Genomic DNA, 55,424 nt, shown 5'->3' with positions numbered 1-55,424 from the left:
TATTAAGTAGTTGTCGTTGTTTCGGTGACAACTTTTATATCATAACATTTCGTTCCGTCCGTGTCAACAACTAATTTCAATTTCTTTTTTTCGTTGTTTGACTGTTTTCGTTATGTCGGACTGGCAACGTTATCTAATATAACACCTGGTTCTTTTAAATGCAACACTAATATCGAAATTAGTTTTAATTTCTTCTCCAGTAAAACAAAAACCGCTATACAATGCGCTTTCAAGGGCATTGTACAGCGATTGCCTCCTTTATTCTTTCGGACGCATCTGCGGGAATAGAAGGATGTCACGAATCGATTGCGCATTCGTCAACAACATAACAAGTCGATCGACTCCGATTCCAAGACCCCCTGTTGGTGGTAACCCATACTCAAGTGCTTCAATGAAGTCATCGTCCATATCATGTGCCTCGTCATTACCTTGTTCTTTCTCAACAAGTTGTGATTCGAAACGTTCACGCTGATCGATTGGATCGTTTAGCTCCGTAAATGCATTCGCGTGTTCACGGCGCACAATAAACAATTCGAAACGATCTGTAAAACGACCATCTTCTGGATTTTTCTTAGCAAGCGGCGAGATTTCAACCGGGTGCCCATAGATGAATGTCGGCTGTACAAGTTGCTCTTCTACTTTTTGTTCGAAGAATTCATTCAGCACATGCCCTACTTCCATCGTCGCTTTTACTTCTACTCCATGTTCTTTAGCGAGTGCATGGGCTTCTTCCTTCGTCATTTCTTTCCAGAAGTCGACGCCCGTATATTGTTTGATTGCGTCAACCATATGCAGACGAGTCCACCCTGGAGCTAAATTAATCAAATCTTCCCCGTACTGCACTTCCGTCTTACCAAGCACTTCTTGTGCAATATGCGAGACCATGTTTTCTGTCAATGCCATGATATCTTTATAATCCGCGTACGCTTCATATAGTTCTATCATCGTGAATTCAGGATTATGGCGCGTCGAAGTTCCCTCATTACGGAAAACACGTCCAATTTCATAAACCTTCTCAAGTCCACCTACAATGAGGCGTTTCAAATGGAGTTCGATCGCAATACGCATATACAGTTCCATGTCGAGTGCATTGTGGTGCGTGATAAACGGACGCGCAGAAGCTCCCCCCGCAATCGCGTGTAGCATCGGCGTTTCAACTTCAAGGAAACCTTGTCCATCTAAATAACGACGCATCGACTGGATGATACGGCTTCTTAGAATGAATGTCTCTTTACTGCCTTCCGTCGCAATCAAATCCAAATAACGCTGACGGTAACGTTGTTCAATATCTTTCAACCCGTGGAATTTCTCAGGTAATGGACGCAGCGCTTTTGTAAGGAACGTGAATTCAGTCGCTTTAATAGAGAGTTCTCCAACCTTCGTCTTGAAGATTGTCCCCGTAATCCCGATAATATCGCCTAGGTCTGTACTATTATAGAGTTTATAAGCATCTTCACCAATCGCATCTTGTCTTACGTAAATTTGAACCTGACCGCCAAGATCTTGCAGATTCGCAAATCCTGCTTTTCCTTTTCCACGTTTCGTCATGATACGACCTGCAATTGTTACTTCATGAGTCGTTTCATCAAGATCTTCTTTTGACATCTCTTCAAATTGTTCCTGGATTTCATTTGATAGATGTGTACGTTCAAATCTCGAGCCGAATGGATCTAATCCACTTTCCCGTATATCCTGCATCTTCTGGCGTCTCACCAAAAGCTGATCATTCATTTCATCTAGATGTGACATTTTTTTCACTCCTTCATTATTATCCGCTGCATTAGATAGCATGCATCTATTGTACACAATTTGCGCCGCCCGGACACGCTTTACTTATCCGCACTGTCCGAATGTTTCATAAAAAAGAGCCACCACAATACCTGGCGGCCCGGATCATCCGATTCAAACAGCACTTACACCAAACGCTACTTGTTCGCGTTCCATCATTTCATCAGCAAAGCCGTTCATTAGATCAGTTAAGTCATGAGCTGTTTCCACCGACTAGATGGCTGGAGACATTTCATTCGCCTTCTCGCAATAAATCATTGACCCCATTAACCTTCTTCCAAAGTACAACGCCCGTGTCTTTCACCGCACTTGCCTTTAATGGAGCAATTTCAAGAAGTGGAATCAAAACGAAGGCCCGCTCATACATTCTTGGATGCGGCACAATCAAGTTTTCTGTTTCAATACTTTCGCTATTATACAGCAAAATATCAAGGTCAGCTGTCCGCGGACCCCATCTTACATCACGAACCCGACCGAGTCCGTGTTCAACTTTTTGGCACTCTTCCAATAGGACCTGTGCCGTTAACGCTGTTTCTACACATACCACCATGTTGAGGAAGTCCGCTTGATCCGTAAAGCCAACGGGTGCCGTTTCGTAAATCGATGATACCGATGTAACGATAATACCGTCGTGCGAATGAAGTGCCCGTACCGCCTCCGTCAGGTGATACAATCGATCACCAATGTTCGAACCAATCGACAGGTATGCTACATTCACCGGAAGTGCCCCCTCGTAATATCAACTGATACCGAAGCATAATGACCAGGAATCGGCGGATCCGGTTTCACGAGTACGACACGAGCACCAGTCACTTTATCCGCAAACTCAGCCAATACAGCAGTCGCAATTTTTTCTGCAACCATCTCAATCAATTTTACAGGTTCTCCTTCTACAATCGATTGACATACATTATATACTTCCGCATAATTCACCGTTTTATCCAGATTATCCGTTTTTCCCGCCTCCGAAAGATCAGTCGCCAGTGACACCGTCACACGGAAACGCTGACCAAGCTTCGTTTCTTCAGGCAACGCCCCGTGATACCCGTAAAACTCTAATTCATTCAGATGAATATAATCCATAGTGCATCCTCCTATTGTTGGAAATCCATTTTCCCCGTCAGAACATCCATCATTTTCGCCATTCGTGCCACTTCCTTCACGTCATGAACCCGCATAATGTGGCAGCCGTGTTCAATCCCATAACAAACCGTTGCGCCTGTTCCTTCTAATCGTTCCTCGACAGGCAATCCTAGCACATTGCCGATTAACGACTTCCGTGAAGTCCCTAGAAGAACCGGGTAGCCCATTTGAGAGATCCGATCAAGCCCTTGCATCGTCCAGATGTTTTGAATAGTATTGCGTGCGAAACCAATGCCCGGATCGAGCCAGATATTATCATGCGCCACACCAGCCGCGACCGCAATCCCGACACTTTCTCGCAAATCAGCAATCACTTCATCCATAAATTCGCCCTCGTACTCCGCCTTTTCACGATTATGCATCAATATAATCGGCACGCCATGCTTTGCTGCAACGTCAGCGATATACGGTTCACGTTTCGCTCCCCATATATCGTTTATAATCTGTGCACCCGCAAGAATCGCTTCTTCTGCGACACCCGCCTTATATGTATCAATCGACACTGTACATCCAAACTCTCTTGTCAAGGCCCTGATAACAGGAATTGTTCGTTCAAGCTCTTCTTCCAATGAAATTGGTACATGACCTGGACGTGTTGATTCCCCGCCCACATCGATAATCTTAGCCCCGTCGCGAAGCATCTCTTCCGCGTGCTTAAGTGCTGTTTCGATGCGACCGTATTTCCCGCCATCTGAAAATGAATCCGGCGTCACATTCAAAATACCCATAATAACTGTTTCCTTCTTGAAATCTATTTCCGCATTACTAAACTGATAGCTATCACGTGCACGAGCCAATTCCATCAACAGCAACCTTCTTCCATTTCATTTATTGCCTGTATATAAAATTCATGTAGCTTTTTATAATAAGCACCCGTTGCTCCTGGTAGCGAAAATCCTTCAACCATAGATAGCGGCACAAGTTCCTGCACCGCATTCGTAACAAATAACTCGTCCGCGCCCTCCACATGTTCTTTACCGTAAAATCCTTCATTCACAGTAATCCCTGCAACTCTAGCGCATTCAATAATAAACGCACGTGTCGTCCCCGGGAGAATCCCCGTTTCGACAGCTGGTGTAAACAGCATGCCATCCTTCACCCAAAAGATATTTGACGTAACGCCTTCCGCAACAAAACCTTCCGCCGTCACGAAAAGGCCTTCCAACTCTTTCAATGAAGGCAGCTCCAGTCGCCCCCGCACGTTATTAAGGAAGTTATGCGATTTATGGCGCACAGTACTTTCCGGTTTATTACGGGTTGTCTCAAGCCAAACAGCCCTTTTTTCCGTACCACGAACTGCAGGAGCCAATTCTTTTCTGAATAAAATCACATTCGGCGATGCGTATGAAGAGGGCGCAAGACCGATGTCATGAACTCCCGCCGAAACATTTAACCGAAAGTAGCCGTCCTGTCCACCATTTAAGTCATCTAGCTTGCGTACAGCTGCAAGAATTTCAGTTTCATCATAAGGCATCGCAATGAGGTACTCTGCGAGCGCTGTATGCAATCTGTCCATATGTTTATCATACAAGAGCACATTGCCGCCGTATGTCCTGAAGGTTTCAAAAAATCCGGCGCCGTATAGAAATCCATGATCGAACGGGGAGATTTTCAACTCCTCCGCAAGCAGGAATTCACCATTCATCCAACACCACATAGAGAATCCCCCAATCTTACTTTTCAGCCATTGCCTTTGCTTGCCAAAGTGCTTTTGCCTTATTCAATGACTCTATATACTCCGCTTCCGGTACCGAATCAGCGACAAGACCAGCACCAGCTTGAATATGTGCAATACCATCCTTGATATAGGCCGTACGAATAACGATATTCAGTTCGAAATCACCATTAAAGCCGAACCAACCAATAGACCCTGTATATAGCCCTCTTCGCGTCGGCTCAAGTTCTTCAATAATTTCCATTGTCCGGAGTTTTGGTGAACCCGTAATTGAACCTCCTGGGAACACACCTTTCACAATTTCTGCATTCGTAATGCCTTCTGCCGCCGTTCCACGAACGTTCGACACAAGGTGCATAACGTGTGAATATTTCTCCACAACCATGAATTCATCCGTTTCCACCGTTTCGGGTGCACAAACACGTTCAAAGTCTTCCCGTTCCAAGTCTACGAGCATAATATGTTCGCCGGTCTCTTTTTCATTCGACAATAATTCCGCTTTAAGCGCCGCGTCTTCGGTTTCATCTATCCCCCTCGGCCTCGTTCCGCCGATTGGTCTCGTACTTAGTTCATCCCCACGTTTTTTCAGTAGCAGTTCGGGTGAACCCGAGACAACGGCAAATTCAGGTGAACCTAGTGACGCCATATATGGTGACGGATTGAACGAGCGCAACGCTTCATACACGTCTAGCGGATGAACGGTCAGCGGTTTTGATTGCCTTACGGAAAGATTGACTTGCACAACATCCCCGCTAGCAATATAAGCCTGCACGTCGCGGACCATCTGTTCAAACTGGGGTCCCGTCACAGACACAGCAAGATTACCTTCATCTAACAACACTTCAGTCGCTTTGCCCGGTGTGAAGACTTGCTTGCTCAGTCCTTCCGAAGCTGCAGCCAACCAATCGACTTCCAACTCCGCGGGTTCCAATCCACGACCCGGAAGTGTCATGAAATAAGCAATTTCAGTATTAACGTCAAGCACTACCCAGCGATCGAATAAATAGAAAAACAAATCAGGTGTATCGAGATCATCTAGTGTATCGACCGGTATATTTTCATAAGTACGAACATAATCGTAGCTGATGAAACCAGCTGCACCGCCTTGAAAATCTGGCAATCCAGGAATAGATTCCATTTCATAGGACTTAACAAATTCATTTAGCAATTCAAGCGGATTTCCTTCTCTTACCTCTTCCGTACCATCACGCCAGATAAGTTGTAAGTTATCGCCATCCAATGTCCGTAACGTAACAAGCGGATCAATTCCCGCCATACATAATGCTCCGCCACGTCCACTTTCAAGAAGAATATGACTGTCATGCTCGCGTGCGAACTCTTTATAAGCATAGAATAGTTGTTCTTTCGTCATTGCCGCTGTCGTATAAGCTATCTTTTGTTCGTTCATCCCAGTTTCCTCCCGATAACAATTAATATCTTCATCTTACCGCGTAAAAGCCATTTTACGCTATAAAAAGAAAAGCAGATGGCAACTTTTTATTTGAAGGGCTACCATTTAACACACTAACCAATAACAAACACACATCAACCGATCATATCCAACCACTACAAACAAATTCCAACGACAAAAAAGAAGAAGCATCTCAGCCTCTCCCCCTTCCACTCTATTACTCTTCGTCAAATTGATAAAGTGGCGTACTCAAGTAGCGCTCGCCGTTCGATGGAAGAATTGCAACGACTCTCTTCCCTTTACCAAGCCTCTTCGCCACTTGTAGCGCTGCAAAGATTGCCGCCCCAGATGAAACACCGCCAAGAATACCCTCTTCGCGTGCTGCACGTCTCGCTGTGTCATACGCTTCATCGTTCGTTACTTGGACGATTTCATCGTAAATATCAGTATTAAGAACTTTCGGAATGAACCCTGCACCAATCCCTTGAATCTTGTGTGGACCCGGCTTTCCGCCCGATAGCACAGGTGAGTCTGTCGGTTCAACAGCAATGATACTTACTTCTGGGAAACGCTCTTTCAAGACGCTACCTACCCCTGTAATGGTACCACCCGTTCCAATTCCAGAAATGAACGCATCCACGCGATCCAGCGCATCTGCAATTTCAGGGCCCGTCGTTAAGCGGTGTATTTCAGGATTTGCTTCATTGTTAAACTGTTGTGGCATGAACCAACCATTTTCCTTTGAAAGCTCTTCTGCTTTTCCGATAGCGCCTTTCATTCCTTCTGCACCCGGCGTTAACACAAGATCCGCGCCATAAGCACGAAGTAGATTACGTCTCTCTGTACTCATCGTATCCGGCATAACCAAAACAGCCTTATATCCTTTCGCCGCCGCGATCATCGCAAGACCAATTCCCGTGTTACCGCTCGTCGGTTCAATAATCGTACTTCCCTCTTTTAAATCTCCAGACCTTTCAGCCGCTTCGATCATCGCAAGTGCAATACGATCTTTAACACTAGATCCCGGATTCATGTATTCCAGTTTCAAATAAACATCCGCATCATCTGCACCTGTCATTCTGTTCATTTTAACAAGAGGCGTCTTGCCAACGAGATCCGCAATAGAGTTTCCAACTAAAGTCATTTATATCATCTCCCAATTCCTACTATTTTGATATGTCTTATACTATTAATATTACTACCGTTATGTGAACATTGTCAACAATTGAATGCCCACTATATGTATTCTTTTCCCTATATTTTCAGACTTAATCCGCTTAACTAAGAAAAGCTGTCCGGAAACACCAATTTATATCGGCATCCAAACAGCTTTCTATTATTTACCGTAAAACCATTTTGCGTCAAATTCTTTCCAAAACGCTTCCGGACTAACTGTTTGCGGAAGCTGCTCAAGCGCAATTTCACGCTTGATATGATCTTTTACTTCGTTAAATGTAAACGACCGCCCTTTAACTACTTCACTAACACGAGTAACAGCATATGTACCATCACTTAAGGTTATAACCCCACTCGTCGAGCCTTCATTCGCATTTGACACTGCTTCGACGATTGCCTTATCGGTTGCATCAGTCGAATCGTTGATATAACCGATATCCCCACCAAGACTAGCCGAAGCCAGATCTGTCGACCGCTCTTTTGCAAGAACATCAAAACTCGAACCTTTTGAAAGCTCTTCAATCGTCTGTTCCGCATCAGTTTTCGTTGGAACGACAATAATAGCAGTTCTATATGCGGTTAAAATATTGTAAAGTGCAGTATTTTCATCATACTGCTTCTTTACCGCATTATCTTTAACAACAATATCTTTCGTTAATACCTTTTCAAGGATGAGGTTGGAACGGATTTTCTGACGCATTCCCTCCTCGTCTTGACCAGAATGAGAGCGCCCGTCTACAGAACGAATAAGCGAAATTTCAAGATCAATTTCCTTATCGGATACATCAATACCGTATTTCTCTGCAGCTACCGCCATCACTTTTTCATTTACAAGGTCAAGAAGAGTTTCGCGTCCCACTTCTTTTTCCATTGCCGACATCCACTGTTCCCTCGTAATAGGCTTACCGGCAACCGACGCCACTTTCTCATCTGTCTGCTTCGATTTGTCCGGTATGAGCCAGCCAACGAACCAAAAGATATTGAAAGCTAAAAGAATCACAATTAATAGGATGAGCGGTTTCGTCTTCAGTTTGCGTTTCTGCGAACTTGTCGTTTCTTCAGGCTTCCGATTGTATTTCATCGATAAAACCTTCCAAAACTTCTTTTGGATATACATATGTTTCCATACAGAAGTGACAGTGTGCTTCAGCTTGTCCATCCTCTTCAATCATGTCTCGAATTTCGTGCTCTCCAAGACCGATAATCGCATTTCCAAATCGTTCACTCGAGCAATTACACGAAAATGAAACAGCCATTCGATCAAGAATTTCCACGTTTGCCGTTCCGAGAACCTCTCCAAGAATCTCCTCAGGCGTGAGACCGCGGGCAATCAACGTCGAAATCGGTTCAACGTTAGCAATACGCTCTTCCAACTCCAAAATTGTTTCTTCCGTTGCGCCAGGCATAACTTGAATAATGAAACCACCGGCAGCTTTCACTGTATTGTCCGGGTTAACCAACACACCAAGTCCCACTGCAGAAGGTACCTGCTCCGAAACGACAAAGTACTCCGTGAAATCTTCAGCGATTTCACCCGATACAATCGGAACTTGCCCCGTAAAGAAATCACGAAGCCCCAGATCTTTAACAACTGACAACAAGCCGTCTGTTCCAACCGCACGCCTTACGTCAAGTTTCCCCTGCTCATTTAAATCAAAATGCGTTTGCGGATTGGACGCATAACCCCGAACCTCGCCATGCGCATTTGCATCGATTATCATCGAACCAATCGGTCCATTGCCGTCCACTTTTATTGTCAGTTTATCATCGCCTTTTGACATGGCACCCATCATGACTGCTGCTGTCATTGAACGCCCTAAAGCTGCTGTTGCAGTCGGCCACATCGCATGACGACGTTGCACTTCTGATACCGTTTCTGTCGAACGAGCCCCATATGCCCGGATTGTTCCGTCAAACGCAAGTGCTTTTACTAGATAATCATTCATTATTATCTGCTCCCTTTACATGTTTCGTTCATAAATTAGATGTAGCCCTTTCAGCGTCAGGAAGTTGTCAACGACATCAATCACCGTTGTTTCACTTGCGATCAAACCCGCGAGCCCCCCTGTAGCGATGACAGTTGGTTCTTCCTTACTTTGCGCTTTCATGCGGGCAACAATACCATCAACTTGCCCAACATAACCATAAACAATCCCAGCCTGCATAGCAGCTACCGTACTTTTCCCTACAACATGATCCGGTTTTGTCAGTTCGATTCGCGGCAATTTAGATGCTCGGTCGAACAAAGCCTCCATTGAAATTCCGATACCTGGCGCAATTGCTCCACCCATGTATTCGCCTTTTTCATTCACATAACAATAGGTTGTCGCTGTACCAAAATCAACGATGATCAGCGGACTGCCATATTCATGAACAGCCGCTACCGCATTGACAATCCGATCCGCTCCGACTTCACGCGGATTTTCGTATTTGATATTCAATCCCGTTTTGAGACCAGGGCCAACAATAAGCGGTTTTTGGTTGAAATATTTCCTGCACATTTGTTCCAGAGGAAACATAACTGGCGGGACAACGGATGAAATGATAATCCCAGTTACATCGTCAAAAGAGAGCCCTACGTGCAAAAACAAAGATTTCACTTGCATCGCATACTCATCTTCAGTCTTATGTCTATAGGTTTCCATGCGCCAATGATGTTTAAGCTGCCCCTGTTCATAGACGCCAAGGACAATATTCGTATTTCCTGTATCTAGCACTAATAGCATAATGGTTTCCTCGCTAACTTCGTCATTTTCCAACACATCATACCACATATCCATGGATAGAAAAAAGCCGACTGTCTCAAAAGAAACAGTCGGCCCTTATTAGGTGTTCAGTCTTTGCGTTCTTCGTTAATTGACTTAAGAGTTTGATCCGTTTTGTACTCTTTCGGTAAATCACCGGTAGCTGGGTCCGTAGGTGCTCCAGTTGCATCAGAAATGACTGTGTCATCTCCTTCTTTCGAAAGATCTACGCTCTTAGCTGCTTCATCTTTATTGTCCAAGCCATAACGACCGTATGGACGATCAGGCAATGTGCCATGATCTTTTAGATGATTAATTTGCTCCGCATCCAGTGTTTCTACTTCAAGAAGCGTCGTTGCAATCAAATCAAGCAACTCACGTTTTCCAGAAAGGATTTCTTTTGTACGAGCGTATTGCTCTTTGATGATACGTTGCATTTCTTGGTCGATTTCATACGCAATTGCTTCAGAATAGTTCTGTTCAGAGTTGAAGTCGCGACCCAGGAATACCTGCCCTTGCGCCTGACCGAACTGCATCGGTCCGAGTTTATCACTCATTCCGTATTCAGTTACCATCGAACGAGCCAGACCAGTTGCGCGCTGGAAGTCATTATGAGCTCCAGTTGAAACTTCGCCGAGAACGATTTCTTCCGCTACACGACCACCAAGAAGTCCAGCGATTTTATCAAGAAGTTCAGGTTTCGTCATGAAGTAACGATCTTCTTTCGGAAGCATAACGGCATAACCGCCCGCCTGTCCGCGAGGGACGATTGTTACTTTATGAACGATTTCAGCGTCATCGAGCATTAGCCCTACAACAACGTGACCCGCTTCATGGAACGCTACAATATCGCGTTCTTTTTTCGAAATAACGCGACTCGTCTTCGCAGGTCCCGCAATAACTCGGTCCGTTGCTTCGTCGATGTCCGACATATCGATTTTCGTTTTATCGCGTCTTGCAGCAACAAGTGCTGCCTCGTTCAATAAGTTTTCAAGGTCTGCACCCGAGAATCCAGGTGTACGTTGTGCAAGTGCCTTCAAGTTGACAGTGTCGTCAAGTGGCTTGTTTCGCGCATGGACTTGAAGAACTGCTTCTCTTCCTTTTACATCCGGACGACCAACTGTAATCTGACGGTCAAAACGTCCTGGACGCAGAAGTGCAGGGTCAAGAATATCAGGGCGGTTCGTTGCCGCAACAATGATAACCCCTTCGTTCTCACCAAAACCATCCATTTCAACAAGAAGTTGGTTCAATGTTTGTTCACGTTCATCGTGTCCACCACCGAGGCCCGCGCCACGTTGGCGACCAACCGCATCGATTTCATCGATGAAAATAATACATGGCGCATTCTTTTTAGCATTTTCGAAAAGGTCACGTACACGTGATGCACCAACCCCAACGAACATTTCCACGAAATCAGAACCTGAGATTGAGAAGAACGGAACACCCGCTTCACCTGCAACCGCACGTGCCAACAACGTTTTACCAGTACCAGGAGGTCCAACTAACAGGATCCCTCTAGGAATACGTGCACCGACTTCAACGAATTTACGTGAATCTTTCAGGAAGTCAACAACTTCCACAAGTTCCGCTTTTTCTTCGTCAGCACCAGCAACATCCGTGAAACGAACTTTTTTGCGATCATCCGTATGAAGCTTCGCCTTACTCTTACCGAAGTTCATAACACGGCCACCGCCGCCTCCTCCGCCTTGCGCCTGATTTAACAGGAAGAAGAACAAGATGAAGATGATGATGAACGGTAGAAGACCCGTGAAGAAGGATACCCACGCGCTCGCAACAGGAGTTGGTAATATTGTGATATTTGTTTCAGTTTGTGTAGCAAGTGTACGGATATCTTCCTGCGTCTTGGTATCGTTCATAATATTCGTTACGAACTCTTCGCCATCCTTGTAGCCTTTCATTGTACCCTTCACATTAAGGACAAGTTGAACTGGCTGCAAACTTACTGTTGTTACTTTTCCATCTTCCAACGCAGTAATAAATTCATCATACCGAATCTCTTTCTGTTTCGGGTTTGTATTGTTTAGTGAACTGAATATCCCCATGATTGCAAGAAATATCAGTCCGTATAATAGAAAGTATCGAAGTATTCGATTCATCCCAAGCCTCCTCATTTCATTAGACAGAAAACTAGTGTAAATCTTAACATAGGTCTGATTGAACCTACAAAGGAAATGCCTTAGCAGAAAAAATTTTCCGCCGCCCTTTCAAAAGATCTTCCAAAAGTATTTAGAAAGAATAGATTTCCTTTTTCAACACGCCAATATAAGGTAAGTTTCTGTATTTCTCCATGTAATCAAGTCCGTAGCCAACGACAAACGCATCCGGTACGTCAAAACCAACGTAATCCGCTTTTAAGTCAACTTTTCGGCCACTTGGCTTATCGAGGAGAGTAACAATTTTAATAGAATTTGCTTTTCTGTATTTCATCAATTCGACAAGGTAACTTAATGTTTTCCCACTATCGATAATATCTTCAATAATGAGTACATCGCGTCCTTCAACACTTGTGTTCAAATCTTTAACAATTTTCACTTCTCCTGATGAAACTGTTGCATTTCCGTAACTTGAAACATCCATGAAATCGAGTTCGATATAAGCATCGATACGCTTAATGAGATCACTCATGAAAGGTAATCCACCCTTAAGCACACCAATCGCAAGTACGTACTTGTCTTGGTACTCTTCTGTCAATACCGCACCAAGCTCACGGATTTTCTCTTGAATCTGTTCTTCTGTAATTAGCACTTCTTCGATATCTTTCCCCAACATCGAAATTCCTCCTCTTTCATGCAGATCAATTATAACTTTCTTGTACTAACTATGTACTTACTTTGATCTGTCTTGCGTCGTGAAAATACCACTCCGTACCGTACTCCTGGAACTGCACAAATTTCACCTTGCGCTGTAATGATTACCGGCAATCGGTCGCGTTCTGTCATGCCAACCTTTTCATCGATAAACAACCTGGATAAACGTTTCGGGTGTGTCATCCCCGGCAACAAGATTCGATCCCCATCCTCTCTTCTCCTGATAGACAGAGGAAGTGCAGAGTGAGGCAAGTCAAAATACATGATGTCATCTGTATCCGTGAATAACTCCGTATCGAGGTTACTCACTTCATTCCAATAAAGCTGAAAATCATTTCCCCAACGGGTCCAATCGCCTTTCGGCAACACTTTTTGCAACTCCACTTCTTCAGCTGGTGTTTCGCGAACGAACGTCAGCACGCCATATTCCCGAATGAATCGGTAACCGCGTGGAAGGTGAATGGATACATTCCCATCTTGCGAAGATAGATGGTGTAACAGTTGACTTATAAGCCCAGAATTATATTTTACGGGCATAATTTCCCCATTGTAAAGATACCTCAATAGTAGTGTAATTATCCGTCTTTGTAAAGTTTGGTGCATGCAGGAAAAAGCATTCCCGTCAACGACAGGCAGGCCCGCTTCTGTGAACTTAGTAATTTCAGTAAAGCGTTCCCGCGCCAGCATTTCAAGCAATTCTTCATCTTCCTGTAGATAACCTGATATTCTCACTGCATTTTCAGCGGCACCAGGGTTTTCAGCAAGAATAAACGGAACAATTTTGTGACGGTAACGATTACGCAGATAGGCATCACTTTCATTACTTGGATCTTCACGAAAATGTAATTCGTGCTCCCCTACATATGAATAGAGGTCCGCTTTCATAGCCGGAAGGAAAGGTCGAATAAGGAATCCACCTTCAACTTCACGCTTCACCGACATCCCCAAAGGCTGACTGCCTTTCGTTACTTGCATCAAGACCGTTTCCAACTGATCTTCTGCATGATGTGCCGTTGCTAAAACACCATAATCATGCTTTGTCATGATCTCCTCGAAAAATGCGTATCGTCCGTTTCGACAGACAGCTTGCACATTGCCACCATCTTTTTCGATAATAGCTGGAACCGGGACACTTCCACCAAAAAACGGAATCCCATACACTTCACATAGCCTTGCCACAAATATGCCATCTGCAGCAGACTCTTTCCCACGTAATTTATGATCTACGTGAATTGCGGCAACTTCAATCTCCATTCTGTCTTGATTCGAAGCCATGAAATGTAAAAGCGCCACTGAATCTACCCCACCCGAACAGGCGATTAAAATACGGTCCCCCGGAGCGATGAGTGACCATTCCTTGATAAAACGGAATATCGTCTGTTTAAATTTATCCATTGCTCCGCACCCTCCTCTTTTCTAATCTACTCTTATTCGGATTTTACCATAGAATACCTAAAGGAGGGGACTCACTCCCTTACACATTCAACCGAAGACCCTTTCCCGGGAAATAGTTTGTGAATAAGGTGTGAAACTTGACCACTTCGGCAGAACATGGTCGATTTTCATAACTAACACAGTCCGATCGTCTCCAATTAAACCAAACCTTCGCTCCATTTCATACATAATACGATCCGCAATTTTGTCACATTCGAACCCTCCGTACTTTTCAAGTGTGTTGTATAACGAATTCTCTTGTTTCTCAAGCGGGACATCACCATTAAAGATACCGTCCGTTAACATAAGTATAATGTCTCCTGACTTTAACTCTTCATTTTTTGCCTCCACAGAAAAGGATGGAAGAAAACCGACGGGGACAGATTTGCTATCCAGTCTTAAAAAATCGTCACCTCGTTTAATATACGTGCTCATCGACCCTGCCTTCCAAGACCATATACGACCGTCTTGCAAATCAACGAGGGCCAGATCAAGCGTAGCGTACATATCATCCAGCCCGTTCAAAGACATCATATAATGCAAAGTATGCATAGCTGTTTCAGGATCCATTTTCCGGTCCAAACATTCTCGCATCAAACGAATTACCTTTCGGCTCTCACGATATGCATTAAGATCCTGGCCCATTCCATCCGACAACAGAACCGCCGTTAACCCTTCATGAATTGGGAACACTTCGTATGCATCACCTGCGTGAAATGTTTCCCCGCCCGCTGTTGCCGCAATACCATAATCAAGGGTAAAACGAACTGCCGAACCAAACGTTAGTTGGATATGTGGAAAAGGGTCTTGTAAAACGGCAGATTTGGCGACCCGGAACGGCTCATCGTACATTTCTTCAAGAATCGGCAGAATAAACCTTTCAGCAACTGTCGTATCTGTTTCAAAGTCAGATCTTTTCTCGGGGATACAACAGATGATGCGACGCGCTCCCCTCTCCCCTGGTAAAACATCAATCTGGAAGTACTCAATATCTTTCTCTTGGAGGCGTTTCGCCAACTCTTCCTCGGCAGGCTTATAAACAGTCAAATCCTCTTTTACTTCATTCATAATTTTATCCAGGTGGGTGCTCATATCACGCAACTGGAGGGCAAGCATTTTTCGTCCATGCTGAAGTTGTCCCGTCAATAAACGGCTGGCAGCTTGTTCCTCAAGTTCCGACACCAATCCATTGAATCGGATGCACTTATATTTAATTTTTTCCTCAACACGGTGACGTTTAGCTTTTTTCGTCATAGAATAGGTCGCTTCCCATTCACTTAGAAGCCCGCCCATATCGTCATCTGCGCCTTCCCAGCACTTTGCATACCGGAAACATGACTGGCAAATCTTTGGTATTACTTGCTGTGGCAATACATCGGCATTTTCGCTGGGGGAAAAACGGTCGCCAACAAGCGTCGACATAAATTCAGAGAACTGCTGGAAATCAGCTAGTTGTTCGTCGAGCCGTTCCGCTAACCATTTTTGTTGTTTTTCAGTAGTTTCCGTATTCTCCGGATAAAAAATGTGTTTAATTGGCTCTAGTCTTTTCGATGGGATTAGTAAAAAAATAATTGTTGCAGTAGCAATTGTTACAAAGTGCGAAGTATCAAGTGGCAGAGTCAAATCATACATAAGGAAAAATCCGGATACAGAAGCCGCGCCTAACACGATACCAACTTTTCCAAACCGGCGGAGTGTACCTGCAAAAAAACCTGTCATGCCATATACCGCCATCATTCCAGTGAAGGATAATTCCGCCACTCCCACAATTGCAGCAATGATCATTGCGATTGTTGTTGAAAATGGCAGTCCTCCCACAAGTGCCGCTAGCAAGATAGTCAGGTGAATGAGTGTACCTGAAACCGAAACAGGACCTAACATAAGCCCGTTCATGCCAGTTGTAGCCAGCGCACCGACAAGGCAAGCAGCTCCAAGACGTTCAGGCGTCCATTTACCAAAGAAGATTCGATCTGCGGCAGGAAATGCGACAAATAGGAAGAATGTCATGAACAAAGCAAGAACTGCTTCAAAGCCAATATATAATTGAACATTTACTGGTGGTTGCCCGACATGCATAATGAACTGCCACAACACTTGAACAACGATTATGCATCCCGCTACTGTTAGCGGCACTGATTTTCGCATTAGCGGATATTTAATAACCGCATTAAATAACGCAAGCATCAATAGATGGATAACAGCCTGTCCAAGACCAAGGAATGCACTCCCAAACATCCCGCCAATGAACACCCATATGAGATGCTTTCTGAAGCGGGCTCGCGCAAGTGCCCACACCGGCAAGAAAAAAGGAACCGCTGCATCGAACAAGACGGCTTGCGACAAGAAAAAAGATCCAAATAAGAATAGAGTCGCAACTAAAATATGCATTTTTCGTTTTCCAATCATCTCGACATACATACCAATCGGATGGCCTACTGGACGCACTAATTGATCAATTAGCTTCATTTCCCATTCCCCCTATGTCTACTATGCCTTGAGTATACATAGGCAAATGGAAAGAAATTGTCTGTTCATGACAACAAGAAAACAAAATGTTTCGACTCATTCCGAACTGTTTTTTCTTTTTCCCTAACACGGGTTGACACTTCATTGTTTCACTTGTATTATAAGTATTGTTGTTCTGTTCAAGCGAAAACAAGTGCTTACTAGAATACACAAAGGCGGCGTAGCTCAGCTGGCTAGAGCGTACGGTTCATACCCGTGAGGTCGGGGGTTCGAACCCCTCTGCCGCCATTAATGAAATGCAGGAACAGCCGTCAAGAGGTTGGACAATAAGTTACTGAAAAAGCAGTTCCTGCGTCGTGAATTCACGACGCAGGAACTGCTTTTTTCTGCAATATAAAATGGGTGGTTGTTTGGTGAGGTGTGGCGGTTTATGCCATTTCCCGTGATAGTTTTACGACTTGGAATGACAGTTTATACGATTGCCATTACAGTTCATACGATTGCCATTACAGTTTCGCTAGTTGCCATGACAGTTCACGAATGCCATTACAGTTTCGCCAGTTGCCATGATAATCTTCACATCCTCAAAACAAAAAAACAGCGAACAAGGGTTATTTCCCTTTGTTCGCTATTTTCCCCTACACTATTCATACACTTTTTCATGAATTGAAACAGCTAGCAAGTTACCCTCTGCTTGCGCCACGGCCACCGCGTTTCGATTCTGTCGCTCTTTTCAAAGTAGAGAGACGCTCTTCGCTGTCTTTCATGAACTTTGCCATCTTTTGTTCAAAGTTCTCTGGGCGATCCATAGCAGGACGGCCACCACCTTGACGCGGACGTTGCGGGCGCTGAGGACGTTCTGGACGCTGTTCAGATTCAGGCTTCGCTTTTCTAATCGATAACCCAATTTTACCATCTGCACCGACGTTCATCACTTTCACTTCAACCATGTCACCGACTTTAAAATGATCGTTGATGTCCTTGACATAATTGTCCGCTACTTCACTGATATGGACCAGGCCTGTTGAGCCATTCGGTAGCTCAACAAACGCCCCGAAGTTTGTGATTCCTGTTACTTTACCCTCTAGCTTGCTGCCTACTTCAATTGACATAAAAAAAATGCTCCTCCTTAAAATTTAAGCGGGCCCCGCGCTGGGAGCCTTGCAACCGTATTAATGAGCCCTGCAAATTGCAGGATCCTTACTTCCATTATAGCCAATAAAAAAAGAGTGTCAATAAGACTACTCTTTTCCTTTGTCTTGTTCATCTGTTTTTTTCTTGTTTTCAGGTATAGAAAAAATAATTTCATTCTTTTCAGACAAGAAATATTCCTTGCGTGCAAGTTTTGCGATATAGTCATCGTCATTCAATTTCACAAGTTGTCTTTTTAGCATTTCTTGTTCTTCCTGGACCCCTTCAAGCTGGGCCAGCACCTCTACTTTTTGCAGTTCCTTCGCCGCTAACGCATGTTTTTGATTGATGAACATATTCGTTAGGCCACCTAGAATTATAGCAGCGGCAATAGCAAACACAGCCAGTCTACGATATAAACGGACTTTCCGCGCATTCTTCCTAGTCTCTTTCTTTTGAAGTGAGCGGACATATTCAGTTTGAATCGACGCGACCCTTACGGACGATTTCCTCTGCTGTTTCTGTTCCACGTCTTGCACTTCCCCTCTTCACACACTACAATTTGTTAGTTCATATATTATATATCATTTCACTCTTCTTTTAAAGAGTTTCCCGGAAATGATACGGAATATTTTAACAAATGGTGTAAAGAGGACCGCCAAGACTTTCACAATAAAACGAATGACTAGACTGACAATAGATACTACCAGACGCGCGAGGAACAAGAGTGGTCTTATAAACAAAACCAACAAGATCCGCCCAAAAAACCGGAACGGCTTATAAAAAGTAGTTACGTATAGCAACATTCCACTAATCTGTGCAAACGGATCATATATGCGCCACGCCCCATCCCTGACAAGGTAAAGGATATAAAACGTCCAACATCCGACTAGTATCCATCCAATGACTTCAAGCCAGACCGCACGCTTCCGAATAATTGATTTCTTGCCAGCGTGCGCGGTACCCGTTCCGATCATATCCATGAATGCCCCAGCAACAATGCCTGTCCCAATCATAGCGAGCAGGCTAAGAAATTGAACGGATAGACTCATCCAAACAATTTATGGAGGAAACCTTTTGAGCCTGATTCTTCTTCATCATATTGAATCGTGCCGACCGTTCCCTCCAATGTTAGAAGTCCTTTATCGACATCTAAATGGACGATGCGCAGTTCCTCTCCGCGGATTTGCAACAATCCTTGTGATGTTCGAACGAGAAACTCTTCCTGATCGAAACGGTCAATTGATTTTACCGACGTCAAGTCCATCCGTTTTCTATTGCGCATTGTAACAACGTGGTCTCCTGATGGTATCGCGTACGTAGGACTATCAGTTTGAAATTGCATTATATGCTTCCCCCTTTGGCTTGTACGTTCACTGTTAGCTTATGCCCGGGTATAAAAAAACATGACAGGAATATTCCCCGTCATGTTGCTCAGTCTTCGTCATCCATGAATTCCGGTTCCACTTTTTCAAGCTTCTCTTCCTTCAAAATCGTATACATTGAGGCTGCATCGTCTTTTTTTGTCGTATCTTTCAGCATGTTGATTTTTACCGTTACAATTTTCTGCCCGAAACGGATGGCCAGTTCATCACTTTCTTTTACAACCGATGACGCTTTTGAAACTTTTTCGTTAATTGTTATACGCCCTTGATCAGCTACTTGTTTTGCAAGTGTCCGTCTTTTAATAAGGCGAGATACTTTCAAGAATTTATCGAGTCTCATGATTATCTTCCCTTCCTTTTGCTAGATTCCAAAATTCTTCGAGTTCATCAAGTGTATAGTCAGTAAACTTACCCTGTCCATCTTTCACACTCTTTTCGACGAATGAAAACCGTCTATTGAACTTTTGATTCGCGTGAACCATTGCTTCTTCAGGGGATAGTTTGAGGAAACGGGAAATGTTAACGATAGTGAACAGGACGTCACCGAGTTCGTCCATTTGGCTGTATTTCGTGCCACTTTTTAGTTCATTGCGAAACTCCAGCCATTCTTCATCAAACTTTTCTAAAGCACCTTCAATCGTTGGCCAATCAAAACCAACCTTTGCCGCCTCTTTTTGATAATTAAGTGACGTCAGAAGTGATGAAGAAGGACGTTCTTGACCATGTAAGAGTGATTCAGCTTGCGGTTTTTCCTGCTTCTTGATGTCCTGCCAATTTTGAAGGACCTCTTCTGAATTGGCCACGCTTTTATCTCCAAAAACATGCGGGTGACGGCGAATCATTTTTGAACCAACTGCTTGAAGGACGTCTTCCATCGCAAAATAGCCGTCGTCTTCGCCAATTTGAGTATGAAGGAATACTTGCAGTAGCACATCACCAAGTTCTTCTATGATAGCTTCGTCATCTTGTTTATCGATTGCCTCTAGCAGCTCATGTGCTTCTTCAACCAAATAACGCTTCAATGATGCGTGCGTCTGTTCACGGTCCCATGGACAACCGTCTGGAGCGCGCAGTGCAGCGATGATTTCCCTGAACGTCGACCAATCTTTCAACCGTGCTTCGCGTTCAACTACAGGTGGTACATAAACGGTCGTCAAATTATTAATTTCAGTTACGCGGTCCAGTTCAAATAGCGGCACTGTAATCAATTGCTCGCCCGTAGAACCGGCCGCCGTTACAATTGTCACAGGATGATCGTAAGCGTATTTCTCCATCAGTGACAATTTCACCTCAGATGCCACAAACGAATCGTATACTTGTCCAATTAGAATATGCTGTTTCATATTGACATCATCACGTTTCATATCCGTACCGTCGAGTAGTTGGAACCCTTCAATCGGATCGATACGCAGCGCTGCAAATATTGGGTCGAGAAAACTATTTCCGCCCGCAATTTCCATCCGGATTAAACCTTCACGTTCTTTCTCGACTAATAATTGTACCGTCCGTTCCGCAACGAGTGGATGCCCCGGTACAACATAGGTAACCGGTTGTTGTGCACACATAATGAGCAGCTGTTCTACGATTTCATCATATACTTGCTCGAAAGAGTCGTTTTTTTCATAAATTTCATCGAAGCTCGTTAGGGTAATACCTTCCGCTCTTAATTCGGCGACAGCTGGATGTTGGTCCGTACGCGCCACTATACAGTTTGCCTCTTTTAATTTCCGGTATGTCCCGAGTGCTAACTGGTCAAGGTCACCTGCGCCAAGACCGATAATTGTTAACTGATGCATGTCATTCACCTTTTCTTTTAGTAAGTCGTAATTGCAATGTAGCTAACCGTTTACCGAATGGTAGTAGAAACCATTCCTTCTCTGCCATTATACGTGATTTCATAACGACGAAAAGGAAAACAGCTGCTCCCACCGAAACGGATGTTAATGCGATAAGTGTCGCACTGATTCTTCCCGGTAAGTGGTCGAATAGAAACAGATCCGCAACAAGCATCCATGGCAGGACAACCGCTATCATACTCACAGTCGCCACTAGTACCCATCCATAAAAACCTGCTGGTGCAAGGCGAATTGGCCAAACCTTTTTAAAGTAAAACAGCAGTCCGAACGTAATTGCTGCGAAACCAATATTGCCCGCAATCGCCGCCCCTGCGACATTCCATGGCGGGACCAGAAGTTGATTGGCAAAGATTTTTATAACCAATCCCCCGATAAGCAGGAGCGTCGGTACTTTCACTTTCCCTGCCCCTTGAAGCATCGCCGTTAGCGGTAAAATAAGCGACAACCAAAGAATCTGTAGCGAGAAAATAATGAGCGCGACCGAACCATCACGTGTTTCAAACAGCATTTCATTTACATAAGGTAAAACCAGCGCAAGTCCTGCTGCAGCTGCCCAACCGAATAGGAAGGCAGTCCGGAACGTTAGCCGGATGAACGGCAATGCCCCTCTTCCCACATTTTTTGTCGAGTGATGAGCGATGAGCGGAACAATGGCGAGTGCTAATGTCGAAGCAATCAAAATCCCCATTTGCACGAGTGGCTGTCCACGATCGTAGACGCCCTTCATTACCATGGCCACGTCTTCTGTAAAACCGTTAGTTAGAAGAATATTATAAATCGTAAATGAATCGGCCAGTTGAAACATCAGGAGAATCAGTGAACTAGCACTAACCCCTAAACTGACGACCGTCAATTCTTTCACCACTTGCCATGTATTTACTTTTTCCAACGGTCCTTTGAATGTGTTCCGGAAATAAAGCGCAAGAATAACTACACCGGCACTTTCCCCAACGACCGCCCCCCACATTGCCACTTCCCCCGCCGTATAGAGCGACGCACCTGAAGATACCGCAATCCATGTCCCAATTAAAATAACCGTTACACGGAAGGCCTGCTCACCTACACCAGAAACGGCAACAGGTACCATCCGCCCCTCCGATTGGAATGAACCCTTTAAAACGGCTAACGCCGGCATAAGCAGAACGATATACGCACCTGCCCGCAGGAGAGGTACGAGTTCAGCATCGCCCATGGAGCGCGCGAAAAACGGAGCGAAAACAGTCAATAGAACAAAAAAGGTTACTGATAATAAAAGAAGATATATAAATGCCACACGCATCACCGCTTTTGCTTCGCTGCGACTCGTACTTCCCGCAAGCAGTTTCGATACCGCCACCGCAAAACCGTACGACGTCCAAACGATAAAAATACCGATGAATGGGTACACTTGCTGATAAATATAAAACCCTTTGTCGCCGACAAGGTTTTGGAACGGAACTCGGTAAACCGCACCAAGCAATTTCACAATGATTGCGGAGATCGTCAGAATCGACGCACCTTTCATAAACGTTTTCATATCCCATTGCTGCGTCATATCCGTGCCTCTTTCTTTCGTACATAGTACACTCATTATATCACGAATGAAAAATAGCAAGACTTTCTGTGAAAACGCCAAATAACCATATATAAATCAAGAAAAGGTTTAATTGTTCGACGTTATGGGAAAGCCATAGGTATAAGATTTGTAAACAACTTACTGTAAACTATATCAAAAAATAGAAATGATGAAAAAAGTAAATAAGGAGGGGCCATGGATGATAAAAACAATTCCAAAAAAACGATTTCTATCAGTATTAATAAAACTAAAAAGGAATGATATGTATACGAAGGCAAAGCATTTTGGTTTGACTCATCCGATTGTCGTCGCATGCAGTCAAGAGCTGGACACATTACTGAATAGGTATCAGGGAATCCGCGCGATACATTGACCTAACGAAGTGTCGCTTTCTTTTCCGAATACAAATAAACAACTATATAGTCAACACGGCTTTGTCGCTTGGTGATGAACTTACGCAATAAGCCCGTCAGAAGATCACTGTCGGCCTTATTGCTCCGGCTCACACTTGTCGCTCCTTCGCTGGATTCAAATACGTACTATGATGCAAAATTCAATACTAAAACATATATAACACAGCAAAAAGGAGCTACAAACCGCTATGGTTTGTAGCTCCTTTTTCGCAATTTTCACCGTTAGTGATTGTTCAATGACTCTTTTACATAAAAACGGCGATGGCGAATCGTAGCATAAATTGCCGCCATCCCTAAAAATATTGCTGAAATAACAAATGTAATTCGCACATCCCATATTTCAACAAGAGCCCAAACAGTAAAGAGGAAACTGCAAATAATAACGACACCAATGCACTTTCTACAGCATAAGTTTTAGGAAGTTCTTCAGGGCTTGCTGACTTTTGAAGAAATGTGTTCGCGGCAATTTCTTTTGGTTGTTGAAAAATGACTTTTATAGATACATTTCCCGTTCCGCACCTTCAATAGTTTCAAAAACGACTACAGCTTTTTTATTATCATCAAATTGTTCGATATGATACAAATTGATGATACCCCAACTCTTCTCAACTTCAGTTATCACTAATGCATTATCATCCCTCGAAAACAAAATTCCCGCACCAATTACTACTAATAAAACAATTACGAAGATTTTCTTTGATTTTATGAAACTCATTTTATCCCACCCAAAAGGAATTTGACATGAATTTCATAAGTTAAGCATGTATTCCCAATTACTTCCCATCACGGTCAAATTCAACTTTAGTCATTTAAACCCTTTTTTATAATTAACACAAAAAGCATCGCATGGGCGCGATGCTTTTTGTGTCCTAATAGGATAAAGATGAGTATACTCTGTAGCCTGTCAATTGTTTACAATTTATTACTTCATTTTCCGAAGAAGATATAACAAATACGGCGTACCAATCAGCGCGACAATCAACCCACTTGGAATGTCTTTCGGCGCGATTAAAATCCTTCCGACAAAGTCCGCAGTGACAAGAAGCAATCCGCCCAATAACCCCGATACAACAAGTAAAGGCAGATGACGGAAACCAACTAATCTACGTGCTATATGAGGTGCAACAAGCCCGACAAAACCAATCGTCCCTACAATTGAAACAGCTGCCGTACTTATCGCAACACCTACGATCAACGCCCAAACACGTGTCGACTTCACAGAAAGTCCAAGACCTGCCGCCACATCATCGCCGAACGTCAATGTATCCAAACTGCGCGTCAAATAAATAGCCGGACCGATGAACAATGCGAATAACAACAAGGCTAGTTGTACATCATCCCATCCTTTTGCGTACGTACTTCCCGACAACCAGACGAGAGCAGCCGCAACGGCAAGCTTTGCTTTCACAACCAATACTTGTGTGGCGGCCGATCCAAATGCGGAGATTGCAATTCCCATGAGCGCAACGAGCATCGGTTGGAAGTTATTTTTCCACGATGTTCCCAAAATAATACCAAGGGCGATGGTAGCTCCCACGACCGCACCAAGCGGCATATAGGTAACCGGAATCGCGGGAAATAACACGAGAAGCATCATCGCCCCGGCACCACCCATTGATGTGACACCTAAAATACTTGCATCCGCCAATGGGTTTCGTAATACCCCCTGCAATAATACGCCCGCAACTGCGAGCATTACTCCAACGATGAACGCCGTTAACACGCGCGGAACTCGGAAATTCCACACAACAGGTTTCAGCCAGTCAGTCGTCCATGCAGTGCCGTTAAATGATAAAGCCAATGAAATAATAACGATAATGAGTGCGACAACGATTGTGATGACAACCGGCAGTTTCACCGGTTTTAATGTACCGCCCATTTGACGGTCGCCTCGACTATGCGTTTTTGCAGTTTTCCATGCCAAGTACAACAGCCATGGCCCGCCAATCAACGCGGTCATTGCACCTACTGGAACTTCTTGTCCGGGTTGTATCAATCGCCCTAACACATCGGCTCCAATCAGCATGACACTTCCCCATAAAAATGACTGGAGAAGAATGTTCAAATGCCCTCGGACACCAAGCATCCGAACAATATGCGGAGCCATTAATCCAATAAAACCGATTGGGCCGACAACGCTTACCGTTGTAGCCGCAAGAACAATTGCAACAGCCCACGCGAGTAATTTAACAAACCTAACATTTTGTCCAAGGGACGACGCGATATCTTCACCTAGCGACAGCGTATCCAACGGTTTTGCCAACACCAATGCGAGGACGAAGAACACAATTATAACTGGCCCCGCAAACGATACACCGTCCCAATTTAACTGAACAAGTGTCCCGGAGCCCCACAAAAAGAGACCGTTCGTCTGATTTTCGAATAATAGCTGCAAAGAACCTGTCATCGACGCAAATAGTAACGAGATAATCATCCCTGTCAGTGCCACACGTACCGGCTCCATTTGCTTACCTGCTAGCATCACAACGAGAACAGATGACAGTACAGCACCAACTAATGCAACAATAAATGGGAAATTACCAAGTAGCGACGGGAAGAAAATCATCGATACAACGACAAAAAAATACGCACCTGCATTAATTCCTAGTGTGCCTGCAGATGCTAATGGGTTGTTCGTCAACGTCTGCAAAATAGCACCTGCCACTGCAAGGGCCCCCCCGGCAAGTATCCCGATTAGTAAACGCGGAAGACGGAGAGAGAGCACGATGTCCTGCACGCGCCCTTCTATCCACACTTCTTTTACTAATTGGGTAACCGTATAATCCGCTTGACCTTGCGTTAAGTGAATAAAAGATAATACAACCAACAGGAACAATCCTATAATCATGACTACAAAGGATCGTTTTCCTGAAGTTTTTCTTGTCATTACTTACTTACCATCGTGCTCGTAATTTTATCGAGCAACGTTTCAGCTGAGAGAGGACCTCCATATAACCAAGTATCCCCGCCCAGATCATACAAACGGTCTTCTTTCACGAAATTCAAGTTCTTCCAAACTGCATTATCTTTTAACTGTTTTTCATAAATATTGTCGTCGTTTTGTACAATATACAAATAGTTAGCATCCTCGTACTTCGTTAGCCCTTCCACGTTATACGTACTAGAGCCGTAAAGTTCAAATTGGTCCGGAATATGGATGTTGTTTAAACCAATTTTCTCTAACATGATTGAAGCCATTGAATTTGGTGTAAACACACGAATTTCAGGTGCTTGAGCTCCCGTGTAAGCGAGTGTTAAGACAACATCTTTCGTTTTTAAACCAGCATTATCGATAGTTGTTTTCGCTTCTTCATATTTTACATCCAGGTCGGCTAATACCTGTTTCGCTTCATCCTTTTTATCAACAGCTTTTGCAATTTCGTTAAATGTAGTTATCATTTCTTGATACAAATCCATTTTTTCATCCTCAGGATACGGATTAAAAATGACCGTCGGTGCAATTTTCTCCAAATCCGCAATCATCCCATCATGACGGAAGCTTGTACCGATGATCAAGTCCGGCTCCAATTCAGCAATCGCTTCCAAGTTGGGTTCTTGACGACCGCCGACATTTACCACGTCGTCACTTAATTCTACGTCGATATTCACCCAGTTATGATATTCTTCTATATCCGCCATCCCCGCTGGCTGAACACCTACTGCCAATAAATCTTCCGCATATGTCCATTCCAAAACAACAACCTTTTTCGCAGGCTTATCAAGTGTCACTTCACCGTTAACGCCTGTAATTGTTATACTTTTCTCTGCATTCCCGTTGTCTACAGTTTTATCTTCTTCTTTCTTCGAAGAACAACCGACTAACAACACTGCAAAAAGCGCTAAAACAAGCAGTGATTTCAAAGATTTCTTCATATTAAACATTCCTCCATTTATCCACTTATTGATTATCATTCTCATTTAGTAGTTTAAACTTGATTGTACTGTTTTGTAAAGTTTTTTATAAAATAAATGATTATCATTCTCAATAGATGCTAAATATGCTATGCTTATCTCTAATTGAAAATGAAAATCATTTAGATTCCCTATAGATTATGGAGGCATTCCTATGCATACCTCAATTAAGACCGAAAACCTGTCAATTGGCTATCAAGATAATCTTCTCTTTAAAAACCTGAATTTATCGATTCCGAAAGGCGAAATCACTGTTTTTGTCGGTAGTAATGGTTGCGGTAAATCCACGTTACTCCGTTCAATCGCCCGTCTTTTAAAACCTTCTGACGGCTCTATCTTACTTGAAGGCAAGGATATCCACTCGCTGTCTTCGCGTAATGTCGCAAAAAAAATGGGCATTCTTCCGCAAGGTCCTGTATCACCTGAAGGGTTGACGGTACATGATCTTGTGAAACAAGGACGCTATCCACACCAATCGTGGCTCTCAAGATGGACTGAAGAGGATACGAAGAAAACGGAAGCTGCACTGACAGCGACTAGGATAAGTGATCTACGGGATCAATCGATCGACACACTTTCAGGTGGACAACGCCAGCGTGCATGGATTGCAATGACACTCGCTCAAGATACAGACGTCATTTTATTGGATGAACCAACGACATACCTCGACATGACACATCAGATTGAAATTCTTGACCTACTATTTGAATTAAACGAACAAAAAGGCCGTACGATTGTCATGGTCCTGCACGATTTAAATTTAGCCTCCCGTTATGCACACAATATCGTGGCCATTAAAGACGGCGCTGTCCATGCACAAGGCAAACCAGAAGATATTATTACCTGCGAATTAGTTCGCGCTGTGTTTGGAATGGAATGCCAAGTTTCAACAGACCCCCTTTTCGGAACACCGCACTGCGTTCCCTATGGTCGTGGCCGCTGCATCGTGTCAGAACTTCGAGGAAATACTGGTGCCTAATTTAGAGGCGGAACAATTAGCTGCACTGGAACGGTTCAGTGTACATATTGGTCAACAGCCAAACATATTTTTATCCGCTGCAGACATATTATCCGAGGCAGGAAGCGGCAAGCTATTTGAAATGGTTCAACGTTTATCAGATGCTCCGACAAATACTGTGGCCACATCTGTTTATATGAGAAGGCATGGTTTTTTCATAGCTGCCCAACTGCATTTAATGAGCGAACATAATTTACTGTGGGCTGGCGATTTGGAAGATGTGTCGTTATTCATCGAAAATGATACAATCCTTTTTTCTGTTCCATCTACCGGTTTTAGGGTTGTACAAAACCGCGAAGAAGATATACGTATTATTCTTGAGACCTATGGACACCCTGTCGTTGACTATTTAAGCAAGCGTGCAAAAATTGCGAAGTTAATTTTGTGGGAGAATGTGTGGGGGTATGTCTTGTGGATGTACTCAATGCTACTTCAAGAAAACTCATCATTTGCGCAGCCCGACTTGGATATTTTATTGGCAGATGAAACATGGAAGCCTGCAATGCGCCGGTCTCCTTTCAAACAATACTTGAACAATCAACGAGCACTAGATGCAATGGCCAATTACAAACGGGTGACATGTTGTTTGTATAAGGAACTTCCGAATATGGAAAAGTGCCCGTATTGTCCGCAAAACTTAACGACACCAGGACAACTTAACAACGTTTCCCCCAAACTAAACGACACTAGCGCAAAACTTAACAACGCTTCTCCCAAATAAAAAAAACAGCCCGCCTAAACCGTTAATATCCGGTCCAAGTGGGCTGTTTTTAGGGTTCCATCTGTTTCGCTAAAAAATGGGCAGCTACTTCGGCTGCTTTCATTTCAGTTTCGCCAAGGAAATGCACCTTTGATAACAAGTAAATAGCACCAATCGTATCTCCGGCGGCAATAATTGGCGCAATACAATAAGACTTCACCTGCTCGACTTGTCCTGGCACCCATTCAATTGCCTTTTCGAGTTTTTCTGTAACGATTTTACGACCTGTCATAATTTCATCAAGATCAGGTGACAACTGGCGATTTATATAATCTTTTTTCGATAATCCAGACACCGCAATCATTTCATCCCGGTCACTGATGAGTACAGGCGTGCCAAGTGTTTCGTACAACGTTTCCGCATACTCTTTTGCAAATTGCCCGAGTTCTGATATCGGCGAATACTTCTTCAAAATCACTTCGCCATCCCGGTCGGTAAATATTTCAAGTGGATCCCCTTCACGAATCCTTAGTGTCCTTCGAATCTCTTTAGGAATAACTACCCTGCCAAGATCATCGATTCTGCGAACGATTCCTGTTGCCTTCATACATGATGCCTCACTTTCCACAAAATTGAACATTAATCTCGTTTCAATTGTAGTATGCATCAAGGATGGGCAAAATATGCAATACGCCCTTTAGACGGAATCACTAACAACAGTTTCCTTTGTAGATGCATGCAGAATCCTCATCATTTCTTCAAGCACATCAAACGCGGTCTGTTTCCCCGTCTGTCGCTCATCAATCCTCATGATAAGACAGCCATTTTCCATCGTGAACCCAACCGCACGACCAAATGCCATTGAATCGGCCACAAGCTTCGCACCGTCAGTTTTTGCAGTTCCTTCAGGTGATATGCGAACTTCAATAAGCGATTGTTGCTTCTTGATTGATTCAGCACCCGCGATACGTCCCCAAGCTTTTACTCGCGCAACACGTAATAACAAGTCAGCCTCGAGTGGCATATCACCGAATCGATCTGTCATTTCATCGACAAGTTCATTGTAGTCCGTTTCATTTTCAATCGCTTTGACCATTTTATACATTTGAATTTTTTGGAATCCATCACGCACATACTCGTCTGGTATATAAGCATTAAGCGGCAATGCAATTTCCAAGTCTGGAATATCTGCTTTTACGATACCTGTCTGCTTTTGTTCGACAGCTTCTTGCAACAATTGAGAATAAAGATCGAAGCCGACCGAATCGATGAAGCCATGTTGCTGAGAACCCAGTAGATTACCCGCGCCACGAATCGATAAGTCGCGCATCGCAATTTTGAAGCCCGAGCCAAGTTCCGTAAATTCCTTAATCGCCTGAAGACGGTTTTCCGCAACCTCTGTCAGCACCTTATCACGCTGATAAAGGAAATAGGCATACGCAACACGATTCGAACGTCCAACGCGTCCACGTAGTTGGTAGAGCTGCGATAAACCCATGCGGTCTGCGTCTTGAACGATAAGTGTATTGACATTAGGAATATCGATACCCGTTTCAATGATGGTTGTCGTTACAAGAACATCATACTCACCTTCAAGGAAGCTTAAAATCACTGACTCAAGTGCCGATTCGCCCATCTGACCATTAGCAAACCCAACGCGTGCTTCAGGCACAAGCTGCTTGATTTCATCGACTTTTCGCTCCATATCTTCCACCCGGTTATACAAGTAGAACACTTGCCCACCACGGCCCATTTCCCTTTCAATTGCCTCGCGGACAAGCCCAAAGTTTTGTTCCATAACATACGTCTGGACAGGGAAACGGTTTGCTGGTGGGGTTTCAATAACGGACAAATCACGAACACCAAGCATCGACATATGGAGAGTCCGTGGAATAGGCGTTGCCGTCAATGTCAGGACGTCGACATGTGTTTTTAACTGTTTAAGTTTTTCTTTATGCGTTACGCCAAATCGCTGTTCTTCATCGACAACAAGTAAACCAAGATCATGGTATACGATATCTTTAGAAAGAAGTCGATGTGTCCCAACAATAATATCGACTGTTCCGGCTTTCAACCTTTTCAACGTCTCCGTTTGTTCCTTCTTTTTCCGGAAACGATTTAAGAGGGAAACTTCAACTGGGAAACCAGAAAAACGCTCTTTCATTGTTTCGTAATGCTGTTGTGCCAAAATCGTAGTGGGCACAAGGAATGCGACCTGCTTGCCGTCTAATACAGCCTTGAATGCAGCACGGATTGCGACTTCTGTTTTTCCATACCCTACATCTCCGCACAACAAGCGGTCCATTGGACGTTCTTTTTCCATATCCACCTTCACTTCAGCAATGGATCTGAGCTGATCATCCGTTTCGTCATAAGGAAACGCATTTTCAAATGACATTTGCATGTCGTCATCCGCTGCAAAAGCATGTCCTTTTTCCGATTCCCGTTTGGCATACAGCTCAATTAGGTCGTCCGCGATATCTTGAACAGCTGCTATAACTTTAGTTTTCGTCTTCTTCCAGTCCGCGCCGCCTAGCTTGTGCAGTTTAGGTTCTTTTTCACCAGACGCGACATACTTCTGGATCAAATCTATCTGGTCGGCGGGAACGAACAACTTATCTTCTCCGCGGTACCGAATGTCGAGGTAATCTTTATGAATACCGCTTACTTCAAGCGTTACAACCCCGTAATATTTCCCAATCCCATGATTAACGTGAACAATATGGTCACCGGGTTTGATCTCCGAGTAGCTTTTGATACGTTCCGCATTGGTCATCTTTTGCGGACGTGCTTTCCGTTTCGGTGTCCCTTTAAAGAGCTCAGAATCTGTTATAACCGCCATTCGTTGGAATGGAAGCTCGAAGCCCGCAGATAAATCACCGTCGATAACAATTATGCCGCCCGCCACGGACGGTTTTCCGGACAAGGCAGATTGCATATCATAATCCTCAAGAATCGATTGGACTTTTTGCATCCGTTCGTTGCCGTCTGCAATAATGAAAATATTGAAGCGTCCTTGGTGCCAGCGGTCTATTTCATTTTTCAATAAACTCATTTGCCCATGGAACTGCTGCATCGGTTTACAAGAAAACGTCACTGTCTTCTTCACAACAATTCCTGGGACTGAGCGGACGAAAAGAGAAAAATACACTTTTCGTTGCTTTAATGCTCCATGCACCTCTTCGAATGAAAATGAAGTTTTTGCATCATGAACAATCTTCCCTTCTTCAAGAAGGCCAACCGTCCATTCCTTTTCATCCGACTCTAGTGACGCAACAACCTCAAGGATCCGTCCAATTTCATCGAATAGAACGATTCCGTTACTTGGAAAATAGCTTTCAAGGGAAGTCGTTCCAGCTGAAAACGATGCATATTTCAACATATTTTCCGGAGTGGATCCTTCCCTCATCAAAGCAATATCGCCCTTCATATTAATGGTTAACCGTTCTTTCGCTTCCGCATCGTTCATCTTCTTCAGACTAACGCCAAGTGCATGCTCCAGCTTTTCTGCGATGACCATCAGATCTTCAGCCTTCCAAACAAATTCGGCAGCGGGAAGAATTGACACGTCTTTCAGCTTACCTGTTGAGCGCTGGTCTTCCGCCGAAAATGTTCGAATGGAGTCAACATCCGTATCGAATAATTCAATCCGTACCGGGTCTTCCAGGTTCAGTGGATACAAGTCCAAGATACCTCCGCGCAGTGCAAATTCGCCCGGTGCCGTTACCATTGACTGTCTTGTATAACCCATCGACACGAGCCTTTCCAACCATTCTTCCATATTAATTTCCGCGCCTATTTCCGCTGATAATGAGCTAGTCAACCAACGATTCTTTTCCGGCAATAGTTTTTTCATGCCTGCAATCGGCGTGATATAAATCCCCTTCCCAATTCGCACCATATGATCTAACGTATCGATGCGCTGGGCACGAAGTTCATAACTCGAAACAGAAAAATCTGCAGCAATGAGTTCCTCTGCAGGGTAAAGGTGGACGAGTGAGTCACCCAACATTTTGATGAGGTCTTCATATGTACGCTGCGCTTGCAGTAAATTCGGAGATACAATAAGAATGGGCCGTTTGCTTGACTGCTGAAGTACTTTGAAAAGGATTGACTTCGCACCACCTGACAATCCCGCGATCAGTTGACGGTCTATCCCCGCCTCCAAATCTCCCACTAGTTCGTCAATCTCTTTCTCTTGTGAAAATAAATCTATAAGTGATTCCAATGCTACACATCCTTTCTTTCAAAATAATAGTAGGCGTTCAAAAAGGGCTAGGCCATTCAATTGCACCAAGTCCAAACTATAGTTATATATCAGGAAAATAAATACCAATACAAGCTGAGCGAATTTAATGGAATTCATTATTTCAACACAATTACCTTTTTATAAAAAAACAGAAAAAGCTTTGGACGCATCTTGCGCCAAAGCGTACATCTTATTGAAGCCATTTTGTAAGTGTATAGTAGTCCGGGAAACGTTGGAGAGATTGCTCACACTGTTCGCATATGCATCGTACCGTCAATGCCCCGTCTTTTTCATACGTCAGAAAATGCTCAACTTCCCTTTCGTCCATCTTGTGCAGAAGAAGGATAGCCTCCTTTGCAGATTCAAACGGAAGTCTGCCAATTTCAGTCTCACAATGCCGGCAAGTATAACGGATCGCCATTTTAGTCTCCGCCCCTTCTCTCAAAGTATAGGCGCAAGATGACTTTATTATTCCTTATAAACCATTAAAGTTGTTCATGACATCATTAAATGGTTTGCCTAGCCACGCTTCACATGCGGATGCACTTTTTTTCACCATGTCTTCAATTAATGGCTTTTCATCTTTGCCGAAAGGTGCCAGGACGTAATCAGCCACTTTCATGCCACCAATGGGACGACCAACACCGATACGGATTCGGTTGAACTGATCCGTACCAAGATGTGCAATAAGTGATTTCATGCCGTTATGGCCACCCGCACTACCTTTTTGACGCAGTCGAATTGTTCCTGGAGCAATATCAAGATCATCATACAGAACAACGATATCTTCCACATCGATATCAAAGTAATCCATCAATGGTCGGACACATTCGCCAGATAAGTTCATGTAGGTAAGAGGCTTGACAAGCATTACTTTTCCTTCTGGACAATGGACAACTGTATACATGCCGCCAAATTTCGACTGTATTGCAGTGATTGGCAGACGAGTACTAAGCTCGTCAATAACGTGAAAACCCACATTATGACGTGTTTTTTCGTATTGTTTACCCGGGTTTCCGAGTCCTATTATCATTTTCATAGATTTCATCTTCCTTTTACATTAAATAATTAAGAAGAGCGTGAGGCTCCTTAACAAATACACCGGATTTAAAGAGGGCAAAAAAGGCAGTCTAAGTGTGCGACAACATCCTGTCGCAACGACTGCATAACAATACCCTAAGGCCCCGTGTCTAGCGCCTAGATACTATTCCATGTTAAATAAAAAAGCTTATAACTACTTAACTTTGAAACAGAAAAGAAGCGCACGGAAATCCGTGCGCTCATTGTTGCATTACTTCGCTTCCTTCTTCTCGCCAATTACTTCAGGTTCTGCTGATTCAGAAGCATCACTTTCAAGTTCTTCCATCTCCGCCGCCGTACGCGGTGAAGAAATTAGAACAAGTGAATGATCATCTTCGTTTAAAATCTCATATTTCGATTTCGCTCGAATTTCAGCTACTGTAATCGATTCTCCGATTTGAAGGTTTGAAATGTCAATATCAAATGTCTCCGGAATGTCTGAAGGTTTCACTTTGATAGTCACTTCACGGTTTGGCTGTTGAAGTACGCCGCCTTCTTTCAAGCCGACAGATTCACCTACAAGATGTACAAGTACATCTACTTCAAGCTCTTCTGTCATATTGATAGCTAGGAAGTCCGCATGTTGAATTGCACCTTTTAATACGTCAGATTGATAATCGTTTAGGACAACATTGATGTCCTTCCCGTCAATATTGAGTTTAATAACGCCATTACGGCCCGTTATTTGTAGTGTTTTCAGTAACTCGCGCTCTTTTACTGAAATCGATGTAGCTTCTGTTTTATAACCGTAGACGACCGCTGGAACATAGCCCTCTTTACGTAATTCAGTTAGTACTGATTGTTTTGATGGTACTCTCGCTTCTGATTGTATAGTTGTACTCATTTTATTTAATCACCCTTCTTTAAAAAAAGTCGTGTTAATTAATAAATACCCAATGACAAGCGACATGAAACATCTAAATTGAATTTACTCAAACAATGTACTTACGGACTTCTCTTCGAACACGCGTACAATCGCTTCTGCAAGCAATGAAGCAATAGAAAGCTGTTTGATTTTCGGAGATTGTTTCGTTGCTGGAAGCTCAATTGAATTTGTAATAATCAATTCCTTAATTTGCGAATTGTTAATTCGTTCAATTGCCGGACCAGACAATACTGGATGTGTACAACAAGCATACACTTCTTTTGCTCCACTTTCGATTAATGCGCTCGCCGCAATTGTTATTGTCCCTGCTGTATCGATAATATCATCAATTAGGATCGCTGTTTTTCCTTCAACATTGCCAACGATATTCATCACTTCAGCAACATTTGGGCGTGGGCGACGTTTGTCGATAATCGCAATAGGGGCTTTCATGCGGTCCGCCATCTTACGCGCTCGTGTTACACCGCCATGATCCGGTGATACGATAACTAATTCGTCAGTGTTCAAGCCTTTTCCTTTAAAGTATTCTGTAAGGATTGGCTCAGCAACAAGATGATCGATTGGAATATCGAAGAAACCTTGGATTTGTGGTGCATGCAGATCGATTGCAATGACGCGATGCGCTCCCGCTGTTTCAAGTAAATTTGCAACAAGTTTCGCTGTAATCGGTTCACGTGAACGTGCTTTACGATCTTGGCGCGCATAGCCGTAATAAGGCATAACGACATTGATTGTGCGTGCTGATGCACGTTTCAAAGCGTCAATCATAATAAGAAGTTCCATCAAATTTTCATTGACAGGGTACGATGTCGACTGGATGACGAATACATCGCAGCCACGGATACTTTCTTCGATATTGATTTGGACTTCCCCGTCACTGAATTGTTTGACCGAGCATTTGCCGAGTGGGCGTCCTATTTTTTCCGCTACTTGCGCCGCAAGTGTTTGGTTCGAATTCAAAGAAAATATCTTTAGTTTATCGTTAGGATAGTGATTAGCCATCATGTTCCCCCTGTTTAATTGAGATTTAGTTTGTTCGCGTATCCTTCTTTATTCTCCTGGCGCGCGCGCGCAATTGCAAGTGAACTTTCTGGCACATTTTTAGTAATTGTCGATCCAGCTGCTACATATGCACCTTTTCCAACAATAACTGGAGCAACTAAATTCGAATTACAACCAATAAAAGCATCATCTTCGATTGTTGTAAGATGCTTGTTCTTGCCATCGTAGTTGACGGTAATTGTACCGCAACCTATATTTACATGCGATCCAATTTTTGCGTCACCGATATAGCTCAAATGCGACACTTTGCTGCCTTCACCTAGCGTCGATTTTTTCACTTCAACAAAGTTACCGATTTTCACGCTGTCACCAAGAGTAGAATCCGGGCGGATATGCGCGAACGGCCCGATTGCAGTAGCTGAACCAATTCTGCTAGATAGAACAACGGATGAATGCACAGTTGTATTATCGCCAATTACACTGTCTATAATCTGGCTATTTGGCCCAATAACACATTTATTGCCGATAACAGTATGCCCTTCAATCATCGTACCCGGTTGAAGTACTGCATCACGGCCAATTTCTGCTGCCGCGCTTATATACGTGTTTTCGGGGTTGATGATTGTTACACCGTTGCGCATATGCTTTTCAGCAATACGTCCGCGCATGACACGCTCTGCTTCTGCCAAGACTACGCGATCATTGATACCAAGTGTCTCACTGAAATCCTCCGTTACGTATGCTGACACGAGTGCATTTTTAGATTGCAAAATACCGACAACATCCGGAAGATAGTATTCACCCTGCGAATTATTATTTTTTACTTTTTTCAGCGTTTCAAAAAGTGTCCGATTGTCAAAACAATATGTCCCTGTATTGATTTCCATCACTTTTTGCTCTTCAGGAGTTGCGTCTTTCTGTTCAACATTTCGGAGGACTTGGCCGTTCTCTCCCCGGATAATGCGCCCGTATCCTGTTGGATCATCCGCATAAGCCGTCAAGATTGTTGCTTTCGCTCCTGTTGCTTTATGATGCGCAATTAGTGCCTCCATCGTCTCAGAGCGGATGAGCGGTGTATCTCCGCATACAACTATGGTTGTGCCATCCAAGTCTCCAATAAGCCCCTGGGCCTGCTGAACAGCGTGTGCTGTGCCTAATTGCTCTTGCTGTAGTGCATATTCACTTTTCTCTCCAAGCGTTTCTTCTACCATTTCTGCACCATGTCCAACAATCGTAACAATTCGACTGGTACCGAGACCGCGTATATGATCAATTACGTGTTCGACCATCGGTTTTCCACAAACGGGATGCAGTACTTTATATAAATCGGACTTCATCCGTGTACCTTGCCCTGCAGCCAGGACAACGGCATATGTATTTGTCATTTAATGGCCCCCATGAATGAGGGATGAAGGAGAATCCCCCTCTTAATGTTTTCACTATTGACTATAGCTGAAAACGGCCTACTTTTCAACCTCATACCCCTTGACAAGTTGATTACAATCTTTTATCATTACTTTTTCTTTTTTTCTTCGCTTTTTAAAACCACAAAATCCCTATGTAAAACAAAGCACGGGGTATCTGCACGTGAACAAAGCCTAAGTTTGCCACGTCACGTAGCAACAAAGAGAAATGTAGTTCAATCTCCCTTCGCTGCGTAACCCACATCCCGCAGACCTCCGAGTATTAGGTACTCGGGGTCTATACGTGAAACTTCTAGCATTGTAAATTATCCACAGTACAAAGTTTTATGATTTCTTAAGCAACAAGAAAAGACTGCCCTATTAAACACAGGCGGTCTATATTACTTCACGATAAACGAAGAGACCACATCATGCGCCAGCCCCTTCAAATACTACTTCTTCTGCCGAAAGGTGGTATGCCGCCATTACCGCATCTTGGATTTTCGTTCGGGCACTTGTATTTATTGGATGTGCTACATCGCGAAACTCTCCATCAGGCGTCCGTTTACTCGGCATAGCTACGAATAATCCCTCATTTCCATCGATAACCCGAATATCATGCACGACAAATTCATCGTCAATCGTAATCGAAGCAATCGCCCTCATCCTTCCATCCGTTTCCATCTTCCGCAACCTCACATCTGTTACTTCCATCTTGTACCACTCCTTTTGTCTTTACAGCGCATGACGACTATATTCCACAAAAGTAAGCGTTTCCCTTCTTTATAAACACAATTATTTAAACATTTAGAAAGACATGCAAATAAAAAACCCGCCCTAGTGGTATCTGGGCGGGTATCTGTTATTCGCTTACTAGAGCAATAACTTCTATTTCAATTTTTACGTCTTTCGGTAATCTAGCAACTTCAACAGTTGAACGTGCAGGTGTATGAGCCCCGAAATGGTGTGCATAAATGTCGTTGACTGCAACAAATTCATTCATATCTTTAATAAAAACAGTCGCTTTTACTACTTTATCCAGAGATGAACCTGCTGCTTTCAGCACTTCTTTTAGATTAGCAAACACTTGGTGTGTTTGGTCTTCGATAGTCCCCTCAACTAGTAACCCTTCTGGTGTCAATGGAATTTGTCCGGATGTATATACCATTCCGTTCACACTTACCGCTTGTGCATAAGGTCCAATTGCCTGTGGTGCGTTTTCTGTCGCTACATAATTCATATCATTTTCCACCTTCCGCAAAATAGTTTCCTTCTTCTAACTCGATGGTTCTATTCTTTTCATTTACTGCATGAAGCTTGACGAGAGATAGGTAGTTATCGACCAGAACCTCTTCAGCATGATCGGATTCTACTAGAACGGCAATGCCTGCCAGTTCACAACCAAACTCTTCCAGAAGACTCTTCATTCCAAGCATCGTACCGCCTGCTTTCATGAAATCATCTGTAATGAGGACCTTACGCCCACTTTGCATGCTTCTCTTCGATAATACCATTGTTTGAATACGTCTGGTTGAACCGGATACATAATTGATGCTCACAGTTGGCCCCTCGGTCACCTTGCTATCACGGCGAACCACAACGACCGGGACATTCAGATGACGCGCAATTGCATGGGCAATCGGAATTCCCTTCGTCGCTACTGTCATAATCACGTCAATGTCTGTCTCCGCGTACGCTGAAGCGAATACTTTACCTACGCGATCCATAATGCGTGGATTGCCCAGAAGATCCGTCATGAATAAATAACCACCTGGCAGCAATCGATCCGAATGGCCTAGTTTCTCCATCAGAAGCGACATCACTTCACGAACGTCAGGTTCTGCCATCTTCGGGATGAACTTCACTCCTCCCGCTGCTCCGGAAACCGTCACCAGTTTTCCTGTACCTTTTTCCTCAAACGTTTCTTTTACAATCGTTAAATCCTCGCTAATCGAGGATTTTGCCGCTTGATAACGCTCGGAGAAGAAGGTCAGTGGAATAAGTTCATGTGGAGATTCCAACAATTGGCTAGTCATATCCACAAGCCGCTCGCTCCTTTTCCACTTCATAGTATCACCTCCCAAACACGAATATTTTAATGTACATTACCACAATCGTACGTGTTTAATCAAGAATTGTATGCCCGCCGACCATTCTGACCGCATATACTTCCGGACAGAACCCTTTTAGTCCATTGTAAATTCGCGGCACCCTGGATTCATGTTTAACGAGACCGAAAACTGTCGGACCGCTACCACTCATTAAAACTGCATCTGCACCAAATCTTTTCATCTGCTCTTTCAGAACGACGACTTGCGGATACAGATCCATAGTGACGGTTTCTAAGACATTCCCGACTGACTTGCACATTTTGTCGTAATCTCCCGCTCTTAATGCTTCAATCATGCCAACCGTATTAATATGATCAATTGCAGATAAATTCAGATTCCCGTATATATCTCCTGTCGAAACCGAAATTGCTGGTTTAGCAAGGATAACCCAGCAATTTGGTGGGGGAGGGAGGATTTCAATTAGTTCTCCGCGTCCCGTCGCAAGTGCTGTCCCGCCATGCACACAGAATGAAACATCCGAACCAATACGTGCCCCAAGCCTCGCGAGTTCCTCGACACTTAATTTTAAATCCCATAGCCTATTCAATCCCCGTAGTGTAGCAGCAGCATCCGAACTTCCGCCCGCGAGCCCAGCAGCAACTGGAATACTTTTTTCTAACGTAATCTCAACACCGTTTGTAATCCCACATTCAATTTGTAACAATTCAGCAGCTTGGTAAGCCAAGTTCTTTCGATCATTGGGTACATGCCGTTCTGATGCCTTGATGATGATTTTCCCGTTATCTGCAGGACGAAGCCAGATTCTGTCCGCTAAATCTACCGTGGTCATAATCATTTCGACTTCATGAAAACCATCCGGGCGCTTATGTAATACATCGAGTGTTAAATTGATTTTTGCTGGTGCCTTTTCATAAAGCATCCGGCTCCCTCCATTCCAGCTAGTCTGTGTCCCCCTATTTTACCATAGGGTGAAATATTTGCGCTGTGAAATGATAATAATTGGGTAATTGATTTTTGAAAGCCTCGGTTTTAGAACAAAAGTGAAAACGCGACCGACTATATAAACAACGTACGACCCAATCATACACGCCTACCTACCAAGCATAAACACCACACAATCAATCATATCTATAACTCATAACTTCCCAAGTAATAAAAAGAAGAGCTGAACCGGATGTCTTGATGCCCCCGGATCCAGCTCTTCTTTTGTCAGCCTGTTAGTTGGATAATGGGTAATTCATAGCGTTATTTCTTTTGTGCTACTCCTCGTTCGGCCATTTCAATTGCTCGCTTCACCATATTACCCGCGTCGCGTGATTTGATGCCGCCCCAACCTTCTCGCTCTACAACATCATAAAATCCAAGCTCTTTCGCAATTTCTACCTTCAAGCTTTCAGACATTATGCCACGTTTTTTCGCCATTCGGTTTTCCTCCTTTTGGCTGACAAATGTAGTATGAACCAAATGAAAGAAAAAACACCCATACAAGACATCCTTGTTCAGAATGCTTGCACGGGTGTTGTTTAAAAATGAATTAAATCATTAGTACAGTAATTATTTGATAATGAATGCAGTAGGATCTGCACCTTCAAGAATTGTTATTTCAACCGCTTCGGTTAAAATATCTGCGTAGCTGTAAGATACTCTTTCAAACGCATTTTCGTCCTGGTCAAGTTCAACTACAAATACCGCACGATATGTTTCCCGCAGCACTCCAGCTCTCTCGATAGTCTTCTTCCGACCGCCGTTTGCTTTTAAGTGCAAACGTTTTCCAAGATGAGAATCCAATGACTTCTTAATGTCCGCTAATGTTTTTGGCACGTCGCTTACACCTCACTAAGTATAAGCATAACACTTTTAAAAGTTTCTGTCAATTAAAATCTTCATTTTAACAATTGGTCGTCTACTTTGTCAATCCTTTTATTAAAAAAAAGGGTATTTTTCTAATAAAAGCGTTCTAGCTTTGTCGTTTTTTCTTCTCCTCAAAGAAGTCCTCATACAAGGCATTCGACAGGTTTGCAAACTCTTCTATTGTCAGTGTTTCTCCGCGTCGACCAGGGTCCATGCCAATTTGTTCGAAAGCTTTCAATATCGTATCTTTCTTCAACTTGCCATTAGGGAGCGACGATTGCAGGTTGTTCAAGATTGTCTTCCGGCGCTGGACGAATGAACCCCTAGACACCACAAACATAAAGTCTTCATCGATTACTTTTGCAGGCGCAGTTTCTTTTCTCGTCAAACGCAGAACAGCTGACTCAACATTCGGTTGCGGCATGAATACCGTCTTCGGTACAATCATAGCCACTTCCGCATCCATATAGTACTGAATAGCGATAGACAAAGAACCGTATGCTTTTGTCCCAGGAACCGCGGTAATGCGATCTGCTACTTCTTTCTGCATCATAACGACCATACCTGCTACTGGAACTTTGCCAAGCAAGAATTTCATGATAATTGGTGTCGTCACATAATAAGGCAAGTTTGCAACGACAACAACATCCTCGTAATCCGCGAAGTGATCCTTCATTACTTGTAGAAGGTCAGCTTCTAGTATGTCCTGATGAACGATTGTCACGTTGTCGTAAGGCGACAGGGTATCTTCCAATACGGGAAGAAGGCGTCCGTCAATTTCAAAAGCAACCACTTTCCCCGCGCTTCTTGCAAGATGTTCTGTTAGTGCACCAATTCCTGGTCCGATTTCAATAACACCCGTTTTTTCAGACAAGCCTGCGTGCGAAATGATATTGCGTAAAATATTGGGGTCAATCAAGAAGTTTTGACCTAAACTCTTTTTGAGCGAAAAACCGTATTTAGCGAGAATTTCTTTCGTCCTGACCGGAGTCGCGATATCTTTATTCATTATTTTCCGTTTCCTCCTCGTCTAGAACCCTTAATACTTCTCCCAATCGATCATAACCAATTCGGAACATTTCCAACCGCTTCTTTAATCCTTTGCCATTCACTTGACCGATTTGCAACAGCTCGCTTAAGCGCTCACGCCGCCTCTTTGCATCGGGATGTCCGATAAGCCTAGCGGTCATCAAGTCCGCTAGTGGAATATCAACAACAGGCTGGTCGTCCACTGTGTAAACCGCACTTAGCGCCGCCCGTATATGCTCATCATGTGCATGCTCAATCCCAAGCCCCGATCCATTTTTAGCAATCGTTAGCTTCTTTTCAAGAAAAGCATGTTTTACGCCAGGAATACGCTCTTCAATGATGGCACGGATTCTTCTCCCAGGAAAATCGGGATCCGTAAATACGATGACGCCCCGCGTTTCCTGTGCATGGCGAATCCGCGTGAGTGTTAACTCATCAATGGCAGAACCGTTCGTTTCAATCGTATCCGCACCCACCGCCCGTTTCACGGCGACTGTATCAGACTTTCCTTCAACAACAACAATTTCTTTAATGTTCACAAAAATCCTCATTCCCATTGCATTCTTTCCCTAATTCTACTCTGCCCACAAGCGGATGTACAGATGGGGAGGTAATCAATTACGCCTCGGCGTAATTGCTTTAACAGAAGCAAGCTGTAACGCAATAATCCGCGGGACTAATTTCAGTCCTGCGGATGTATATGTCAATCGATTATTTTAATTTTCACTTGGCGCCTGCCGAATTTGTAGGCATCACTTTTCGTCGGTACGTGCAGATCAATTTTCTTGCCCTTAATTGCGCCGCCTGTATCGCCCGCGACCGCATAGCCGTATCCTTCAACCCACACTTTAGAACCGAGCGGGATAACGCTCGGGTCAACTGCAATGACTTTCAAGTTGGGGTTCGCACGTAAATTGATGCCTGTACGCGTAATTCCAGAACAACCATTACAATATGCCGTATAGGCTGTGGCAGTCACGTAGAACTCCTCGCCCCCTGCTGATGAATCACTACGCGATACACTTCTCGAATTAGACATCCCCGCTGATGCACTTGCGACCATCACTCGCGAGCCGATTGCCACAATTTTCGTTTGTGGTTCTTTAATTGATTTCTCCTCTAGCAGCTTACGGGAAACTTCTTTCCCGTTTTCTTTTACAATTTCAAACTTCCGTGAAACCGTTCCTTTTTTTCCTGACTGGACGATTTTCTCACGCCCTTTCAGCAAAGATGGATCGTTGCGTGTTTCAACTGCAAAGTTCGCCGGTTCTTCCACTACATCGGTGACTTTTTCCACTCGTACGACTGCCACTATAGAACCAGGCTTTAGATACTCATTTGCCTCTCTATTCAGACGATCGTCATCATTCAAATGAATGTTCTCTCTCTTTAAAAAGTCAGCGACCGTAGTCGAAGTTGACCGGACCTTCTTTTCTTCTCCGCCGTCATTCAACGTTACTTCAAACGCTTTTTGGACAGTAATGCTATTTTCTTTCCCTAGCTGTTCTTCAAGCACAGGGTTTACAATATCATATTGGGTAATTTCAATACCCGCTTCAGCAAGTACTTCTTCAACCTTATGATTAGTCGTCCATATGGATGTGCTATCCTGATCGACATTTATTACAACTTGTTGCGACTGTTCCCACCTAATCGATAGACCATCTTCAATAGGTGTATTCACTGAGGGTATTACTAGATCGTGTTTGGCAACCTCGATTTCCTGTTCGGAAAGCAAGTGACCAACTGTATGTGCGTGCGTCTTAATGTTAAGTTCTTCACCGTTCACGTCTAGCGTGATTGATTTTTTTGTTCCCTCAAAGAGAACAAGTGAAATAACAGTAACAAATAGCGTTAGCGAAACTACGGTAATCGCTACTTTTTTACTCCTCAATGACTTATAGAACAGGTTTTTCATGGTAATTTTTGACACGAAAAAAACTCCTCCTTCATCACTCGGCTGATTATAAAGGCTACTCTTCGTCGTGTCAACCCGTGCGAATTTGATGCATAACGAAATCAGGAAGGCTCCCACATGAAAAACGCGGAAGAATACCTGACATCTTATTCACGATATGTTAAATACTCTCAAAGCATTCGCTGTCGTTCTTTTTGCCACTTCTTCAACTGAAACATCTTTTAATCTTGCAATTTCTTCCGCTACAAGCATTACCCAAGCCGGTTCATTCCTTTTTCCACGGTATGGGTGAGGTGCCAGATAAGGCGCATCTGTTTCAATTAATAAGTGATCGAGCGAAATCTCCGTTGCAACTTGTTTCGGCGCCTTTGCATTTTTAAACGTAACAGGTCCCCCCAAAGAAATCATGAAATTCATATTTATGCATTCATTTGCCGTCTCGACACTTCCACCAAAACAGTGCATAATACCACCCGTTTTTTCAGCTTCCTCTTCTTTCAAGATACGAACGACATCTGCCGTTGCGTCCCGGTTATGGATGATGATTGGAATATTCACTTTCTGCGCGAGCCGAATCTGCTTTCTGAACACTTCCTGCTGCACGTCTTTCGGTGACTTCTCCCAATGATAGTCAAGACCTGTCTCACCGATTCCCACAACTTTAGGGTGTGCGGCAAGTGATTCAATCCATTCCAGGTCTTTTTCGGTGCAATCGATTGCATCTACAGGATGCCAACCGACAACGGCGTAAATGAAAGCATGCTGCTCAGTCAGTTCCATTGCCTTCAAAATCGTCTTGCGATCAAATCCAACGACCACCATCTTTTCAACACCAGCCTCTTGGGCACGTTGAATTACTTCATCTATATCTTCTTCATACTGATCTGCATTTAAATGAACGTGTGTATCTATATACATTATTTTCGCCTCACTATCGTTTTATTTTAATCGAACGGATTAAGACTTTTATCACTTACTATATATGTTACATAAAGATTCCCTTCAAATCGGCTTCGGCGCTAGGGGATGCCTTCGCTCAGTTCCTACTTTTAGTCATATATTCTATATAGGTAATTACTTATGAAAAAGAAAAACGGCGTTTCCATGAGGGACGCCGTTTCTATTTTTATTTAACTTGTGCACCATTTTCAAGTGACTGATCGACTGTGGCAAGTTTCAAAATACCATCTGACTTCCCTGCTAAAATCATGCCTTGGGACAGTTCCCCGCGCAATTTCACAGGTTTCAAATTGGCAACAACAATCACTTTCTGCCCAACAAGTGCATCAGGTTCATAATGTTCTGCGATGCCCGATACAACTTGTCGCTGCTCATAACCCATATCCAGTTGGAGCTTAAGCAATTTATCCGCTTTCGGAATTCTTTCACATGCAGTTACTGTCGCAACGCGTAAATCGACTTTCAGGAAATCATCGATTGAAATCTCGGCTGCTACTGGCTCTTCAACTTCCACTTTGGCAGGTTGCTCAGCAGGCGTATTTTCAGCCGGTGCAGTAATTGCCATCTGATCGCGGATATAAACGACTTCAACGTCCGCATCCAGGCGTGGGAAGATTGGAACACCTTTTTCTACGACTTTAGTGCCCACTGGAATCGCGTTGAAATTTCCTAGCGTATCCCAAGCAAGCAGTTCTTCATCCAGACCCAGTTGCGTCATTATCTGTTTAGGTGCTTCCGTCATGAACGGTTGCAATAAGACAGCAATGTGACGGAGTGACGTTGCTAGATGCATCATAACAGACGCTAGTTTCCCTTTATCCGCTTCATCCTTCGCCAGTACCCATGGAGACGTCTCATCAATGTATTTATTGGTCCGTGATATAAGAGCCCACAAATCGCCAAGTACTGCACTAAACTGCATCTTTTCCATCGACGCTTCGTATTTACCGACTGTAGTTGTCATAAAATTCGTCAAGCTGTCATCGAAATCCGTTGCGACAAGACCTTGCGTCGGAATCTCCCCGTCGAAATATTTATTGATCATCGAAACTGATCGATTCAATAAGTTTCCGAGGTCATTTGCAAGGTCATAATTCGTCCGCTCCACAAAGGACTCGGGTGAGAATACACCATCTTGCCCGAACGGCAATTCACGAAGAAGGAAATAACGTGTCGCATCAAGTCCATAGCGTTCAACAAGCATCTCGGGATAGACGACATTGCCTTTAGATTTCGACATTTTACCGTCTTTCATCATGATGAAGCCATGCGCAAATACTTTCTTCGGTAACGGTAAATCAAGAGCCATTAGGAAAATCGGCCAATAAATTGTATGGAAACGAACGATATCTTTCCCAACAACATGGACATCTGCCGGCCAATACTTATTGAATAACGAATCGTCATCTGACTGATAACCAAGCGCCGTAATATAGTTTGTTAGAGCATCGACCCATACATAAATGACATGTTTAGGATCTCTCGGAACTTTTATACCCCAATCAAATGACATACGGGAAACAGATAAGTCTTCAAGCCCAGGTTTGATAAAGTTATTAATCATCTCATTTTTGCGTGATTCCGGTTCGATAAACTTCGGATTATCTTCGTAAAACTTCAACAGTCTATCTGCATATTTCTTCATATTAAAGAAGTACGATTCTTCCTTCACCCTTTGGACTGGACGTCCACAATCGGGACAGTTACCATCTTCTAACTGACCTTCCGTGTAGTACGTTTCACAAGGCAGACAATACCATCCTTCGTACTCGCCTTTATAAATATCACCATTATCAAGGAATGTCTTGAAAATCTTTTCAACAACCACTTTATGACGCTCTTCCGTCGTACGGATGAAGTCGTCATAAGAAATGTCCATGGTACTCCATACCTTTTTCGCACCTTCTGCTATACCATCGACAAATTCCTGCGGTGGCAGACCAGCCTCTTGCGCTTTCTCCTGTATCTTTTGACCGTGCTCATCCATTCCAGTCAGGAAATGGACATCATACCCGCGCAGTCGTTTGTAACGAGCCATCGCGTCAGAAGCCACAGTTGTATAAGCGGTACCAATATGGAATTTTCCGCTTGGGTAATAAATAGGTGTTGTAATATAAAAAGTCTTTTTCAGATCAGCCACGAATATTCCTCCAGTGTATAAGTATGTACTATCTATTCTATCGAAAGCGTACTGACGATACAATGAAATTCCTCGACAATAACTAACGCCATTCATGTTTTCACGTCTATTAGTCTATTCTTGTCGAAATTAGTCAGCCTATTTCAAAAAAACTACTATTTATTTCATAGTTTTAAGCGCGTGCTATTGACGTTAATTGGAAGACTTGGTATGATGAAATGGTTAAGAGAATTTTGTCGAATTTTGACGAAACTAAATGTATTGAAAGGAGTTAATATAATGAAATCAACTGGTATTGTAAGAAAAGTCGACGAACTTGGACGTGTAGTAATTCCAATTGAATTACGCCGAACGCTTGGTATTGCACAAAAAGACGCTTTGGAAATTTATGTTGATGAAGATAAAATCATCTTGAAGAAATATATGCCGAATATGACATGCTCTATTACGGGCGATGTGTCTGATGACAATTTAAGTCTTATCGGCGGTAAGTTAATTTTGAGCCCAGAAGGCGCAAAACAACTTATCACTGAAATTGAAGATAGCTTGAAAAAGTAAGTCTATACTACTCTTATCCAGAACGGTTGACCGGTCTGGATTTTTTTACATTGAAAAGAACAAAAGTCGCTTATTCATCTTCAACATGGAATTCTTTATAAACGTCACGGCGGCTCAAACCACGATCGTTTGCTACTTCACGGATAGCCTCTTTTGAACGAAGACCTTTTCTTTCCATCAAATCCGTTACATGATCACGGATTTCTAAGTCGTTCCACCACTCCTGTTGCACTTCTACACTAACTCCGTCACTGCCTTCGATAACAATACAGAACTCACCACGTATTTCGTTTGATTCTGCCCATAAAACAGCTTCTTCAAGCGTGCCACGAAGAAATTCCTCAAAACGTTTTGTCAATTCTCTTGCAAGCACAATAGAGCGTGTCCCACCGAAGCTCGTCTGTAACGCACGTAAAGTTTCCTTTAGCCTGTGGGGTGCCTCATACAAAATGACTGTCTCTTCTCGTTGTTTTAAATCGTCTAATTGAATGGTCCGGGTCTTCTTCTGTCGTGATAAAAATCCAAAGAACATAAATGGTTGCGGTACCAGCCCAGAAGCGACTAGTGCACTGATTGCCGCATTCGCACCTGGCACAGGAACTACGTCATACCCTGCACTAATTGCCTTAGCTACAATGTCAGCCCCCGGATCAGAAATGCATGGCATACCTGCATCACTCACGAGTGCAACTGTCTTTCCATCCGCCAGCATTGCCAATATCTTTTCGCCGCCGACTTCAATATTATGTTCATGATAACTCGTTAGCGCTGTCTTAATTTCAAAATGGTTACATAATCTGATTGTATTTCGTGTATCTTCTGCCGCAATCATATCGACCTCTTTCAAGATACGAATCGCTCGGTATGTCATATCTTCAAGATTACCGATTGGTGTACCGACTAGAAACAGTTTTCCACCGCCTGGTTCAGCACTTTTCTGTGACTTCATTTACGTTTCGCCCCTTTCCAATATAAATCTCTTTCGCATTTCTCTTCAATTGTTTAAATTGATACTCTGCCTGCATAGCTTCACGTTTCGTATCGAAGTTTTCGTGGTAAATACATTGTACAGGTAGTTTTGCGCGCGTATACTTAGCGCCCTTGCCTTCATTATGTACACGAACACGCTTTTCCAAATCATTCGTGTAACCGGCATAATAGGATCCATCCCTGCATTCTAATACGTAAAATAAGTGATCACCCATTTTGTCCATAAAGGAGGAGCCTCACTTCATCCGTATATTCATTATCAGCACCATACACAAAGAGAGGGGGTAAAACTTTCAAATCCGGCTTACCGTCTTTTATTGCCTCAATCAGCAATGTATTGGCTTCTTTACCCTCTTTCGGATAAATAAACTGTATTCGTTTCGGTTCGAGTCGATTTGCACGCATTGCAGTGACAATGTCGAGTAAACGTCCTGGACGGTGGACAAATGCCGCTTTACCGCCCTGTTTCAACAATTCGCTTGCCGACTGGATAGCCTGCTCAAGCGTTAGACAGATTTCATGCCTGGCAATTGCCAGATGCTCCGACAAGTTCTTATCGCTTGCCTCGTGCGCTGGGAAGTAGGGAGGGTTACATGTTACTGTATCGTACTTCTCATAGCCGATTTTTGCCGCAATACCAATGACATCACCATTAATGATTTGGATCCTATTTTCCAATCCATTATACTGGACACTTCTTTCCGCCATATTTGCAAGTCGTTCCTGTAATTCAACGGCAATAATAGTAGCGTTCGTTCTGGCGCTTAAAAACAACGGAATTGCTCCATTACCTGCGCATATATCTACAATTTTTCCAGACTTTTGTAGCGGGACATAAGCAAATCGCGCAAGTAATACTGCATCCAAAGAAAATGAAAATACTGACGGACTTTGAATAATCCGCAAACTTTCCGCCAATAAATAATCAAGCCGTTCATCATCCTGTAAAATTTCATCCATAATTCTTTCCTCCATAATAGATATGCGTAAGGCGTCGAACTAAGGAACGCAACCTAAGTTCACCACGAATACGCCTATAATTTGTAGCTTTCCTAATGAGACTGACGCTTATAAAGGAAGGCATCCTAAGTACGCCGCGTCCTGCGGCAACAGATGCATGACCCACCTCCTGTGGGCCCACAATAAAAGAAAAGCCGATGCCTACGTTGCAATAGGATCGGCTCACTTTACACGTTTTGTTTATTTAAGAATGAGAGGCAGAACAGACAATCTTCCCCTTTTCGAATACCACCGTAATGGACATTGCAGACGTGAAATCCTTCATTATATAGGCGCGCTAAATTATCAACGCCTTCTCCAACGTCTATTTTATTCGTTTTTTTCCGATGTTGCCTTGTGTTGATTGCCTGTGCTTCTTCATCAATTTGTTTGTCCATTTCTTCAAGCCGCTTGCGCAAATGATGGTTTTCGAGTTGAAGCGAATGGTTCTCTTCCGTCATCTGCGCGACGAATCCAATCAATTCGCGGAATTGCTTTTGCATAGATTCGAGTTCTTGCTCGAATTCCATAACCCTATCCAGAAAACTCTTTTCTTTCAACTATCCCACCTCATTATTTCATCAATTGAGCCGTATTTTTTTGTAGTTCCATTATTTCTTCCAACGTATATTCCAATACCAGATCTTGCTCCGCTATACTTACTTGAAGAAGGCGTTCGAGCAGATTCAGACCAACTACTTTCCCAGGTCCCTCAGGTGTTTGGACGCGTGTTCCTACGTCTGGCATAAGCGCTTTCGCTTCTTCGTAATCATCATTCTCATATTTCAAGCAGCACATAAGACGTCCGCATAAACCTGATATTTTTGAAGGATTAAGTGATAAGTTCTGATCTTTTGCCATTTTTATCGAAACTGGTTCAAAATCACCGAGGAATGTTGAACAGCAAAGCATCCGGCCACATGGGCCAATACCACCAAGCATTTTTGCCTCATCACGTACACCGATTTGTCGCAGTTCAATACGTGTCCTGAAAATCGAAGCAAGATCTTTAACAAGATTCCGGAAATCAACACGGCCTTCAGCCGTAAAGTAAAAGACAATCTTGTTTCGATCGAATGTGTACTCTACATCAACTAGCTTCATTTCTAACGCATGTTCTATAATCTTTTCTACACCTGTACTAAAAGCCCGTTCAGCTTCAAGACGATTCTCCTCTACTTTTTCAAGGTCTTCCGTTTGAGCTGGACGAATAATCTTTTTGAGCGGCAAGACAACATCGTTCTCACCAACTTCTCTTACCCTACCTGTAACTTTACCATATTCAATTCCACGTGCTGTTTCAACAATGACATAGTCGCCTTCGTCAAGCGCATATTCAAGTGGATCGAAATAATATATTTTACCCGCTTTCTTAAAACGGACACCTACAACTTTATACAACAAGTAACCCCTCCTGCATGCTGAGCACCAATTGTTCCATTAAAAGCGTGCGATTCATATTGCCATTCAACTGCTTTTTCGACTGCAAGATTGCCTCCATATTAGCAGACAGCCGGCTATATGTCATCTTCATCGAAAGACCTCTAACTAGTTCTTGCTGATCGGGAAATGTTGCTATTGACTGCAAACCGGCTTTGGATGCCACTACATCTCTGTAAGCATAAAGCAGTAGATCCAGTCCGCTCTCAGTCTCTTCCTTCTCTTTAAATATAGGGGCCCATTCCGATTGAATGAATAACAACGCTTCATGGACATGTCTATCCGATGCTTCAACCAATTTTAACACTGTTTTTCGCATGTGTGCAAATTGATCATCTCCAGCCAGTCGAAAAGCTTCATCCAGATTGGCGGTGACCATCGTAACTGTCGCCGCCATTGAAGGTGTAATTCCCTTTTCGACTAGCTCACTAATCATCATTTCTCTAGATGGCGGTAGAAAAGATAGCCGCTGACACCGTGATTGGATCGTGGGTAATATCGATTGATATGAATCCGTTAAAAGAATTGCTGTTACATCGCCTTCAGGTTCCTCAAGAAACTTGAGCAATGTATTTGCCGCAGCAACGTTCATTCGATCGGCCCTGGAAATAATATATATTTTCCTGCCCGCTTCGTACCCCTTTTTTGTCATGCTATACACAAGATTAGACATCTGCTCTTTCTTGATATCCTGCCCATCTGGTCGAATAAGTGTTACGTTTGGATGATTACTAGACGTCACTCTTCGACAAGAATGGCATGTTTCACATGGAACAAAGTTTTCTGGACTAACACAAAGGAGTAGTTTAGCAAAAAAAAGCGCAACTGCTTCTTTTCCCGTTCCACGTTCACCGTCAAACATATATGCATGTCCGATTCGTCCATTTTTATAGGAAGAACTTAATCGTTCAGTTATCTTTTTTTGCTCTATTACAAGTCGGTTAATCATTTCATTTTGCATAAGTACGCACCTCCGTGTTCAAAAAAACCGTGTTTCTTAAACGACAGAAAACACGGAATCACATGTATAGATTGATGAGTAGTCCTTTAATCTCACCAATTTTAGCTAGTAAATCGACAGATGTTTTTTCCTCATTCAACAGGTCTTCTGCCAACTCAATGAGCCTTTCGTCTATCGTTTCGACAATTTTCAACCGTCGTCCCTCACCGAAACGATTCCATGTATGAGACTGTTTAAGTCCCATCCCAGATTCAACAGCTTCTTTAAGAAAACGTCGAACCAGCATTTTAAATTTAGCCATATCGCGCAAATTGCGTGAACGGGCAATTCGGTCACCTGCCGATGAAATATCGCCGAGGAGCTTCGTAACCTGCTCTCCTTGGAGGCGCTGCTCTTGTTTAACGACCATCTGGCCGAACCGTGCTCCACCTTGAGATGAATGTAAAGGATCGTTCCTCATCTTGTCGGGGCCCGAACGGTAGTCACTATTGACTTTCAATTAGGTTCACCTCTATTCATCAAAAATGATGAAAATGTTCAATTGGAAGGACGAATACAGTGGCACCGCCAACCTCGACCTCAACCGGGTAAGGAATGTAAGAATCTGCATTTCCACCCATCGGAGAAACAGGAGCTACCATTTGATCTCGTGAACGGCAATTTTCCCGAATAAGTTCCAGCGCCTTCGGAACGAGGGCATCATCGGTCCCAATCAGAAATGTCGTATTCCCCGACCTTAAAAACCCTCCCGTACTAGCCAATTTTGTTGCTCGGAAGTCACCCTTGGTCAAAGCCGTAGATAACCGGTTACTGTCTTGGTCCTGTACAACTGCCACAATCAATTTCACGATAATCTCCCCTTTTCCGCTTTCCAACCATTATATCATGAATCTGACTATTTAATGAGTTGGGAGCATATGATTTTCCAAACATTTTCCGTTACTTGCTCTTTAGAGAGCGAAGCATCCGTTGATTGAATCCGTTTTGGGTAACGACGGATGAGCTCCTGATAACCCTCGTAAACATTTTGATGAAAGTGGATACTTTCATTATCCAACCGGTTTTCTTCACGTTTGTCATTTGCTGCAATCCGCGCAAGTCCTAGTTCTGGATTGATATCAAAAAACACCGTCAGATCCGGCATCGTATTGCTGATAGCAAACTCATTAATCGATAGAACCTCATCAATTCCTAGTCCGCGCGCATGCCCCTGATAGGCTAGTGAACTATCAACAAAACGATCACATAAGACGACCATTCCATTCTGAAGTGCAGGAACTACTTTCTCTACAAGATGCTGCCTTCTTGCCGCTGCATAAAGAAGCGCTTCCGTCCTCGCATCCATTTCCTGATGGTCATTATCGAGGATGATTTCACGGATTTTCTCCGCAATTCGAATTCCACCCGGTTCGCGCGTAAGAATCACCTTCAATCCTTGTTCTTCCATACGTTTATATAACTCTTTGATGACTGTTGTCTTTCCAGCCCCTTCAGGACCTTCAAATGTGATGAATACACCTTTCTGTATCATGTTATTCCTCCACTCTATTCATTACTACAACTATCTGCTTTTCATTAATTCGAATTTCTCCTTGGAATTTCGCACCCATTTTGAGCAACTTTCCGAGAGTTTGAACATGCTCATCCTTTACAATTTCTCCGGCGATTAAAAGCGGAATTCCAGGTGGATAGGGAATAATGGAAGCTGCCGCCACACGACCCACGGAACCTTCATACGGAACCCACTCTACCTCCATATTCGCCGCTTCCTCTGACGTGTAAGCGAGACAAGATAATCCCTCCCCAAGTGCTGGTGCTTCTATTTTACTTCTTATCTTATCTAATCCATTTAAACTAGCAACCGCAGTTTTCACTTTCTCGTGAATTTCATCGAAGGGATAGGTCGATTTCACTTTTAGTAATGGTAACACGAAAAGCACTTGATAAGGATCTGCAATTTCCCCGTATATTCCTTCCGCTTCCAGCCTTTGTTGTATATCAAAACCGGAATAACCTTCAATTCGCAAAATGAGTTTTAACGGATCATCGGTTTCAACTATTTGAAGTCCTTGAATAAGTTGTAGCTGTTTAATAAAAGCAGCCCGCCGTTCCGCAAAGTGTTTTTTATCTTCTTCATTAAAAGACTCCGCATAAGCTCTTGCATCATCAAGCGATGCCATCAACAAGTAAGACGGACTGCTGGATTGTAGCATCCCTAAATAACGGGCAACCTTTTCTATAGCTATGAAATCTGAGCGGACATGTAAAAAAGAAGCCATTGTCATCGCAGGTAGTGTTTTGTGTGCTGAATGCACAACTACATCCGCCCCCATCTGAAGCGCCGAACGAGGAAATGGTTCTCCTACAATAAAATGCGCACCGTGTGCCTCGTCTACCAAGACCGGAACTCCATATGTATGACAAAGATTGATAGTCTTTTCCAGCTCGTTCCCCGCTAGGCCATAATACGTCGGATATGTAAGAATAACAGCCTTGGTCTCAGGATAAGCCTTGAGTGCCTCACCGACTTGCGCAGCGGTCACTCCCCCGGCTGTCATTGTAGACACATCCCAAACCGGTGACACAAACACCGGTCTTGCGCCAGTCAGCTCAATCGCATGGAAAACCGACTTATGTGCATTGCGCTGAACAATAACCGTTTCACCCGCACGACACGCCGCATAAACCATTGCCAAATTCCCTACCGTTGAACCATTCACAAGGAAGAAGCTTCGATCCGAACGATAGAGTGATGATAGCTTTTGTTGTGCCTCTTCAATTACTCCACTCGGCTCATGAAGATCGTCAAGACCCTCTAACTCAGTGAAATCGTATTTAAGAGCCGTCCGTAATTCGGCCGGTAATCCAGAAAGCATTCCTCCCTTATGTCCAGGCACGTGGAATGAAATCGGATTTGCTTCCTTGAATTCCGTTAACGCTTCAATGAGCGGCCGATTAGGATTTTCCATTGTTAATCACATTTCCTTTCCTTCTATTATATAGTATCTCAGACCGATCATATAACCAGTACAACCAATCATATAGCCCCTCTTCGCTAGGCATCCTAGTCATTATTAATTAATTATAAACAAAAAATCATTACCCACTCACCGGCAATGACTACATTTCTTTAAATTCATACTTTCTATGCATTCGTGCTTTGATTTTTGATAAAAACACGCCTATAACACAAAACGAGATGATTCTAAAGAATCATCTCGTTTTGTGTTATCCATGGTGCCCGGCGA

General features: G+C 43.5%; 57 protein-coding genes and 1 tRNA gene. 5 read left to right on the top strand and 53 right to left on the bottom strand.

Annotation, left to right across the window (positions count from 1 at the left end; all coding sequences use genetic code 11):
* Positions 1 to 258: 258 nt before the first annotated feature.
* The 14 genes from lysS to H2672_RS17060 all read right to left on the bottom strand — a co-directional run bounded on the left by lysS (position 259) and on the right by H2672_RS17060 (position 16,668).
* On the bottom strand, positions 259 to 1,749 hold the full coding sequence (lysS, locus tag H2672_RS17125) for a lysine--tRNA ligase (RefSeq protein WP_186673383.1): 1,491 nt from the start codon (positions 1,747 to 1,749) through the stop codon (positions 259 to 261).
* A gap of 271 nt (positions 1,750 to 2,020) precedes the next feature.
* Positions 2,021 to 2,506, bottom strand: coding sequence for a 2-amino-4-hydroxy-6-hydroxymethyldihydropteridine diphosphokinase (gene folK / locus H2672_RS17120; RefSeq protein ID WP_186673382.1), 486 nt, complete (start codon positions 2,504 to 2,506; stop codon positions 2,021 to 2,023).
* Positions 2,503 to 2,871, bottom strand: coding sequence for a dihydroneopterin aldolase (gene folB, locus H2672_RS17115; protein WP_186673381.1), 369 nt, complete (start codon positions 2,869 to 2,871; stop codon positions 2,503 to 2,505). The genes folK and folB overlap by 4 nt, the downstream gene beginning before the upstream one ends.
* An 11-nt stretch (positions 2,872 to 2,882) precedes the next feature.
* Positions 2,883 to 3,734, bottom strand: a complete 852-nt coding sequence (gene folP, locus H2672_RS17110) for a dihydropteroate synthase (RefSeq protein WP_186673380.1) — start codon at positions 3,732 to 3,734, stop codon at positions 2,883 to 2,885.
* Positions 3,734 to 4,588, bottom strand: coding sequence for an aminodeoxychorismate lyase (gene pabC, locus H2672_RS17105; RefSeq protein ID WP_186673378.1), 855 nt, complete (start codon positions 4,586 to 4,588; stop codon positions 3,734 to 3,736). The genes folP and pabC overlap by 1 nt, the downstream gene beginning before the upstream one ends.
* 16 nt (positions 4,589 to 4,604) lie before the next feature.
* Complete coding sequence (locus H2672_RS17100) at positions 4,605 to 6,014, bottom strand: anthranilate synthase component I family protein (protein ID WP_186673376.1); 1,410 nt, start codon at positions 6,012 to 6,014, stop codon at positions 4,605 to 4,607.
* A gap of 220 nt (positions 6,015 to 6,234) precedes the next feature.
* A complete protein-coding gene (cysK, locus tag H2672_RS17095; protein ID WP_186673374.1) occupies positions 6,235 to 7,161 on the bottom strand; it encodes a cysteine synthase A in 927 nt (308 codons plus the stop codon).
* A 192-nt stretch (positions 7,162 to 7,353) separates the two neighbouring features.
* On the bottom strand, positions 7,354 to 8,274 hold the full coding sequence (locus H2672_RS17090) for a peptidyl-prolyl cis-trans isomerase (RefSeq protein ID WP_186673372.1): 921 nt from the start codon (positions 8,272 to 8,274) through the stop codon (positions 7,354 to 7,356).
* On the bottom strand, positions 8,252 to 9,139 hold the full coding sequence (hslO, locus tag H2672_RS17085; RefSeq protein ID WP_186673370.1) for an Hsp33 family molecular chaperone HslO: 888 nt from the start codon (positions 9,137 to 9,139) through the stop codon (positions 8,252 to 8,254). Before hslO ends, H2672_RS17090 begins: the two co-directional genes overlap by 23 nt.
* 15 nt (positions 9,140 to 9,154) lie before the next feature.
* Positions 9,155 to 9,919 carry a type III pantothenate kinase gene (locus tag H2672_RS17080; RefSeq protein WP_186673385.1) on the bottom strand — a complete coding sequence of 255 codons (765 nt, stop codon included), beginning with the start codon at positions 9,917 to 9,919 and terminating at the stop codon, positions 9,155 to 9,157.
* 107 nt (positions 9,920 to 10,026) lie between these two features.
* Positions 10,027 to 12,057, bottom strand: coding sequence for an ATP-dependent zinc metalloprotease FtsH (gene ftsH / locus H2672_RS17075; protein ID WP_186673368.1), 2,031 nt, complete (start codon positions 12,055 to 12,057; stop codon positions 10,027 to 10,029).
* Between the two features lie 130 nt (positions 12,058 to 12,187).
* Positions 12,188 to 12,730: a hypoxanthine phosphoribosyltransferase gene (gene hpt / locus H2672_RS17070; RefSeq protein ID WP_186673366.1), complete on the bottom strand. Its 543-nt coding sequence runs from the start codon at positions 12,728 to 12,730 to the stop codon at positions 12,188 to 12,190.
* Between the two features lie 29 nt (positions 12,731 to 12,759).
* On the bottom strand, positions 12,760 to 14,163 hold the full coding sequence (gene tilS / locus H2672_RS17065; protein WP_186673364.1) for a tRNA lysidine(34) synthetase TilS: 1,404 nt from the start codon (positions 14,161 to 14,163) through the stop codon (positions 12,760 to 12,762).
* Positions 14,164 to 14,250: 87 nt separating this feature from the next.
* Positions 14,251 to 16,668, bottom strand: a complete 2,418-nt coding sequence (locus H2672_RS17060) for a SpoIIE family protein phosphatase (protein WP_186673362.1) — start codon at positions 16,666 to 16,668, stop codon at positions 14,251 to 14,253.
* A 214-nt stretch (positions 16,669 to 16,882) separates the two neighbouring features.
* On the opposite strand from H2672_RS17060, the gene H2672_RS17055 reads away from it, so the two are divergent.
* Positions 16,883 to 16,956: transfer RNA gene (locus H2672_RS17055), tRNA-Met, on the top strand.
* 395 nt (positions 16,957 to 17,351) lie between these two features.
* Here the strand turns inward: H2672_RS17055 and H2672_RS17050 are convergent.
* From H2672_RS17050 to H2672_RS17020, 7 genes are all read right to left on the bottom strand, one after another.
* Entirely contained in the window at positions 17,352 to 17,780 is a 429-nt protein-coding gene (locus H2672_RS17050) for a S1 domain-containing RNA-binding protein (RefSeq protein WP_067213725.1), read from the bottom strand.
* Between the two features lie 129 nt (positions 17,781 to 17,909).
* The gene (locus tag H2672_RS17045; RefSeq protein ID WP_186673361.1) at positions 17,910 to 18,329 is read right to left on the bottom strand and encodes an FtsB family cell division protein; all 420 of its coding nucleotides are present in this window, start codon (positions 18,327 to 18,329) and stop codon (positions 17,910 to 17,912) included.
* Positions 18,330 to 18,383: 54 nt separating this feature from the next.
* Complete coding sequence (gene yabQ / locus H2672_RS17040) at positions 18,384 to 18,851, bottom strand: spore cortex biosynthesis protein YabQ (protein WP_186673360.1); 468 nt, start codon at positions 18,849 to 18,851, stop codon at positions 18,384 to 18,386.
* On the bottom strand, positions 18,848 to 19,144 hold the full coding sequence (yabP, locus tag H2672_RS17035; RefSeq protein ID WP_067213728.1) for a sporulation protein YabP: 297 nt from the start codon (positions 19,142 to 19,144) through the stop codon (positions 18,848 to 18,850). The genes yabQ and yabP overlap by 4 nt, the downstream gene beginning before the upstream one ends.
* An 89-nt stretch (positions 19,145 to 19,233) precedes the next feature.
* On the bottom strand, positions 19,234 to 19,524 hold the full coding sequence (locus H2672_RS17030) for an RNA-binding S4 domain-containing protein (protein ID WP_186673359.1): 291 nt from the start codon (positions 19,522 to 19,524) through the stop codon (positions 19,234 to 19,236).
* The gene (gene yabN, locus H2672_RS17025) at positions 19,511 to 20,980 is read right to left on the bottom strand and encodes a bifunctional methyltransferase/pyrophosphohydrolase YabN (protein WP_186673358.1); all 1,470 of its coding nucleotides are present in this window, start codon (positions 20,978 to 20,980) and stop codon (positions 19,511 to 19,513) included. The genes H2672_RS17030 and yabN overlap by 14 nt, the downstream gene beginning before the upstream one ends.
* Before the next feature lies 1 nt (position 20,981).
* Positions 20,982 to 22,574, bottom strand: coding sequence for a putative polysaccharide biosynthesis protein (locus H2672_RS17020; protein ID WP_186673357.1), 1,593 nt, complete (start codon positions 22,572 to 22,574; stop codon positions 20,982 to 20,984).
* A 220-nt stretch (positions 22,575 to 22,794) separates the two neighbouring features.
* Between H2672_RS17020 and H2672_RS17015 the strand changes: the two genes are divergently transcribed.
* Entirely contained in the window at positions 22,795 to 22,968 is a 174-nt protein-coding gene (locus H2672_RS17015; RefSeq protein WP_186673356.1) for an aspartyl-phosphate phosphatase Spo0E family protein, read from the top strand.
* 1 nt (position 22,969) lies between these two features.
* Here H2672_RS17015 and H2672_RS19760 read toward each other — a convergent pair whose 3' ends face one another.
* The 4 genes from H2672_RS19760 to H2672_RS17000 form a co-directional block, all read right to left on the bottom strand.
* Positions 22,970 to 23,101 carry a hypothetical protein gene (locus tag H2672_RS19760; RefSeq protein ID WP_255485870.1) on the bottom strand — a complete coding sequence of 44 codons (132 nt, stop codon included), beginning with the start codon at positions 23,099 to 23,101 and terminating at the stop codon, positions 22,970 to 22,972.
* A gap of 400 nt (positions 23,102 to 23,501) precedes the next feature.
* On the bottom strand, positions 23,502 to 23,723 hold the full coding sequence (locus H2672_RS17010) for a hypothetical protein (protein ID WP_186673354.1): 222 nt from the start codon (positions 23,721 to 23,723) through the stop codon (positions 23,502 to 23,504).
* Positions 23,724 to 23,930: 207 nt separating this feature from the next.
* Complete coding sequence (locus tag H2672_RS17005; protein WP_186673352.1) at positions 23,931 to 25,895, bottom strand: iron ABC transporter permease; 1,965 nt, start codon at positions 25,893 to 25,895, stop codon at positions 23,931 to 23,933.
* Entirely contained in the window at positions 25,895 to 26,881 is a 987-nt protein-coding gene (locus H2672_RS17000; protein WP_186673350.1) for an ABC transporter substrate-binding protein, read from the bottom strand. The genes H2672_RS17005 and H2672_RS17000 overlap by 1 nt, the downstream gene beginning before the upstream one ends.
* 193 nt (positions 26,882 to 27,074) lie before the next feature.
* Between H2672_RS17000 and H2672_RS16995 the strand changes: the two genes are divergently transcribed.
* Together H2672_RS16995 and H2672_RS16990 are read left to right on the top strand one after the other, a co-directional pair.
* Positions 27,075 to 27,899: an ABC transporter ATP-binding protein gene (locus H2672_RS16995; RefSeq protein WP_186673348.1), complete on the top strand. Its 825-nt coding sequence runs from the start codon at positions 27,075 to 27,077 to the stop codon at positions 27,897 to 27,899.
* Entirely contained in the window at positions 27,892 to 28,659 is a 768-nt protein-coding gene (locus tag H2672_RS16990; RefSeq protein ID WP_186673346.1) for a hypothetical protein, read from the top strand. The genes H2672_RS16995 and H2672_RS16990 overlap by 8 nt, the downstream gene beginning before the upstream one ends.
* 49 nt (positions 28,660 to 28,708) lie before the next feature.
* Here H2672_RS16990 and spoVT read toward each other — a convergent pair whose 3' ends face one another.
* The 18 genes from spoVT to metG all read right to left on the bottom strand — a co-directional run bounded on the left by spoVT (position 28,709) and on the right by metG (position 47,228).
* The gene (gene spoVT / locus H2672_RS16985; protein WP_186673344.1) at positions 28,709 to 29,245 is read right to left on the bottom strand and encodes a stage V sporulation protein T; all 537 of its coding nucleotides are present in this window, start codon (positions 29,243 to 29,245) and stop codon (positions 28,709 to 28,711) included.
* Between the two features lie 90 nt (positions 29,246 to 29,335).
* Positions 29,336 to 32,866 carry a transcription-repair coupling factor gene (gene mfd, locus H2672_RS16980; protein WP_186673341.1) on the bottom strand — a complete coding sequence of 1,177 codons (3,531 nt, stop codon included), beginning with the start codon at positions 32,864 to 32,866 and terminating at the stop codon, positions 29,336 to 29,338.
* Between the two features lie 211 nt (positions 32,867 to 33,077).
* The gene (locus H2672_RS16975) at positions 33,078 to 33,308 is read right to left on the bottom strand and encodes an anti-sigma-F factor Fin (protein ID WP_186673339.1); all 231 of its coding nucleotides are present in this window, start codon (positions 33,306 to 33,308) and stop codon (positions 33,078 to 33,080) included.
* Between the two features lie 54 nt (positions 33,309 to 33,362).
* Positions 33,363 to 33,926: an aminoacyl-tRNA hydrolase gene (gene pth, locus H2672_RS16970; protein ID WP_186673337.1), complete on the bottom strand. Its 564-nt coding sequence runs from the start codon at positions 33,924 to 33,926 to the stop codon at positions 33,363 to 33,365.
* A gap of 252 nt (positions 33,927 to 34,178) precedes the next feature.
* Complete coding sequence (locus H2672_RS16965; RefSeq protein WP_186673336.1) at positions 34,179 to 34,811, bottom strand: 50S ribosomal protein L25/general stress protein Ctc; 633 nt, start codon at positions 34,809 to 34,811, stop codon at positions 34,179 to 34,181.
* 84 nt (positions 34,812 to 34,895) lie between these two features.
* The gene (locus H2672_RS16960; RefSeq protein WP_186673335.1) at positions 34,896 to 35,855 is read right to left on the bottom strand and encodes a ribose-phosphate diphosphokinase; all 960 of its coding nucleotides are present in this window, start codon (positions 35,853 to 35,855) and stop codon (positions 34,896 to 34,898) included.
* Positions 35,856 to 35,869: 14 nt separating this feature from the next.
* Positions 35,870 to 37,240, bottom strand: coding sequence for a bifunctional UDP-N-acetylglucosamine diphosphorylase/glucosamine-1-phosphate N-acetyltransferase GlmU (gene glmU / locus H2672_RS16955; protein WP_186673334.1), 1,371 nt, complete (start codon positions 37,238 to 37,240; stop codon positions 35,870 to 35,872).
* Between the two features lie 447 nt (positions 37,241 to 37,687).
* Entirely contained in the window at positions 37,688 to 37,972 is a 285-nt protein-coding gene (gene spoVG, locus H2672_RS16950; RefSeq protein ID WP_186673333.1) for a septation regulator SpoVG, read from the bottom strand.
* A gap of 148 nt (positions 37,973 to 38,120) precedes the next feature.
* Positions 38,121 to 38,498, bottom strand: a complete 378-nt coding sequence (locus H2672_RS16945; protein WP_186673332.1) for a RidA family protein — start codon at positions 38,496 to 38,498, stop codon at positions 38,121 to 38,123.
* 1 nt (position 38,499) lies between these two features.
* Positions 38,500 to 39,327: a pur operon repressor gene (gene purR, locus H2672_RS16940; protein WP_186673331.1), complete on the bottom strand. Its 828-nt coding sequence runs from the start codon at positions 39,325 to 39,327 to the stop codon at positions 38,500 to 38,502.
* A gap of 55 nt (positions 39,328 to 39,382) precedes the next feature.
* On the bottom strand, positions 39,383 to 40,249 hold the full coding sequence (gene ispE, locus H2672_RS16935; RefSeq protein WP_186673329.1) for a 4-(cytidine 5'-diphospho)-2-C-methyl-D-erythritol kinase: 867 nt from the start codon (positions 40,247 to 40,249) through the stop codon (positions 39,383 to 39,385).
* A 326-nt stretch (positions 40,250 to 40,575) separates the two neighbouring features.
* The gene (locus H2672_RS16930; RefSeq protein ID WP_186673327.1) at positions 40,576 to 40,752 is read right to left on the bottom strand and encodes a small, acid-soluble spore protein, alpha/beta type; all 177 of its coding nucleotides are present in this window, start codon (positions 40,750 to 40,752) and stop codon (positions 40,576 to 40,578) included.
* Between the two features lie 132 nt (positions 40,753 to 40,884).
* Complete coding sequence (veg, locus tag H2672_RS16925; RefSeq protein WP_067213752.1) at positions 40,885 to 41,151, bottom strand: biofilm formation stimulator Veg; 267 nt, start codon at positions 41,149 to 41,151, stop codon at positions 40,885 to 40,887.
* A 136-nt stretch (positions 41,152 to 41,287) separates the two neighbouring features.
* Complete coding sequence (rsmA, locus tag H2672_RS16920) at positions 41,288 to 42,190, bottom strand: 16S rRNA (adenine(1518)-N(6)/adenine(1519)-N(6))-dimethyltransferase RsmA (protein WP_186673325.1); 903 nt, start codon at positions 42,188 to 42,190, stop codon at positions 41,288 to 41,290.
* A complete protein-coding gene (gene rnmV / locus H2672_RS16915) occupies positions 42,183 to 42,749 on the bottom strand; it encodes a ribonuclease M5 (RefSeq protein ID WP_186673323.1) in 567 nt (188 codons plus the stop codon). Before rnmV ends, rsmA begins: the two co-directional genes overlap by 8 nt.
* Positions 42,750 to 42,913: 164 nt before the next feature.
* The gene (locus H2672_RS16910; protein WP_186673320.1) at positions 42,914 to 44,143 is read right to left on the bottom strand and encodes a resuscitation-promoting factor; all 1,230 of its coding nucleotides are present in this window, start codon (positions 44,141 to 44,143) and stop codon (positions 42,914 to 42,916) included.
* A 135-nt stretch (positions 44,144 to 44,278) separates the two neighbouring features.
* Positions 44,279 to 45,046: a TatD family hydrolase gene (locus H2672_RS16905; protein ID WP_186673318.1), complete on the bottom strand. Its 768-nt coding sequence runs from the start codon at positions 45,044 to 45,046 to the stop codon at positions 44,279 to 44,281.
* A gap of 208 nt (positions 45,047 to 45,254) precedes the next feature.
* Positions 45,255 to 47,228 (bottom strand): methionine--tRNA ligase, encoded by a 1,974-nt coding sequence (gene metG / locus H2672_RS16900; RefSeq protein ID WP_370569690.1) that lies wholly within the window; start codon positions 47,226 to 47,228, stop codon positions 45,255 to 45,257.
* 279 nt (positions 47,229 to 47,507) lie between these two features.
* Here metG and H2672_RS16895 point away from each other — a divergent pair, with 279 nt between their 5' ends.
* Entirely contained in the window at positions 47,508 to 47,786 is a 279-nt protein-coding gene (locus H2672_RS16895) for a transition state genes transcriptional regulator AbrB (protein ID WP_186673315.1), read from the top strand.
* A 70-nt stretch (positions 47,787 to 47,856) separates the two neighbouring features.
* On the opposite strand, the gene rsmI is transcribed toward H2672_RS16895, so the two are convergent.
* From rsmI to H2672_RS16845, 10 genes are all read right to left on the bottom strand, one after another.
* Positions 47,857 to 48,735 carry a 16S rRNA (cytidine(1402)-2'-O)-methyltransferase gene (gene rsmI / locus H2672_RS16890; protein ID WP_186673314.1) on the bottom strand — a complete coding sequence of 293 codons (879 nt, stop codon included), beginning with the start codon at positions 48,733 to 48,735 and terminating at the stop codon, positions 47,857 to 47,859.
* Positions 48,713 to 49,000: a GIY-YIG nuclease family protein gene (locus tag H2672_RS16885; protein WP_186673313.1), complete on the bottom strand. Its 288-nt coding sequence runs from the start codon at positions 48,998 to 49,000 to the stop codon at positions 48,713 to 48,715. Before H2672_RS16885 ends, rsmI begins: the two co-directional genes overlap by 23 nt.
* Positions 48,984 to 49,736 (bottom strand): tRNA1(Val) (adenine(37)-N6)-methyltransferase, encoded by a 753-nt coding sequence (locus H2672_RS16880; protein WP_186673312.1) that lies wholly within the window; start codon positions 49,734 to 49,736, stop codon positions 48,984 to 48,986. The genes H2672_RS16885 and H2672_RS16880 overlap by 17 nt, the downstream gene beginning before the upstream one ends.
* Before the next feature lie 227 nt (positions 49,737 to 49,963).
* Positions 49,964 to 50,335: a DNA replication initiation control protein YabA gene (gene yabA, locus H2672_RS16875; protein WP_186673311.1), complete on the bottom strand. Its 372-nt coding sequence runs from the start codon at positions 50,333 to 50,335 to the stop codon at positions 49,964 to 49,966.
* Between the two features lie 13 nt (positions 50,336 to 50,348).
* Complete coding sequence (locus H2672_RS16870) at positions 50,349 to 51,176, bottom strand: PSP1 domain-containing protein (protein ID WP_186673310.1); 828 nt, start codon at positions 51,174 to 51,176, stop codon at positions 50,349 to 50,351.
* A complete protein-coding gene (holB, locus tag H2672_RS16865) occupies positions 51,169 to 52,176 on the bottom strand; it encodes a DNA polymerase III subunit delta' (RefSeq protein WP_255485869.1) in 1,008 nt (335 codons plus the stop codon). Before holB ends, H2672_RS16870 begins: the two co-directional genes overlap by 8 nt.
* A gap of 58 nt (positions 52,177 to 52,234) precedes the next feature.
* Entirely contained in the window at positions 52,235 to 52,675 is a 441-nt protein-coding gene (locus H2672_RS16860) for a YaaR family protein (protein ID WP_186673309.1), read from the bottom strand.
* Positions 52,676 to 52,694: 19 nt separating this feature from the next.
* Positions 52,695 to 53,024 (bottom strand): cyclic-di-AMP receptor, encoded by a 330-nt coding sequence (locus H2672_RS16855; RefSeq protein WP_149582625.1) that lies wholly within the window; start codon positions 53,022 to 53,024, stop codon positions 52,695 to 52,697.
* Positions 53,025 to 53,071: 47 nt separating this feature from the next.
* The gene (gene tmk, locus H2672_RS16850; protein ID WP_186673307.1) at positions 53,072 to 53,707 is read right to left on the bottom strand and encodes a dTMP kinase; all 636 of its coding nucleotides are present in this window, start codon (positions 53,705 to 53,707) and stop codon (positions 53,072 to 53,074) included.
* 1 nt (position 53,708) lies between these two features.
* Positions 53,709 to 55,145 (bottom strand): aminotransferase class I/II-fold pyridoxal phosphate-dependent enzyme, encoded by a 1,437-nt coding sequence (locus H2672_RS16845; protein WP_186673304.1) that lies wholly within the window; start codon positions 55,143 to 55,145, stop codon positions 53,709 to 53,711.
* Between the last annotated feature and the right edge of the window lie 279 nt (positions 55,146 to 55,424).

Source organism: Sporosarcina sp. BP05, assembly GCF_014282005.1.
Taxonomy (GTDB): domain Bacteria; phylum Bacillota; class Bacilli; order Bacillales_A; family Planococcaceae; genus Sporosarcina.
This window is presented reverse-complemented; position numbering and strand designations above follow the sequence as displayed.

Bases quoted from the DNA above. Each gene is read 5' to 3' on its own strand.
- H2672_RS17060 (WP_186673362.1), bottom strand. From the start codon at position 16,668: ATGAAGCTAATTGATCAATTAGTGCGTCCAGTAGGCCATCCGATTGGT.
- H2672_RS16945 (WP_186673332.1), bottom strand. From the start codon at position 38,498: ATGAATTATGTAGCGACAGAAAACGCACCACAGGCAATTGGACCTTAT.
- ispE (WP_186673329.1), bottom strand. From the start codon at position 40,249: ATGCTTTATGAAAAGGCACCAGCAAAAATCAATTTAACACTCGATGTA.
- H2672_RS17030 (WP_186673359.1), bottom strand. From the start codon at position 19,524: ATGAGACTCGATAAATTCTTGAAAGTATCTCGCCTTATTAAAAGACGG.
- yabP (WP_067213728.1), bottom strand. From the start codon at position 19,144: ATGCAATTTCAAACTGATAGTCCTACGTACGCGATACCATCAGGAGAC.
- H2672_RS16995 (WP_186673348.1), top strand. From the start codon at position 27,075: ATGCATACCTCAATTAAGACCGAAAACCTGTCAATTGGCTATCAAGAT.
- purR (WP_186673331.1), bottom strand. From the start codon at position 39,327: ATGAAGTGGAAAAGGAGCGAGCGGCTTGTGGATATGACTAGCCAATTG.
- yabQ (WP_186673360.1), bottom strand. From the start codon at position 18,851: ATGAGTCTATCCGTTCAATTTCTTAGCCTGCTCGCTATGATTGGGACA.
- folP (WP_186673380.1), bottom strand. From the start codon at position 3,734: ATGGAATTGGCTCGTGCACGTGATAGCTATCAGTTTAGTAATGCGGAA.
- spoVG (WP_186673333.1), bottom strand. From the start codon at position 37,972: ATGGAAGTAACAGATGTGAGGTTGCGGAAGATGGAAACGGATGGAAGG.
- tilS (WP_186673364.1), bottom strand. From the start codon at position 14,163: ATGGATAAATTTAAACAGACGATATTCCGTTTTATCAAGGAATGGTCA.
- hpt (WP_186673366.1), bottom strand. From the start codon at position 12,730: ATGTTGGGGAAAGATATCGAAGAAGTGCTAATTACAGAAGAACAGATT.
- tmk (WP_186673307.1), bottom strand. From the start codon at position 53,707: ATGATACAGAAAGGTGTATTCATCACATTTGAAGGTCCTGAAGGGGCT.
- spoVT (WP_186673344.1), bottom strand. From the start codon at position 29,245: ATGAAGGCAACAGGAATCGTTCGCAGAATCGATGATCTTGGCAGGGTA.
- holB (WP_255485869.1), bottom strand. From the start codon at position 52,176: ATGCAAAATGAAATGATTAACCGACTTGTAATAGAGCAAAAAAAGATA.
- hslO (WP_186673370.1), bottom strand. From the start codon at position 9,139: ATGAATGATTATCTAGTAAAAGCACTTGCGTTTGACGGAACAATCCGG.
- H2672_RS16930 (WP_186673327.1), bottom strand. From the start codon at position 40,752: ATGGCGAAAAAACGTGGCATAATGTCTGAAAGCTTGAAGGTAGAAATT.
- glmU (WP_186673334.1), bottom strand. From the start codon at position 37,240: ATGACAAATACATATGCCGTTGTCCTGGCTGCAGGGCAAGGTACACGG.
- H2672_RS16960 (WP_186673335.1), bottom strand. From the start codon at position 35,855: ATGGCTAATCACTATCCTAACGATAAACTAAAGATATTTTCTTTGAAT.
- H2672_RS17020 (WP_186673357.1), bottom strand. From the start codon at position 22,574: ATGACGCAGCAATGGGATATGAAAACGTTTATGAAAGGTGCGTCGATT.
- H2672_RS17010 (WP_186673354.1), bottom strand. From the start codon at position 23,723: ATGAGTTTCATAAAATCAAAGAAAATCTTCGTAATTGTTTTATTAGTA.
- H2672_RS17015 (WP_186673356.1), top strand. From the start codon at position 22,795: ATGATAAAAACAATTCCAAAAAAACGATTTCTATCAGTATTAATAAAA.
- H2672_RS17005 (WP_186673352.1), bottom strand. From the start codon at position 25,895: ATGACAAGAAAAACTTCAGGAAAACGATCCTTTGTAGTCATGATTATA.
- cysK (WP_186673374.1), bottom strand. From the start codon at position 7,161: ATGACTTTAGTTGGAAACTCTATTGCGGATCTCGTTGGCAAGACGCCT.
- H2672_RS16975 (WP_186673339.1), bottom strand. From the start codon at position 33,308: ATGGCGATCCGTTATACTTGCCGGCATTGTGAGACTGAAATTGGCAGA.
- H2672_RS16845 (WP_186673304.1), bottom strand. From the start codon at position 55,145: ATGGAAAATCCTAATCGGCCGCTCATTGAAGCGTTAACGGAATTCAAG.
- yabN (WP_186673358.1), bottom strand. From the start codon at position 20,980: ATGCATCAGTTAACAATTATCGGTCTTGGCGCAGGTGACCTTGACCAG.
- ftsH (WP_186673368.1), bottom strand. From the start codon at position 12,057: ATGAATCGAATACTTCGATACTTTCTATTATACGGACTGATATTTCTT.
- folB (WP_186673381.1), bottom strand. From the start codon at position 2,871: ATGGATTATATTCATCTGAATGAATTAGAGTTTTACGGGTATCACGGG.
- H2672_RS16965 (WP_186673336.1), bottom strand. From the start codon at position 34,811: ATGAGTACAACTATACAATCAGAAGCGAGAGTACCATCAAAACAATCA.
- H2672_RS17000 (WP_186673350.1), bottom strand. From the start codon at position 26,881: ATGAAGAAATCTTTGAAATCACTGCTTGTTTTAGCGCTTTTTGCAGTG.
- lysS (WP_186673383.1), bottom strand. From the start codon at position 1,749: ATGTCACATCTAGATGAAATGAATGATCAGCTTTTGGTGAGACGCCAG.
- H2672_RS16885 (WP_186673313.1), bottom strand. From the start codon at position 49,000: ATGGACAAAATGGGTGATCACTTATTTTACGTATTAGAATGCAGGGAT.
- H2672_RS17090 (WP_186673372.1), bottom strand. From the start codon at position 8,274: ATGAAATACAATCGGAAGCCTGAAGAAACGACAAGTTCGCAGAAACGC.
- H2672_RS16880 (WP_186673312.1), bottom strand. From the start codon at position 49,736: ATGGATGAAATTTTACAGGATGATGAACGGCTTGATTATTTATTGGCG.
- pabC (WP_186673378.1), bottom strand. From the start codon at position 4,588: ATGTGGTGTTGGATGAATGGTGAATTCCTGCTTGCGGAGGAGTTGAAA.
- H2672_RS17050 (WP_067213725.1), bottom strand. From the start codon at position 17,780: ATGTCAATTGAAGTAGGCAGCAAGCTAGAGGGTAAAGTAACAGGAATC.
- rsmA (WP_186673325.1), bottom strand. From the start codon at position 42,190: ATGAATAAAGATATCGCGACTCCGGTCAGGACGAAAGAAATTCTCGCT.
- H2672_RS17080 (WP_186673385.1), bottom strand. From the start codon at position 9,919: ATGCTATTAGTGCTAGATACAGGAAATACGAATATTGTCCTTGGCGTC.
- pth (WP_186673337.1), bottom strand. From the start codon at position 33,926: ATGAAAATGATAATAGGACTCGGAAACCCGGGTAAACAATACGAAAAA.
- H2672_RS16905 (WP_186673318.1), bottom strand. From the start codon at position 45,046: ATGTATATAGATACACACGTTCATTTAAATGCAGATCAGTATGAAGAA.
- rsmI (WP_186673314.1), bottom strand. From the start codon at position 48,735: ATGAAGTCACAGAAAAGTGCTGAACCAGGCGGTGGAAAACTGTTTCTA.
- H2672_RS16895 (WP_186673315.1), top strand. From the start codon at position 47,508: ATGAAATCAACTGGTATTGTAAGAAAAGTCGACGAACTTGGACGTGTA.
- H2672_RS17100 (WP_186673376.1), bottom strand. From the start codon at position 6,014: ATGAACGAACAAAAGATAGCTTATACGACAGCGGCAATGACGAAAGAA.